The 53,115-nt window shown below is 54.7% G+C and carries 43 protein-coding genes; 19 read left to right on the top strand and 24 right to left on the bottom strand.

Annotated elements, in window-relative coordinates; all coding sequences use genetic code 11:
- Positions 1-587: 587 nt before the first annotated feature.
- From tig to GHN86_RS18205, 6 genes are all read left to right on the top strand, one after another.
- Entirely contained in the window at positions 588-1,898 is a 1,311-nt protein-coding gene (gene tig, locus GHN86_RS18230) for a trigger factor (protein WP_153381018.1), read from the top strand.
- 91 nt (positions 1,899-1,989) lie between these two features.
- Positions 1,990-2,631, top strand: a complete 642-nt coding sequence (gene clpP / locus GHN86_RS18225) for an ATP-dependent Clp endopeptidase proteolytic subunit ClpP (protein WP_122786096.1) — start codon at positions 1,990-1,992, stop codon at positions 2,629-2,631.
- A 106-nt stretch (positions 2,632-2,737) separates the two neighbouring features.
- A complete protein-coding gene (gene clpX, locus GHN86_RS18220) occupies positions 2,738-4,021 on the top strand; it encodes an ATP-dependent Clp protease ATP-binding subunit ClpX (protein WP_153381016.1) in 1,284 nt (427 codons plus the stop codon).
- Positions 4,022-4,184: 163 nt separating this feature from the next.
- Positions 4,185-6,581: an endopeptidase La gene (gene lon / locus GHN86_RS18215; RefSeq protein ID WP_153381012.1), complete on the top strand. Its 2,397-nt coding sequence runs from the start codon at positions 4,185-4,187 to the stop codon at positions 6,579-6,581.
- Between the two features lie 147 nt (positions 6,582-6,728).
- Positions 6,729-7,001 carry an HU family DNA-binding protein gene (locus tag GHN86_RS18210; protein WP_074759350.1) on the top strand — a complete coding sequence of 91 codons (273 nt, stop codon included), beginning with the start codon at positions 6,729-6,731 and terminating at the stop codon, positions 6,999-7,001.
- A gap of 229 nt (positions 7,002-7,230) precedes the next feature.
- Positions 7,231-9,102, top strand: coding sequence for a SurA N-terminal domain-containing protein (locus GHN86_RS18205; protein WP_153381010.1), 1,872 nt, complete (start codon positions 7,231-7,233; stop codon positions 9,100-9,102).
- Between the two features lie 185 nt (positions 9,103-9,287).
- Here the strand turns inward: GHN86_RS18205 and fabI are convergent, their stop codons facing one another.
- The 8 genes from fabI to gloB form a co-directional block, all read right to left on the bottom strand.
- Entirely contained in the window at positions 9,288-10,082 is a 795-nt protein-coding gene (gene fabI / locus GHN86_RS18200; RefSeq protein WP_003441378.1) for an enoyl-ACP reductase FabI, read from the bottom strand.
- Positions 10,083-10,101: 19 nt separating this feature from the next.
- Positions 10,102-11,712, bottom strand: a complete 1,611-nt coding sequence (locus tag GHN86_RS18195) for an ABC transporter ATP-binding protein (protein ID WP_153381008.1) — start codon at positions 11,710-11,712, stop codon at positions 10,102-10,104.
- Between the two features lies 1 nt (position 11,713).
- Positions 11,714-12,733: an ABC transporter permease gene (locus GHN86_RS18190; RefSeq protein ID WP_153381006.1), complete on the bottom strand. Its 1,020-nt coding sequence runs from the start codon at positions 12,731-12,733 to the stop codon at positions 11,714-11,716.
- 1 nt (position 12,734) lies between these two features.
- Positions 12,735-13,808 (bottom strand): microcin C ABC transporter permease YejB, encoded by a 1,074-nt coding sequence (locus GHN86_RS18185; RefSeq protein WP_122786090.1) that lies wholly within the window; start codon positions 13,806-13,808, stop codon positions 12,735-12,737.
- Complete coding sequence (locus GHN86_RS18180) at positions 13,809-15,650, bottom strand: extracellular solute-binding protein (RefSeq protein ID WP_153387079.1); 1,842 nt, start codon at positions 15,648-15,650, stop codon at positions 13,809-13,811. It lies immediately after the preceding gene.
- Positions 15,647-17,476 (bottom strand): extracellular solute-binding protein, encoded by a 1,830-nt coding sequence (locus tag GHN86_RS18175; protein WP_153381002.1) that lies wholly within the window; start codon positions 17,474-17,476, stop codon positions 15,647-15,649. The genes GHN86_RS18180 and GHN86_RS18175 overlap by 4 nt, the downstream gene beginning before the upstream one ends.
- Before the next feature lie 156 nt (positions 17,477-17,632).
- On the bottom strand, positions 17,633-19,033 hold the full coding sequence (locus GHN86_RS18170; RefSeq protein ID WP_153387076.1) for a lytic transglycosylase domain-containing protein: 1,401 nt from the start codon (positions 19,031-19,033) through the stop codon (positions 17,633-17,635).
- Between the two features lie 98 nt (positions 19,034-19,131).
- Positions 19,132-19,911 carry a hydroxyacylglutathione hydrolase gene (gene gloB, locus GHN86_RS18165; RefSeq protein ID WP_153380999.1) on the bottom strand — a complete coding sequence of 260 codons (780 nt, stop codon included), beginning with the start codon at positions 19,909-19,911 and terminating at the stop codon, positions 19,132-19,134.
- A gap of 73 nt (positions 19,912-19,984) precedes the next feature.
- Here gloB and GHN86_RS18160 point away from each other — a divergent pair, with 73 nt between their 5' ends.
- The 4 genes from GHN86_RS18160 (at position 19,985) to GHN86_RS18145 (ending at position 22,645) form a co-directional block, all read left to right on the top strand.
- A complete protein-coding gene (locus GHN86_RS18160) occupies positions 19,985-20,743 on the top strand; it encodes a methyltransferase domain-containing protein (protein WP_153380997.1) in 759 nt (252 codons plus the stop codon).
- An 86-nt stretch (positions 20,744-20,829) separates the two neighbouring features.
- Positions 20,830-21,282, top strand: coding sequence for a ribonuclease HI (rnhA, locus tag GHN86_RS18155; protein ID WP_153380995.1), 453 nt, complete (start codon positions 20,830-20,832; stop codon positions 21,280-21,282).
- Positions 21,275-22,033, top strand: a complete 759-nt coding sequence (dnaQ, locus tag GHN86_RS18150) for a DNA polymerase III subunit epsilon (protein WP_153380993.1) — start codon at positions 21,275-21,277, stop codon at positions 22,031-22,033. The genes rnhA and dnaQ overlap by 8 nt, the downstream gene beginning before the upstream one ends.
- A gap of 48 nt (positions 22,034-22,081) precedes the next feature.
- On the top strand, positions 22,082-22,645 hold the full coding sequence (locus GHN86_RS18145) for a GNAT family N-acetyltransferase (RefSeq protein WP_153380991.1): 564 nt from the start codon (positions 22,082-22,084) through the stop codon (positions 22,643-22,645).
- A gap of 85 nt (positions 22,646-22,730) precedes the next feature.
- On the opposite strand, the gene GHN86_RS18140 is transcribed toward GHN86_RS18145, so the two are convergent.
- Both GHN86_RS18140 and GHN86_RS18135 read right to left on the bottom strand, forming a co-directional pair.
- Positions 22,731-23,642 (bottom strand): LysR substrate-binding domain-containing protein, encoded by a 912-nt coding sequence (locus GHN86_RS18140; protein WP_153380989.1) that lies wholly within the window; start codon positions 23,640-23,642, stop codon positions 22,731-22,733.
- 94 nt (positions 23,643-23,736) lie between these two features.
- A complete protein-coding gene (locus tag GHN86_RS18135) occupies positions 23,737-23,958 on the bottom strand; it encodes a hypothetical protein (protein ID WP_153387074.1) in 222 nt (73 codons plus the stop codon).
- 195 nt (positions 23,959-24,153) lie between these two features.
- Here GHN86_RS18135 and GHN86_RS18130 point away from each other — a divergent pair, with 195 nt between their 5' ends.
- On the top strand, positions 24,154-24,714 hold the full coding sequence (locus GHN86_RS18130; RefSeq protein WP_153380985.1) for an NADPH-dependent FMN reductase: 561 nt from the start codon (positions 24,154-24,156) through the stop codon (positions 24,712-24,714).
- Positions 24,715-24,770: 56 nt separating this feature from the next.
- On the opposite strand, the gene phnX is transcribed toward GHN86_RS18130, so the two are convergent.
- Both phnX and GHN86_RS18120 read right to left on the bottom strand, forming a co-directional pair.
- Positions 24,771-25,598, bottom strand: a complete 828-nt coding sequence (gene phnX, locus GHN86_RS18125; RefSeq protein WP_153380983.1) for a phosphonoacetaldehyde hydrolase — start codon at positions 25,596-25,598, stop codon at positions 24,771-24,773.
- 67 nt (positions 25,599-25,665) lie between these two features.
- Entirely contained in the window at positions 25,666-26,775 is a 1,110-nt protein-coding gene (locus tag GHN86_RS18120) for a 2-aminoethylphosphonate--pyruvate transaminase (RefSeq protein ID WP_153380981.1), read from the bottom strand.
- Positions 26,776-26,888: 113 nt separating this feature from the next.
- Here GHN86_RS18120 and GHN86_RS18115 point away from each other — a divergent pair, with 113 nt between their 5' ends.
- A complete protein-coding gene (locus GHN86_RS18115) occupies positions 26,889-27,746 on the top strand; it encodes a LysR substrate-binding domain-containing protein (protein ID WP_153380979.1) in 858 nt (285 codons plus the stop codon).
- Positions 27,747-27,856: 110 nt separating this feature from the next.
- Positions 27,857-28,561 (top strand): YebC/PmpR family DNA-binding transcriptional regulator, encoded by a 705-nt coding sequence (locus tag GHN86_RS18110; RefSeq protein ID WP_153387072.1) that lies wholly within the window; start codon positions 27,857-27,859, stop codon positions 28,559-28,561.
- Positions 28,562-28,641: 80 nt separating this feature from the next.
- On the opposite strand, the gene GHN86_RS18105 is transcribed toward GHN86_RS18110, so the two are convergent.
- The 3 genes from GHN86_RS18105 to GHN86_RS18095 all read right to left on the bottom strand — a co-directional run bounded on the left by GHN86_RS18105 (position 28,642) and on the right by GHN86_RS18095 (position 32,084).
- Positions 28,642-29,952 carry a leucine-rich repeat-containing protein kinase family protein gene (locus GHN86_RS18105; RefSeq protein WP_153380975.1) on the bottom strand — a complete coding sequence of 437 codons (1,311 nt, stop codon included), beginning with the start codon at positions 29,950-29,952 and terminating at the stop codon, positions 28,642-28,644.
- Between the two features lie 81 nt (positions 29,953-30,033).
- Complete coding sequence (locus tag GHN86_RS18100; protein WP_153381022.1) at positions 30,034-31,188, bottom strand: M14-type cytosolic carboxypeptidase; 1,155 nt, start codon at positions 31,186-31,188, stop codon at positions 30,034-30,036.
- A gap of 563 nt (positions 31,189-31,751) precedes the next feature.
- Positions 31,752-32,084, bottom strand: coding sequence for a DUF6124 family protein (locus tag GHN86_RS18095; protein ID WP_153380973.1), 333 nt, complete (start codon positions 32,082-32,084; stop codon positions 31,752-31,754).
- A 129-nt stretch (positions 32,085-32,213) separates the two neighbouring features.
- On the opposite strand from GHN86_RS18095, the gene GHN86_RS18090 reads away from it, so the two are divergent.
- Positions 32,214-32,870 (top strand): LexA family protein, encoded by a 657-nt coding sequence (locus tag GHN86_RS18090; RefSeq protein WP_153380971.1) that lies wholly within the window; start codon positions 32,214-32,216, stop codon positions 32,868-32,870.
- Positions 32,871-32,932: 62 nt separating this feature from the next.
- On the opposite strand, the gene GHN86_RS18085 is transcribed toward GHN86_RS18090, so the two are convergent.
- Genes GHN86_RS18085 through GHN86_RS18070 form a run of 4 tightly spaced genes read right to left on the bottom strand, consistent with a single transcriptional unit; the run spans position 32,933 to position 38,520 of the window.
- Positions 32,933-34,810, bottom strand: coding sequence for a biotin carboxylase N-terminal domain-containing protein (locus GHN86_RS18085; RefSeq protein ID WP_416333494.1), 1,878 nt, complete (start codon positions 34,808-34,810; stop codon positions 32,933-32,935).
- A gap of 59 nt (positions 34,811-34,869) precedes the next feature.
- The gene (locus GHN86_RS18080; RefSeq protein WP_153380967.1) at positions 34,870-35,688 is read right to left on the bottom strand and encodes a gamma-carboxygeranoyl-CoA hydratase; all 819 of its coding nucleotides are present in this window, start codon (positions 35,686-35,688) and stop codon (positions 34,870-34,872) included.
- Between the two features lie 49 nt (positions 35,689-35,737).
- On the bottom strand, positions 35,738-37,345 hold the full coding sequence (locus tag GHN86_RS18075; protein WP_153380965.1) for a carboxyl transferase domain-containing protein: 1,608 nt from the start codon (positions 37,343-37,345) through the stop codon (positions 35,738-35,740).
- Between the two features lie 11 nt (positions 37,346-37,356).
- Positions 37,357-38,520, bottom strand: a complete 1,164-nt coding sequence (locus GHN86_RS18070) for an isovaleryl-CoA dehydrogenase (RefSeq protein ID WP_153380963.1) — start codon at positions 38,518-38,520, stop codon at positions 37,357-37,359.
- A 349-nt stretch (positions 38,521-38,869) separates the two neighbouring features.
- Between GHN86_RS18070 and GHN86_RS18065 the strand changes: the two genes are divergently transcribed.
- Positions 38,870-40,138, top strand: a complete 1,269-nt coding sequence (locus tag GHN86_RS18065) for a hypothetical protein (protein WP_153380961.1) — start codon at positions 38,870-38,872, stop codon at positions 40,136-40,138.
- A 611-nt stretch (positions 40,139-40,749) separates the two neighbouring features.
- On the opposite strand, the gene GHN86_RS18060 is transcribed toward GHN86_RS18065, so the two are convergent.
- The 3 genes from GHN86_RS18060 to GHN86_RS18050 are packed head-to-tail and all read right to left on the bottom strand — an operon-like array spanning position 40,750 to position 43,088.
- A complete protein-coding gene (locus GHN86_RS18060; RefSeq protein WP_153380959.1) occupies positions 40,750-41,646 on the bottom strand; it encodes a hydroxymethylglutaryl-CoA lyase in 897 nt (298 codons plus the stop codon).
- A 53-nt stretch (positions 41,647-41,699) separates the two neighbouring features.
- A complete protein-coding gene (locus tag GHN86_RS18055; protein ID WP_153380957.1) occupies positions 41,700-42,098 on the bottom strand; it encodes a MerR family transcriptional regulator in 399 nt (132 codons plus the stop codon).
- 54 nt (positions 42,099-42,152) lie between these two features.
- Positions 42,153-43,088: a LysR family transcriptional regulator gene (locus GHN86_RS18050; RefSeq protein ID WP_153380955.1), complete on the bottom strand. Its 936-nt coding sequence runs from the start codon at positions 43,086-43,088 to the stop codon at positions 42,153-42,155.
- Positions 43,089-43,242: 154 nt separating this feature from the next.
- Here GHN86_RS18050 and GHN86_RS18045 point away from each other — a divergent pair, with 154 nt between their 5' ends.
- Positions 43,243-44,445 carry an acyl-CoA dehydrogenase gene (locus tag GHN86_RS18045; protein ID WP_153380953.1) on the top strand — a complete coding sequence of 401 codons (1,203 nt, stop codon included), beginning with the start codon at positions 43,243-43,245 and terminating at the stop codon, positions 44,443-44,445.
- A 21-nt stretch (positions 44,446-44,466) separates the two neighbouring features.
- Here GHN86_RS18045 and GHN86_RS18040 read toward each other — a convergent pair whose 3' ends face one another.
- Both GHN86_RS18040 and xthA read right to left on the bottom strand, forming a co-directional pair.
- Positions 44,467-45,762 carry a substrate-binding domain-containing protein gene (locus GHN86_RS18040; protein WP_228384940.1) on the bottom strand — a complete coding sequence of 432 codons (1,296 nt, stop codon included), beginning with the start codon at positions 45,760-45,762 and terminating at the stop codon, positions 44,467-44,469.
- A 104-nt stretch (positions 45,763-45,866) separates the two neighbouring features.
- A complete protein-coding gene (gene xthA, locus GHN86_RS18035) occupies positions 45,867-46,679 on the bottom strand; it encodes an exodeoxyribonuclease III (RefSeq protein WP_153380949.1) in 813 nt (270 codons plus the stop codon).
- Between the two features lie 165 nt (positions 46,680-46,844).
- Between xthA and GHN86_RS18030 the strand changes: the two genes are divergently transcribed.
- From GHN86_RS18030 to GHN86_RS18020, 3 genes are all read left to right on the top strand, one after another.
- Positions 46,845-47,495 carry a GNAT family N-acetyltransferase gene (locus tag GHN86_RS18030; RefSeq protein WP_153380947.1) on the top strand — a complete coding sequence of 217 codons (651 nt, stop codon included), beginning with the start codon at positions 46,845-46,847 and terminating at the stop codon, positions 47,493-47,495.
- Between the two features lie 63 nt (positions 47,496-47,558).
- The gene (locus GHN86_RS18025) at positions 47,559-49,286 is read left to right on the top strand and encodes an autotransporter assembly complex protein TamA (protein ID WP_153380945.1); all 1,728 of its coding nucleotides are present in this window, start codon (positions 47,559-47,561) and stop codon (positions 49,284-49,286) included.
- The gene (locus tag GHN86_RS18020) at positions 49,283-52,957 is read left to right on the top strand and encodes a translocation/assembly module TamB domain-containing protein (RefSeq protein ID WP_323369442.1); all 3,675 of its coding nucleotides are present in this window, start codon (positions 49,283-49,285) and stop codon (positions 52,955-52,957) included. The genes GHN86_RS18025 and GHN86_RS18020 overlap by 4 nt, the downstream gene beginning before the upstream one ends.
- The last annotated feature ends 158 nt before the right edge of the window (positions 52,958-53,115 follow it).

Below are 53,115 nucleotides of genomic sequence, written 5' to 3'. Positions count from 1 at the left end.
CGTAGCTCAGTTGGTAGAGCACGGGATTGTGACTCCCGTTGTCGAGGGTTCGATCCCCTTCGTCCACCCCATATTTAAAAAACGCCAGATTAATAATCTGGCGTTTTTGTATCAAAATTTTGAAATGCACATGCAGTGGGATGAATTGCCGCACTGGATTTGGGTTTCAGCTTCGTAGAGAGTGAGTCTAAACGCTCCTCTGTACTTGCCTTGTCCTGTAGTCATTCCCCTCTGTTTTATAAAAGCGCAATGCCTGAAAAGGCTGCGTTTTTTGTCGTCCCTGCTTTTTCAAGGCAAGGAACGCGCTGTGTTGCAGGATAATGCGCACTTTTAGTGATTCTGCGATGTCGAAGTGTCGTCATTACCCTGCATCTATATAGAGGCAAAAAGGCTCTGGATCAGGGTTGTGTAAAGAATTGTATGTATTCAAGTGTTTAAGCAAATCATTGCTTGCGCTTAATAATGTGCCAGCTGTTTCTGAGTATGAATGCGGTAGGGTGACTTCTTGAGTTTGACCCACTAGAATGCATGCCCTTGATTATGGGGTCGGAAACGGCCGGCTAATGTCTGTGCAACGAGGAATATCCATGCAAGTTTCTGTTGAAAATACTTCTGCTCTTGAGCGCCGCATGAGCATCACCGTGCCAGCTGAGCGCATCGAGACTCAGGTCAACAAGCGTCTGCAGCAGACTGCCCAAAAGGCCAAGATCGCGGGCTTCCGCCCAGGCAAAGTCCCTATGAGCGTGATCCGTCAGCGTTACGAAGCTGATGCGCGCCAGGAAGCTGTGGGTGATGTTATCCAGGCCTCTTTCTACGAAGCAGTCGTTGAGCAAAAGCTGAACCCGGCTGGCCAGCCTTCGGTAGAGCCGAAAGTGTTGGAGAAGGGCAAGGATCTGGAATACGTTGCCACTTTCGAAGTATTCCCTGAATTCGAAGTAACCGGTCTGGACACCATCGCTGTCGAGCGCCTGAGCGCCGAAGTGGCTGATGCCGACCTGGACAAAATGCTGGACGTGCTGCGTAAGCAGAACACCCGCTTTGAAGTCACTGATCGCGCCGCTCAAAACGAAGATCAACTGAACATCGATTTCGTTGGCAAGGTAGACGGCGAAGTGTTCGCTGGCGGCTCCGCCACCGGTACTCAGTTGGTTCTGGGTTCGGGCCGCATGATTCCTGGCTTCGAAGAAGGTCTGGTCGGTGCTAAAGCGGGCGAAGAGCGCGTTCTGACCCTGACTTTCCCTGAGGACTACCAGAACCTGGATCTGGCTGGCAAAACTGCCGAGTTCACTGTCAAGGTGAACACTGTTTCCGAGCCTAAGCTGCCTGAGCTGAACGAAGAGTTCTTCGCACAGTTCGGTATCAAGGAAACAGGTCTGGAAGGTTTCCGCACCGAAGTTCGCAAGAACATGGAGCGTGAGCTGCGTCAGGCGATCAAATCCAAGGTCAAAAATCAGGTAATGGACGGCCTGCTGGCTGCCAACCCGATTGAAGTGCCAAAAGCACTGCTGTCGAGCGAAGTTGATCGTCTGCGCGTTCAGGCTGTTCAGCAATTCGGTGGCAACATCAAGCCTGATCAACTGCCGGCTGAGCTGTTCGAAGAGCAAGCCAAGCGCCGTGTTGTGCTGGGCCTGATCGTAGCTGAAGTGGTCAAGCAGTTCGACCTCAAGCCTGACGAAGATCGCGTTCGCGAAATGATTCAGGAAATGGCTTCCGCTTACCAGGAGCCAGAGCAGGTTGTAGCTTGGTACTACAAAAATGATCAGCAATTGAACGAGGTTCGTTCGGTTGTGCTGGAAGAGCAAGTTGTGGATACTGTTCTGCAGAAGGCTAAGGTGACCGACAAAGCGGTCTCTTACGAAGAAGCAGTCAAGCCGGTAGAAGCTCCACAAGCCGACTGATTTCTGATTCGTTGGAAAACACAACCATAAGCCAGCCTCGAGCTGGCTTATGCGTATTTCAGACAAGACTATTTGGGAGTGACTGCCGGACATGTCCCGCAATTCTTATATTCAGCAGAACTCTGACATCCACGCCGCTGGCGGCCTGGTCCCGATGGTTGTTGAGCAGTCTGCCCGTGGCGAGCGCTCCTACGACATCTATTCGCGCCTCCTGAAAGAGCGGATCATCTTCCTGGTAGGCCCTGTCGAAGATTACATGGCCAACCTGGTGGCGGCGCAGTTGTTGTTCCTTGAGGCCGAAAACCCGGACAAGGACATCCATCTTTATATCAACTCACCGGGCGGTTCGGTAACTGCGGGCATGTCGATCTACGACACCATGCAGTTCATCAAGCCGGACGTGTCGACCATCTGTATTGGTCAAGCCTGCAGCATGGGTGCTTTCCTGCTGGCCGGCGGCGCGCCGGGCAAGCGTCACTGCCTGCCGAACTCGCGCATGATGATTCACCAGCCATTGGGCGGTTTCCAGGGGCAGGCGTCGGATATCGACATTCATGCCAAGGAAATCCTTAACATCCGTCATCGCTTGAACTCGCTGTTGGCTCACCACACCGGTCAGCCTCTGGAGACCATTGAGCGTGACACCGAGCGTGACAATTTCATGAGCGCTGAGCGTGCAACCGAATACGGTTTGATCGACTCTGTGTTCAGCAAGCGTCAAATGCCCGCTTAAGTAGCTCAAATGTAGGTGGTTGGAATAACCGACCACCTGCGGACTTGAAAAAGCCCGCAGTAGCCTTCATCTTGTGTTGCAAGCCTATCGGATTTGGATCGATCGAATGACTGACACCCGCAACGGCGAGGACAACGGCAAATTGCTCTATTGCTCCTTCTGTGGCAAAAGCCAGCATGAAGTGCGCAAATTGATTGCCGGCCCCTCGGTCTTTATCTGCGACGAATGCGTCGACCTGTGCAATGACATCATCCGCGAGGAGGTGCAGGAAGCCCAGGCCGAGAGCAGTGCACATAAATTACCTTCGCCAAAAGAAATCAGCGGCATCCTTGATCAATACGTCATTGGTCAGGAACGTGCCAAAAAGGTTTTGGCTGTAGCGGTGTACAACCACTACAAGCGCCTCAACCAGCGTGACAAGAAGAACGACGACGTCGAACTTGGCAAAAGTAACATTTTGCTGATCGGCCCTACCGGCTCGGGTAAAACCCTGTTGGCAGAGACCTTGGCGCGTCTTTTGAATGTACCGTTCACCATTGCCGATGCAACCACGCTGACTGAAGCGGGTTACGTGGGTGAGGACGTGGAAAACATCATTCAAAAGCTGCTGCAGAAATGCGACTACGACGTAGAGAAAGCCCAGATGGGTATTGTCTACATCGATGAGATCGACAAGATTTCGCGCAAATCCGACAACCCTTCTATCACCCGTGATGTCTCCGGTGAAGGTGTGCAGCAAGCCTTGCTGAAATTGATTGAAGGTACCGTGGCTTCCGTACCGCCCCAAGGCGGCCGCAAGCACCCGCAGCAGGAATTCTTGCAGGTTGATACCCGCAACATTCTGTTTATCTGCGGTGGTGCATTCTCGGGCCTTGAGAAAGTTGTTCAGGCTCGCTCCACGCGTGGTGGTATTGGTTTCAGCGCCGAAGTGCGCAGCAAGGAAGAAGGCAAGAAGGTTGGCGAGTCCCTGCGTGAAGTCGAACCTGACGATTTGGTCAAGTTTGGTCTGATCCCTGAATTTGTCGGTCGTCTTCCTGTGTTGGCGACGTTGGACGAGTTGGATGAAGAAGCGTTGATGCAGATTCTGACTGAGCCCAAGAACGCGCTCACCAAGCAGTATGGCAAGTTGTTCGAGATGGAAGGTGTTGATCTCGAATTCCGTGCTGACGCGCTGAAAGCCGTGGCCAAGCGTGCGCTTGAGCGCAAGACTGGCGCACGGGGCCTGCGTTCGATTCTTGAAGGCGTGCTGCTCGACACCATGTATGAAATTCCCTCGCAGTCCGAGGTGAGTAAAGTGGTGATCGACGAAAGCGTTATTGAAGGTAAGTCCAAGCCGTTGTTGATTTACGAAAACAACGAAGCGACTGCCAAAGCTGCACCTGACGCGTAAGTGTATTACTGCTTGTTGCACGTAACGTGTTGACGAAGGGGCCTACGGGCCCCTTTGTTTTTCCTGTCGCTAAACGCTTGTTTTTTTTCGGAACTGCCCCCATCTTGGCTTCAAGCTTATATCCATCTGATTACGGCCTTATGGCCGCCGTAGAGGCGAAATCATGAAGACAACCATCGAATTGCCTCTCCTGCCATTGCGTGATGTTGTGGTTTATCCGCACATGGTTATCCCACTGTTCGTGGGACGCGAGAAATCGATCGAGGCCCTTGAGGCTGCGATGACGGGCGACAAGCAAATTTTGCTGTTGGCTCAAAAAAATCCTGCTGACGATGATCCGGGTGAAGACGCACTCTATCGCGTCGGTACTATTGCTACCGTTTTGCAATTGCTCAAGCTTCCTGACGGCACGGTCAAGGTGCTGGTTGAAGGCGAGCAGCGGGGTGCTGTGGAGCAGTTTGGTCAAGCTGACGGCTATCTGAGCGCGCAAGTCTCTTTGATTGATGAAGTGCCGGCCCCTGAGCGTGAATCCGAAGTCTTTGTCCGTAGCCTGATCTCGCAGTTTGAACAGTACGTGCAACTGGGCAAGAAAGTCCCGGCTGAAGTGCTGTCATCGCTCAACAGCATCGATGAGCCGAGCCGTCTGGTCGATACGATGGCTGCCCATATGGCGCTGAAGATCGAGCAGAAGCAGGAAATCCTCGAGATCATCGATCTGCAAGCCCGAGTCGAGCATGTACTGGCGTTGCTGGACGCTGAAATCGACCTGCTGCAAGTTGAAAAACGCATCCGTGGCCGTGTCAAAAAACAAATGGAGCGCAGCCAGCGCGAGTACTACCTGAATGAGCAGATGAAGGCCATTCAGAAAGAGCTGGGCGATGGCGACGAAGGCCATAACGAAATCGAAGAGCTGAAAAAGCGCATTGACGCTGCGGGCCTGCCTAAAGACGCTATGGTCAAGGCGCAGGCTGAGCTGAACAAGCTCAAGCAGATGTCGCCAATGTCCGCTGAAGCCACTGTGGTGCGTTCCTACATCGACTGGCTGGTACAGGTGCCGTGGAAGGCGCAGAGCAAGGTTCGTCTTGATCTCAAGCGTGCCGAAGACATTCTGGATGCCGACCACTATGGTCTGGAAGAAGTCAAAGAGCGGATTCTCGAATATCTCGCGGTGCAAAAGCGCGTGAAAAAAATTCGTGGCCCGGTTCTGTGTCTGGTCGGTCCTCCCGGTGTCGGTAAAACCTCTCTAGCCGAGTCTATTGCTCACGCAACAAACCGAAAATTCGTACGCATGGCCTTGGGTGGTGTGCGTGATGAAGCGGAAATTCGCGGGCATCGCCGTACCTATATTGGTTCGATGCCGGGTAGATTGATTCAAAAAATGACAAAGGTTGGCGTGCGCAACCCGCTGTTCCTGCTCGATGAAATCGACAAGATGGGCAGCGACATGCGCGGCGATCCGGCTTCTGCGTTGCTTGAAGTGCTCGATCCGGAACAGAATCACAACTTCAATGATCATTACCTTGAGGTCGACTACGACCTGTCTGACGTAATGTTCCTGTGTACCTCAAACTCGATGAACATTCCGCCGGCGTTGCTGGACCGGATGGAAGTTATTCGACTGCCGGGTTACACCGAAGATGAAAAAATCAACATCGCTGTCAAATACCTCGCGCCCAAGCAAATTGAAGCCAATGGTCTGAAGAAAGGCGAGCTGGCATTCGATAACGAAGCCATTCGCGACATCATTCGTTACTACACACGTGAAGCGGGTGTACGAGGTCTTGAGCGTCAGATTGCGAAGATTTGTCGTAAGGCTGTCAAAGAGCATGCGATGGAAAAACGCTTCACCGTTACGGTGACGCCTGAGCTGCTTGAGCACTTCCTTGGTGTAAGAAAATTCAGCTACGGCCTGGCCGAGCAGGAAGATCAGATCGGTCAAGTAACCGGCTTGGCCTGGACACAGGTTGGCGGCGAATTGTTGACGATCGAAGCCGCAGTAGTGCCGGGTAAAGGTCAGTTGATCAAGACCGGATCGCTCGGCGATGTCATGCTGGAATCCATTACTGCCGCACTGACTGTCGTTCGCAGCCGCGCGAAAAGCCTTGGTATCCCATTGGATTTCCACGAGAAACGCGATATTCACATCCACATGCCAGAAGGCGCGACACCTAAGGATGGCCCAAGTGCAGGTGTCGGTATGTGTACGGCTTTAGTGTCTGCATTGACGCTGATTCCGGTACGTGCCGATGTTGCGATGACGGGTGAAATTACCCTGCGAGGCCAGGTTCTGGCTATCGGGGGCTTGAAGGAAAAACTGCTTGCTGCTCACCGTGGTGGGATAAAAACAGTCATTATTCCTGAAGAGAACGTTCGTGATCTGAAGGAAATTCCTGACAACATAAAACAGGATCTTCAGATCAAACCGGTTAAATGGATTGACGAGGTCCTGCAAATTGCGCTGCAATACGCGCCGGAGCCCTTGCCGGATGTGGCTCCCGAGATTGTTGCCAAGGAAGACAAGCGAGAGTCTGACTCTAAGGAAAGAATTAGCACGCATTAATATGGCTTTGCCTGAAGGGCTTGTTGACGCTTTTTAGAGCCCTTGTTATAAAGCGGCTCATGCAGTCTCAACAATCGCTTCAGCAGTCGTCTTGCTTTTTACCAAAAACTTTAGACACATACTCAAATAGATATAAGGGGACTTAGAGTGAACAAGTCGGAACTGATTGATGCTATCGCTGCATCTGCTGATATCCCGAAAGCTGCAGCCGGCCGTGCGCTGGACGCAGTAATCGAATCCGTCACTGGCGCTCTTAAGGCTGGCGACTCTGTGGTACTGGTTGGTTTCGGTACTTTTTCTGTGACCGATCGTCCTGCTCGCACAGGTCGTAACCCACAGACTGGCGAAGCGCTGAAAATCGCAGCTGCCAAAAAACCAGGCTTCAAAGCCGGTAAAGCGCTGAAAGAAGCCGTTAACTAAGTTTCTGCAACACTTTTTACCCAACCGGGTCAGGCGCACGCCAGGCTTGGCAGCGGAGCGGTAGTGCAACCGATGGCAACATCGGCTGGTCACACCGGGGGTCGCGGGTTCGAGCCCGGTCCGCTCCGCCAGTTAAGAAAAGGCGCATCCTCGGATGCGCCTTTCTTTTATCCGGACTCTACCCACGCTCCACGGTTGCTCATTGTGCAAGACCGTTTCTGGGGGAAGCATGCTGCAAAATATCAGGGACAATTCACAAGGCTGGATTGCCAAGACCATCATCGGAGTCATCGTCGCGTTAATGGCGTTGACCGGCTTTGATGCCATTTTTCAAGCCACCTCAACCAGCAAGGATGCGGCCAAGGTTAACGGCGAAGAGATCACGCAGGTTGAGCTGAGTCAGGCCGTCGACATGCAACGTCGTCAGTTGATGCAACAGCTCGGCAAGGATTTCGATGCTTCATTGCTTGACGAAAAAATGCTGCGAGAAGCAGCCCTTAAAGGGTTGATCGATCGCAAGCTGCTGTTGCAGGGCGCCAATGACGCGAAGTTCTCCTTCTCTGAGGCGGCGCTGGATCAAGTTATCCTGCAGACGCCTGAGTTTCAGGAAAACGGCCAGTTCAGTCCTGAGCGCTTTGATCAGGTGATTCGTCAGCTGGGTTACGGTCGTCTGCAATTCCGCGAAATGCTGGGTCAGGAAATGTTGATTGGTCAACTCCGTGCCGGTCTGGCGGGCAGTGGTTTTGTGACCGATGAGCAAGTGAACGCTTTTGCCCGTCTCGATAAGCAAACCCGTGATTTCGCTTCGCTGAACATCAAGGCCGACCCGGCTGCGGTGAAACTGAGCGATGATGAAATCAAGGCTTACTATGACGAGCACGCCAAAGAGTTCATGACACCCGATCAGGTCGTGATCGACTACATCGAATTGAAGAAGTCTTCTTTCTTTGATCAGGTAACGGTCAAGGACGATGAGCTGCAAGCGCTCTATCAGAAGGAAATTGCTAACCTGGCAGAGCAACGCCGCGCTGCGCACATCCTCATTGAAGTCAATGACAAGGTGAGCGACGAACAAGCCAAAGCCAAGATTGCTGAGATTCAGCAGCGTCTGGCCAAAGGTGAAAGCTTCGAGGCTCTGGCCAAAGAGTTCTCGCAAGACCCGGGTTCGGCTGCCAATGGCGGTGATTTGGGCTTCGCTGGAACCGGTGTTTACGATCCTGTATTTGAAGCAGCTGTTTATTCGCTGAAACAGGATCAGGTGTCGGAGCCGGTTCGCACCAGCTTTGGTTATCACCTGATCAAGTTGCTGGGCGTTGAAGCGCCTGAAGTGCCAAGCTTCGCCAGCCTGAAAGACAAGTTGACGCGTGACTTGAAAACCCAGCAAGTTGAGCGCCTCTTTGTGGATGCGACCAAGCAGTTGGAAGACTCTGCGTTTGAAGCGTCTGATCTGGTTCAGCCAGCACAGGAACTGAAGTTGACCGTACACACCTCTGAGCCGTTTGGTCGTCAGGGCGGCAAAGGTATTGCAGCCAACCGTGACGTCATCCAGGCTGCTTTCAGCACTGAGGTGATGGATGAGGGCGCCAACAGCACCGCGATCGAACTCGATCCTGAGACTGTCGTAGTGTTGCGTGTCAAAGAGCATCGCAAGCCTGAGCAGTTGCCTCTTGAAGCCGTGTCCGAAAGCATTCGTGCGCAACTGGTCAAGGAGCACGCCAGCGCGGCTGCGAAAACGCGTGCTGATGAAATTATCAAAGCGCTGCGCGATGGTAAGCAGCCTTTGAATCAGCCTGTTGACGGTCAGTCGTGGAAGGTTCAGGAAGCTGTTGCGCGGGCGCAGGAGGGTATTGACCCGGCTGTACTGCAAGCCGTTTTCCGTATGCCCAAGCCTGTCGCTGCTGACAAGCCTACGTTTGCCAGCGTGACGTTGGCCGATGGCACCGTTGTTGTGCTGCGCCTCAATGGCGTCAACGATGCTGCGAAGCCGACTGAAGAAGAGAAAGCTGACTACCGTCGTTATCTCTCCTCGCGTGCAGGTCAGCAAGACTTTGCCGCGTACCGCAAGCAGTTGGAAAACGAGGCGAAGGTCGAGCGCTTCTAAGCGTCAGGTCTTCAGCTTCACTAAAAATGGCCGCTCTATGAGCGGCCATTTTTTTTGCACGCTTCTGCCTGTGACCCGAATACTAGTAGCAGTACAAGGCGTGACGTGCCACTGCATTGGTAAACGCAAAACGCCCGGTGCAGAGACTGCACCGGGCGTTTTGAGTAACGGGCGTAACGAAGTGTTTACTCTTCGAGGCTGCCCATTGCGGTGGTGTTGAAACCGCCGTCTACGTACATGATTTCGCCGCTGATGCCCGATGCCAGATCGGAGCACAGGAAGGCGCCGGCATTGCCGACTTCGTCGATGGTGACGTTACGACGCAGTGGAGTCTGCGCTTCGTTGGCCGCCAGCATTTTACGGAAGTTTTTGATGCCCGAAGCTGCCAGGGTGCGGATCGGGCCAGCCGATACGCAGTTAACGCGCGTGCCTTCCGGGCCCAGGCTGCCTGCCAGGTAACGTACACCAGCTTCCAGGCTGGCTTTGGCCATGCCCATCACGTTGTAGTTAGGCATGGTGCGCTCGGCGCCCAGGTACGACAGGGTCAGCAGGCTGCCATTGCGGCCTTTCATCATTGGACGACCGGCTTTGGCCAGGGCCACGAAGCTGTAGGCGCTGATGTCGTGAGCAATGCGGAAGCCTTCACGGGTGGTGGCATCTGTGAAGTCGCCGTCCAGCTGGTCACCCGGGGCGAAACCTACGGAGTGAACGATGCAGTCCAGGCCGTCCCATTTTTTGCTCAGGTCTTCAAAGACCTTGGCGATTTCTTCATCGCTTGCAACGTCGCAAGGGAAGCACAGTTCAGGGTTTGAACCCCAGCCTGCGGCGAACTCTTCAACGCGGCCTTTAAGCTTTTCGTTCTGATAAGTGAAAGCAAGTTCAGCGCCTTCACGGTGCATGGCGGCAGCAATACCAGAAGCGATGGACAATTTGCTAGCGACACCGACGATCAGGACGCGCTTACCGGCGAGAAAACCCATGTGTTGTTCCTCTATCAGATTAATCGACAGTCACTGGTGCCAAATAGGCGGCTTCCAGCAGCTGTTGTGTATATGGATGTTGCGGTGAGGCAAAGATACTTTGCGCATCACCCTGTTCGACCACTTGGCCATGCTTGACCACCATCAACTGGTGGCTCAGCGCTTTGACGACAGCCAGGTCATGGCTGATAAACAAATACGTCAGGTTGTACTTGACTTGCAGTGAGCGTAAAAGCTCAACAACCTGGCGTTGTACGGTCCGATCCAACGCTGAGGTTGGTTCGTCCAGCAAAATCAACGCCGGTTTTAAAACCAGTGCGCGGGCAATGGCGATTCGTTGCCTCTGCCCACCTGAAAACTCGTGAGGGTAGCGGTGCCGGGTTTCCGGATCCAGACCTACTTCTCGCAAGGCTTCAATAATTGCGATTTCCTGCTCCTCGGCAGTGCCCATGCGATGAATGCGCAAGCCTTCACCGACAATCTCGCTGACGCTCATGCGTGGGCTGAGACTGCCAAAAGGGTCCTGGAACACCACCTGCATTTCCCGTCGTAAAGGTCGGACTTCTTGCGCAGACATGCAGTCTAGCCGTTTGTCTTCAAAACGGATCAAGCCCTTGCTGGCAATTAAACGCAAAATCGCCAGACCGAGTGTCGATTTGCCTGATCCACTTTCTCCTACGATGCCCAGGGTCTGACCCTGACGCAGGCTGAAGTTTATGCCGTCGACCGCCTTCACGTAATCAACGGTTTTACGCATCAGCCCTTTTTTTATCGGGAACCAGACTTTCAGGTCCTCGACCTCCAGCAATGTCGGCCCCGCCACGGTATGGGCCGGGTCTCCGCTGGGCTCCGCATTCAGCAGTTCCTGGGTATACGGATGCTGCGGTGAGCGGAACAGCTGTTCACACGATGCTTGTTCGACGATTAAACCTTGCTGCATGACACATACTCGATGCGCAATTCGTCGAACCAGGTTCAAATCGTGGGTAATCAGTAACAAGGACATGCCCAAACGGGCTTGTAAATCCTTTAAAAGATCGAGGATTTTCAACTGCACCGTAACGTCCAGTGCAGTGGTCGGCTCGTCGGCGATTAATAGTTCCGGCTCGTTGGCCAGGGCCATCGCAATCATTACGCGTTGTCTCTGCCCGCCTGACAGCTCGTGTGGCAACGCTTTAAGGCGTTTGTGAGGCTCAGGTATGCCTACCAGCTCAAGCAACTCCAGCGTGCGTGCTGTGGCTTGCTTGCCGGTCAATCCTTTGTGAATGCCCAGGACTTCGTTGATTTGTTTCTCAATGGAGTGCAACGGATTGAGAGAGGTCATGGGCTCTTGAAAAATCATGGCGATGCGATTGCCGCGAACATGCCGGAGCTTTTTTTCATCGAGGCTCAACAGATCTTGGCCGCCATACAGGATGCTGCCCGTTGGGTGACGTGCCAGCGGGTAGGGCAACAGGCGCAAAATCGAATGCGCAGTCACCGATTTACCTGAGCCGCTTTCGCCGACCAGCGCCAGAGTTTCACCGCGTTTGATGTCAAAGCTGATGCCTTTCACCACGCGATGCGGGTGTTCGCCGCTGACAAACTCAACGGAAAGATCACGCACTTCAATCAGATTTTCCTGCGTCATCTTATTTCCTCGGGTCGAACGCATCGCGAGCCGACTCGCCGATAAACACCAACAGGCTGAGCATAATAGCCAGCACGGCAAAGGCGCTGATGCCCAACCACGGCGCTTGCAGGTTGGATTTGCCCTGGGCCACCAGTTCGCCCAATGAGGGTGCTCCCGGTGGCAGACCGAAGCCCAAAAAGTCCAGTGCTGTCAAAGTGCCAATGGCGCCGGTCAAAATAAAGGGCATGAAGGTCATGGTCGACACCATCGCGTTGGGCAGAATATGGCGGTACATGATGGCCATGTCTTTCATGCCCAGCGCCCGGGCAGCGCGCACGTATTCCAGATTACGGCCCCGCAGGAACTCGGCGCGTACCACATCGACCAGGCTCATCCATGAGAACAGCAACATGATTCCTAATAGCCACCAGAAGTTGGGTTGCACGAAGCTGGCGAGGATGATCAGCAGATACAGCACCGGAAGTCCTGACCATATTTCCAGAAAGCGTTGACCGGCCAAGTCGACCCAGCCTCCGTAGAACCCCTGAAGCGCTCCGGCAATCACGCCAATAATTGAACTGAGCACGGTTAACGTCAGCGCGAACAGAATGGATATTCGGAAGCCGTAAATAACCCGTGCGAGGACATCCCGTCCCTGATCGTCAGTGCCCAGCCAGTTTTCGGCGGAAGGCGGGGCAGGGGCTGGGACTTTCAGGTCGTAGTTAATGCTCTGATAGCTGTACGGGATGGGCGGCCACAGAACCCAAGCGTCTTTTTTGGCAAGCAATTCACGGATGTACGGGCTTTTGTAATTGGCTTCGAGTGGGAACTCGCCACCAAAGTCGGTCTCCGGGTAACGTTTCAGGGCCGGGAAATACCAATCACCTTCGTAATGGATAACCAGTGGTTTGTCATTGGCGATCAGTTCTGCACCGAGGCTTAGCCCGAACAGCACGAGAAAGATCCATAACGACCACCAGCCGCGTCTGTTGGCTTTAAAACGTTCGAAACGTCGTCGATTGAGCGGGGACAATTTCATCTCAATGCTTCCTGCTTTCGAAGTCGATACGCGGGTCTACCAGGGTGTAAGAAAGGTCGCCGATCAATTTCACGATCAGGCCCACCAGCGTAAAAATAAACAAGGTGCCAAACACCACCGGGTAATCGCGATTGATTGCAGCCTCAAAGCTCATAAGGCCTAAACCGTCCAGGGAGAAAATCACCTCGACCAACAAAGAGCCGGTGAAGAAAATTCCGATGAAGGCTGAAGGGAAGCCTGCAATCACCAGCAGCATGGCGTTGCGAAATACATGCCCATACAACACACGGTGATTGGTCAGCCCTTTGGCCTTGGCGGTGACCACGTACTGTTTGTTGATCTCATCCAGAAAGCTGTTTTTGGTCAGCAGGGTCATGGTGGCGAAGTTGCCGATCACCAGTGCAGTGACCGGCAATACCAAGTGCCAGAAATAGTCGAGAATCTTTCCGGTAAGGCTCAATTCGTCAAAGTTGTTGGAAGTCAGGCCGCGCAGTGGAAACCAGTCGAGGTAACTGCCGCCGGCAAACACCACAATCAGCAGGATGGCGAACAGGAATGCCGGAATGGCATAGCCGACTATGATCGCCGAGCTGGTCCAGACGTCGAAGCGGCTGCCGTGTCGTGTGGCTTTGGCAATGCCCAGCGGAATCGACACCAGGTACATGATCAGCGTGCTCCACAAGCCCAGCGAGATAGAGACAGGCATCTTTTCCTTGATCAGGTCGATCACTTTCGCATCCCGGAAAAAGCTTTCGCCGAAGTCCAGCTGTGCGTAATTCTTGATCATGATCCACAAGCGTTCCGGTGCCGATTTGTCGAAGCCGTACATTTTTTCGATTTCTTTGATCAGCTCTGGATCCAGCCCTTGTGCGCCCCGGTAATTGGCGCCCGCCACCGAGACTTCCGAGCCGCCTCCAGCGATACGGCTGGTGGCGCCATCAAAGCCTTCGAGTTTGGCGATCATCTGCTCCACCGGGCCGCCAGGCGCGGCCTGAATGATGATGAAGTTAATCAGCAGTATTCCGAACAAGGTCGGAATGATCAGCAGCAGTCGCCTGATGATATAAGCCAGCATTTAAGGCTCCTGGCTCGCGCTTTCAGGTTGAGGGGGTTTTGCAGGTTGTGCGTCAGGTTTTGCCCACCAGGTCTCGGTGCCGATGTCGTACTTGGGTGTGATGTCGGGATGACCGATATGGCTTGAATAGGCGACACGCCAGGTTTTGATGTGCCAGTTGGGAATCACGTAGAAGCCCCATTGCAGTACGCGGTCCAGTGCGCGGGCATGGTTGATCAGGCTTTGTCGGGATTCGGCATTGATCAGGCCTTCGGTCAATTGATCGATGGCCGGGTCTTTGAGGCCGATGAAGTTTCGACTGCCGGGCTTGTCGACACTCTGCGATTCCCAGTATTCACGTTGTTCGCTGCCGGGTGAGCTGGACTGCGGGAAGCTCCCGACAATCATGTCGTAATCGCGTGAGCGCAGACGGTTGAGGTACTGAGACGTATCAACCCGGCGAATTTGCAGGTCGATCCCCAAATCGCTGAGGTTGCGTTTGAAGGGCAGCAGGATTCGCTCGAATTCGGTTTGCGCCAGGAGGAACTCGATTTTCACCGGTTTGCCCTGTGCATCGACCATTTTGTCATCGACGATGCGCCAGCCGGCCTCTTGCAAGAGTTGATAAGCCCGACGTTGCTGGTCGCGGATCATGCCGCTGGCGTCGGTAACAGTGGGTTTGAAAACCTCAGTGAACACTTGATCAGGGATCTGCCCGCGCAAAGGTTCCAGAATCGCCAGTTCTGCTTCGCTCGGCGGAGCCTTGACAGCCATTTCCGAATTCTCGAAATAACTGCCGGTGCGTGCGTAAGCGCCGCTGAACAGTTGCTTGTTAGCCCACTCAAAGTCGAACAACAGGCTAAGCGCTTCACGCACCCGCACATCCTGAAACATTGACTTGCGCAGGTTGAACACAAAACCCTGCATGCCGGTCGGGTTGTGATTGCGAATTTCTTCTTTTTTCAAACGACCTTGGGTAAATGCCGGTGCGTTGTAGGCGCTGGCCCAATTTTTGGCGCTGATTTCTTGCCAATAATCAAACTGCCCGGCCTTAAGTGCCTCAAAAGCCACGCTGTTGTCGCGAAAGTAATCGACGGTGATCGTGTCAAAGTTGTACAGGCCCTTGTTGATGGGCAAGTCTTTACCCCAGTAATCCTTGTTGCGCTCATAACGAATAAAGCGTCCGGGCTTGATCTCGGTGATGGTGTAGGGGCCGCTGCCCACCGGGATTTCAAGGTTGCCCTTGGCAAAGTCGCGTGTTTCCCACCAGTGCTTGGGCAGCACGGGAAGCTGGCCAAGAATTAAGGGTAATTCGCGATTTTTGGTGTGCTTGAAGGTGAATTTTACCTGTAGCGGGTTTTCTGCGATGGCTTGATCGACGTCGCTGTAATAGCCCTTGAACAGGGGCGAACCGTTTTTCATGAGGGTGTCAAAGCTGAAGACGACATCTTCGGCGCGGATCGGATGGCCATCGTTGAACTTGGCTTCTGGGCGCAGGTAAAAACGCACCCAGCTGTTGTCAGGAGCTTTTTCGATTTTTTCGGCGATTAGGCCATAGGCGGTAAAAGGCTCATCAAGGGTTTGTCGTGCCAGGGTGTCGAACGTTAATGAAATATCGTCTGCTGGAACGCCTTTATTGATAAACGGATTGAGGCTGTCAAAGCTGCCCAGCGATGATTTTCGAAAGGTTCCGCCCTTGGGCGCATCCGGGTTGACGTAGTCAACATGCTTGAAGTCGGCCGGGTATTTGGGCGGCTCATCGTAGAGGGTCAATGCATGCTGTGGGGCCGCCAGTGCTGCACAGGCAAGGCTGGCCAATAGCAAGCCACTCAACGGCTTGAGTAACGTACGCAAAGGCATCATTGGGTTTTCTCCGTAGTCTTTAGCCACCACGCACTGAGGCCCAATGTATAGGGCGGCGTAGTCACGAAGGCGAGCCGGTTGCGGTACGCCAGGCGGTGATAATTCAGATACCAGTTAGGAATGCTGTAGTGCTGCCAGAGCAGGACGCGATCCAGCGCCCGGCCCGCAGCCAATTGTTCTTCGCGGGTTTGTGCGGCCAGCAGGCGTTCAAGCAGTTGATCGACGACCGAATTCGCAACCCCTGCATAATTTTTGCTGCCCTTTACGTTGGCCTGGCTTGAGTGGAAGTACTGCCACTGTTCAAGGCCGGGGCTTAAGGTTTGGTCGAGGGTCATCAGGATCATGTCGAAGTCGAACTGATCCAGCCGCTGTTTGTACTGGGCGCGGTCTACAGTACGCAGTCGTGCATCGATGCCGATACTGGCCAGGTTTTCAACGTAGGGCTGCAATATGCGCTCTAGGTTGGGGTTTACCAGCAGTATTTCGAAACGCAACGGGGTGCCGTCGCTATTGAGCAAGCGTTGCCCGGACAGCTTCCAGCCGTTTTCATTCAGCAGTTTCAAGGCTTGGCGCAAGGTTTCACGGGGGATGCCCTGACCTTCGGTACGTGGCAAGGCAAATGCCTGAGTGAACAGTTCGGGTGGCAGTTGGCTACGCCACGGGGAAAGCATCAACCACTCGTGACCTTGGGCAAGGCCGCTGGCCGAAAATTCGCTGTTGGGGTAATAGCTGATGGCACGCTTATAGGCATTGTTGAAGAGCGCGCGGTTAGTCCATTCAAAGTCGAACATCAAGCCCAGTGCTTCGCGTACTTGCGTATTTGCAAAGGTGCTGCGCCGGCTATTCATAAACAGCCCTTGGGTTTGAGTCGGAATCTGGTGAGTGATTTCGGCTTTTATGACATCCCCTCGGCGTACGGCCGGGAAGTTATAGCCATTGGCCCAGTTTTTGGCCTGATGCTCGATATAGATGTCGAATTCACCCGCCTTGAACGCTTCGAATGCCACATCGCTGTCGCGGTAGAACTCAACCTCGACACGGTTGAAATTATATTTGCCACGATTGACCGGTAGGTTGGCGCCCCACCAGTTTTTGACATGTTCAAACACCAGCTGGCGTCCCGGCGTGACCTTGGTTATACGGTAAGGCCCGCTGCCTAGCGGTGGCTCAAACGTAGTGGCTTTGAAGTCACGCGTTGCCCAGTAGTGCTGAGGCAGAACCGGTAGTTCGCCCAAGCGTAAAATCAACAACGGGTTGCCGGAGCGCTTGAAGACAAAGCGAATGCGCTTGGGCCCCAGTATGTCCACGCGCTGAACTTCTTGAAGGTTAGTCCGGTATTGCGGATGGCCTTCTTTGAGAAGGAGATTGTATGAAAAGGCAACGTCGTAGGCGGTAATCGGAGCGCCGTCGTGAAACTTCGCTTCAGGTCGTAAGTTAAATACGACCCAGCTGCGGTCTTCGTTATATTCCACCGATTGTGCGATCAGGCCATAGCTGGAGGTCGGCTCGTCACCCGAGGGGGCGTATTGTCCGGTGCCGGCCATCAGGGTTTCGTTAAGTTCGTTGACCCCGTATTGCAGAAAATTGGCCGTCGAAACCGGGCTTGTGCCTTTAAAGGTATAGGGGTTGAGTGTGTCAAAAGTGCCAAACGCCATGACTTTCAGCGTCCCCCCTTTTGGGGCGTCGGGATTCACCCAGTCGAAATGGGTGAAGGTGGCCGGATACTTGAGGGTGCCGAACTGCGCATAGCCATGGCTTTCGCTGAGGGCGGCGCTTGCGGGAAAGCTCAAGGCCAGGCTGATGAATAGCGGGAGGAGGGGACGCATCAAGGCAGAGATCCGATCCAGGCATTGGGCTTAGGGTTTCCGTACAGTAACAGCTTGTATCTGTAGGAAAAAGGCCACTTCGGAAAGCACTACGGGTAAGTAGAGTCCTGCTTGTTAGTAGGATTCTACTTACCCGTAGTTCGACCAGCTCTCGGCTTAGCGCGGTTTGGATACCGTCAGCATTTGTCCGGGTTTCAGTGCTTTGGCACTGTTCGGGTTCCAGCGTTTGAGATGTTGCATCTCAACGTTAAAACGCTTGGCAACGATGTATAGCGAGTCGCCTTTTTTAACTTTGTACTGCACAGGTTTTTTGGCAGTTGGCTTGCGCGTGTCTTGCATGACCAGAATCTGGCCGGCCTTGAGATTGTTACCGCTGAGTTTGTTCCAGTGTTGCAAGTCTTTGACATTGACCTTATTGGCTTTGGCAATCAGGGTCAGGTTGTCGCCGCTTTTAACCCGGTACTTACGGTTCAGGCGCGCAGTCGATGTGCTTACAACCTTGTCGAATACGGGTTTGTTGGGACGCAGACTCACCAACTGGTCGGAACTTAAGTTGGACAGGCTGGCCGTCAGCAGTTGGGCCTTGGCCGTAGGCACCAGCAGAAGTTGTGGCCCTTCTGTGGTTGCCCGTTGTTTGTAGGCCGGGTTGAGTTGAAACATCTCGTCTTCGTCGATCTCGGCCAGCGCAGCGACGCGCGACAAGTCCATCGACTGTTTGATTTCTACCATTTCAAAGTAGGGTTCGTTGGCAATCGGGTTCAAGTTGATGCCATAGGCCTCAGGGGCCAGAACCACTTGGGAGAGTGCCAGTAACTTGGGGACGTAATCCTTGGTTTCCTGCGGCAGCGGCAGGTTCCAGTAATCAGTCGGCAAGCCCAGTTTTTCGTTGCGCTCAATGGCTCGGCTGACCGTGCCTTCGCCTGCATTGTAGGCGGCCAGTGCCAGCAACCAATCACCGTTGAACATGTCGTGCAGGCGGTTCAGGTAGTCAAGAGCGGCAAGTGTCGAAGCAGTAATGTCACGACGACCATCGTAGGCGCGGGTCTGGCGCAAATTGAAGTAGCGACCCGTTGATGGAATGAACTGCCATAACCCGACGGCATTGGCGTGGGAGTAAGCCATCGGGTTGTAGGCGCTTTCGATGGCTGGCAACAAGGCCAGCTCCAACGGCATGTTGCGCTCTTCGAGGCGCTCGACGATGTAATGGATATAAAGGCTGCCGCGTTCGCCGGCATTTTCGAGAAAAGAGGGGTTGCTGGCAAACCAAAGGCGCTGCTGCTCGATGCGTGGGTTAACGTTCTGTCCATCTTGCAATTTGAAACCCTGGCGCATCCGCTCCCACACATCTTGTGGCGCTACGGGGCTGGGTTTGGAGCTGAGCCAGAGGGGCTCTTGAGGGATGCGTTTGGTTATTTTGAGACTGGCCCGTTCGGCCGGTTGGGCCGAGTGATCCATGGATTGGCAGCCCGCGAGAGTGGCGGATACAGCCACCGCGATGGCTTTAAACCAACGCGTCAATGCATCTGAATTAATGGAGTTACCTATGAATGATGACATTGGCTAAAGAAAAGTTCGGGCAAAAATGTCGGGCGATTCTAGAAAGCAGGTGGGGCGCGGTCAACTGTTCAGAATTTAAGGGTTAACCGCGAGCATGATTAGAACTTGTCTTTCCAGCTTCGCAAGCTGGCAAATACCGCACTGGGCGAGTTGTTGTTGCGCTTATTCCACTCGTCAGCTTTTTCTTTAACAGATGTTTCGTTGACCCGTAGAAAAGGATTTGTGCGTAATTCGAGTGCAATAGATGATGGCAGACTGATGCGGCCCTGATCTCGCCATTGCTGGACTTCAAGGGCGCGCGCTGCAATGTCCTTGTTGTTGGGTTCTACCGCTTGGGCAAAGCGTAGATTGCTTAGTGTGTATTCGTGCGCGCAGAACACCGCGGTCTGCTGTGGTAATGCAGCCATGCGGCTGAGGGAATAATGCATTTGCTCTGGAGTGCCCTCGAACAGTCGGCCACAGCCTGCTGCGAACAATGTGTCGCCGCAGAACAATAAGGGCTTCGTCTCATCGTGGTGGTAATAGGCGATATGACCCAGTGTGTGGCCCGGAACGAGCAGTACGTCGAACTTAAGGCCCAGCACTTCAATAGCGTCATTGTCATTAAGCGCCACTTGTAGGCCAGCAATGTTCTCAAGTGCCGGCCCCCAGACTTTCGCATGAGTGTGTTGAAGCAGGGGCAAAACCCCACCCACATGGTCGGCATGGTGGTGGGTGATCAGGATGTCACTGAGCACCCAACCCGGATGTTGGGCAAGCCAGTCCAGGACAGGTGCGGCGTCACCCGGATCGACCACGGCGCAACGTTGATTCGATGCATCTTGTAACAACCAGATGTAGTTGTCGCTGAAAGCGGGCAGGGCGTCGATCTGTAACATGGCGCAATTCCAATGTTCGAAACAAAGGCGCATCTTAGGTCCTGTGATACCCACATGGCGAATTGGAGGAGCAATGACCGATAAAGTATTGGCACAGGCCGATCCTGAATGGCTGGCGCTGATCAGTGCGGCGCGAGACTGGTTGTCCGGTCCCCACGGGCAGTTGCTGCTTGAAGATGAGCAGCGGGTGTTGGAGGACGAGCTGGGACGTTTTTTCGGCGGTTATCTGGTGCATTACGGCCCCGGTGCCGACACCCCGCCCAAGGCTGCGCAAGTGCAGCGCAATGTGCGTTTGGGAGCGCCGTTGCCCGGCGTCGAAATCTTCTGTGAAGAGCAGGCCTGGCCCTTATGTGAGCATGCTGCCGATGTCGTGGTGTTGCAGCATGGCCTGGATTTCTGCCTGTCGCCCCATGGCCTGTTGCGCGAAGCGGCCAGCAGTGTGAGACCTGGCGGACACTTGTTGATTGTGGGAATAAACCCTTGGAGCAGTTGGGGCCTGCGGCATGTTTTTGCCAAGGATGCACTGTCCAAGGCACGTTGTATTTCGCCTTCCCGGGTCGCCGACTGGCTGAATTTGCTGGGCTTTGCGCTGGAGAAACGTCGCTTCGGGTGCTATCGTCCGCCGTTGGCGTCTGCCGCCTGGCAAAGCCGTTTGGCGGGCTGGGAGCGCAAGGCGGGAAGCTGGCAATTGGCCGGTGGCGGCTTCTATGTGTTGGTTGCGCGCAAAATAGTGGTGGGCCTGCGACCGGTCAACCCGCTACGTCGTGAGCCGATGGGCAAGCTGATTCCGCTGCCGATGGCCAAGGTCACTCGGCGTCACACTGAACCCTAATTTCATGTCGGGTCGAATTTACTCGGCCCCAGGTGCTGCTGATCCCTGATTGGCAGGCCGTAGCAGCCTTTTCTGGAACGTGTGTAATGAGCAATAGTGTAGAAATGTTCACCGATGGAGCCTGCAAGGGCAATCCCGGCCCCGGCGGGTGGGGGGCGTTGTTGGTGTGTCAGGGTGTCGAGAAAGAGTTGTGGGGCGGAGAACCTAACACCACCAATAACCGTATGGAACTGATGGCAGCCATTCGTGGCCTGGAGGAACTCAAGCGTCCGTGCGAAGTATTGCTGGTGACCGACTCGCAGTACGTGATGAAAGGCATCACCGAGTGGATGGTCAACTGGAAAAAACGTGGCTGGAAAACCGCCGCCAAAGAGCCGGTTAAAAATGCCGATTTGTGGAAATTGCTCGATGAGCAAGTCAATCGTCATACCGTGAAGTGGGAGTGGGTACGCGGTCATATTGGCCATTACGGCAATGAGCGCGCAGACCAGTTGGCCAATCGCGGTGTGGATGAAATGAGGGGCATCAAGCATGCGTAGCGTTGTACTCGATACCGAAACCACCGGTATGCCGGTGACCGATGGCCACCGGGTCATCGAGATCGGTTGCGTCGAGTTAATGGGCCGTCGCCTGACCGGCAGGCACTTCCACGTGTACTTGCAGCCGGACCGCGAAAGCGACGAGGGGGCGATTGGTGTTCACGGTATTACCAATGAATTTTTGGTGGGTAAACCGCGATTCGCAGAAGTGGCCGACGAGTTTTTTGAGTTCATCAAGGGCGCGCAACTGATCATTCATAACGCTGCGTTTGACGTGGGCTTTCTGAATAACGAGTTTGCCCTGATCGGTCAGACCGACCGGGCTGACCTCACTCAACACTGCACCATCCTCGATACGTTGATGATGGCGCGAGCGCGACACCCGGGGCAGCGCAACAGCCTGGATGCGTTGTGCAAACGCTATGGTGTCGACAACTCGGGTCGTGAATTACACGGCGCTTTGCTCGACTCCGAGATTTTGGCTGACGTTTACCTGACCATGACGGGTGGCCAAACCAGCCTGTCGCTGGCGGGTAACGCTTCGGACGGCAATGGTTCTGGCGAGGGTTCGGGCAATCTGGCCACTGAAATTCGTCGCTTGGCGGCCGATCGTCAGCCGGGTCGGATCATTCGTGCAAGTGAAGCGGAGTTGGCAGAACACGCGGCTCGCCTCGACGTGATTGCAAAAGCAGCGGGTTCGCCGTCGTTATGGGCTCAGCTTCTCGACGCCAAGGGCCAAACGTTGCAATAGCCTTGAGTTGAATCCAGGGCAGTGTCTCGCGACAGAAAAGGATTGTTCATGTACCTGGTTATGCACCCCAAGGACCCTGAGGTTTCGGTACGGCTGGCTGATGAAGGATTTGCCCCCTATGTGTGGGGCAATGATTTCAGTTTTGATGTGAAAGCGTACGCACACGTCGATCAAAATAAAAAGGTCGAGCACTGGCCTTTGGAAACGATCACGCCGTACCGCAAGTGTTACGGCATCGACCCTGATGAGTTCGCGAGCTATCTCGGAGGGGCCGACAGTGCCATTTTCATGGCTTATCTTGACGGTGAAGCAGTTGGGCATGTTGTTGTAAGCACTAACTGGAACGGCTTTGCCCATGTCGATGAGTTGGCTGTCGCGGCCCGTGCTCGCCGTTATGGCGTGGCCAAGTCCTTGCTGGATGTGGTCAAATTCTGGAGTCTTAAGAAAAACCTGCCGGGTATCATGCTCGAGACCCAAAACAACAATATTGGCGCTTGTCGCTTGTATGAACGCTGCGGGTATCAGGTGGGCGGTATTGATCGTTTACGCTATCGAGGCATTGATCCACAGACTCGCGAAGTGGCGATTTTTTGGTATTTGCTGTTCGAGTGAGCGTGGACGTGACCGCTTTGCGGTTGATCGCAGCCTCGCGCTGCGCGACAGCGACTACGAGTTAATGTTCGCCATCATTCGCAGGTTAAAGCGTCACCAGCCCCTGATCGGCCAGCAAGCTTTCAGCCTTTTGCCGCGTGATGTCCAGCAATGCCGACAGGGCGGGGCTGATAACAGTGCCTTTGGGTGTCAGCGCATACAGCGACACCGCGATGGCCGGTGACAGTGGGCAGACATCCAGGCCGCTTTTTTTAGCGCCTACGGCAGTAAACGGGTCAACCAGTGCCAGCCCTTCGCCCGCTTCCACCATACTGCGCACCATTTGATAGCTCTGAACCTGAATGTTGATCACCGGCACAGGGTGCACAGCTTGCAACTTGCTGTCGAGCAATCGGCTCAGGGGATCGGGCTCAAGCAAGCCGATCATTGATTGCCCGGCCAGATCGTGCAGGGCAATGTATTTTTGCTTGGGGGATAACCAGCCATGGGGAGCCAGCAGCTGCACTTTGCCTTGAGCCAATGTGTGGTTGTCGACGCCTGAATGCTCGCAAGGACTCAGACTAAAACCGACATCGGCTTCATCCATCAGCAGGCGGCGTACGATCTCAGTCAATGGCTGACTGCTTAACGTCGTTGGGGTATCAGGAAAACGGCGTCTTAGCGCAGCGATGTTTTGAGGCAGTAAGGGTTGCGCCAACGTTTCGCTGCAGGCCACGCGCAATGGCGCGGCCATAGGTTGACGCAATGCATCGCCAAGGCGGCGCAAAGGTTCGAAATCCAGATAGAGCTGGTTGGCAAGGGGTTGTAACTGAAGCGTTTCACGGGTGGCTTGAAGACGGCCGCGGACATTGGCGAACAGCATGAGGCCGAGCTGTTGCTCGGCCTCATGAAGCGTGGCGCTGACGGTGGCTATCGGCAATTGCAGCAATTCGCCGGCATGGGCGAGGCTGCCCGTTTGCAAAATAGCCTGAATCACTTCGATATGGCGTAAACGCATGGGTGAAGTCCATGTTCAGCAGATGAGGTTTCAGCGTTGCGAAGCCTGACCCAAGTCTCATCCTGTGACTTCAGCGCTATGCCGGACAAACAGGTTAAGCCGTGACCACTGGAGCCGGGTCGCGAATCAGGTTAACACCTGATTGAACGAGTTCGTAATGATCCTCATCGATCTTTTTGACACGATCGCCAATCGCCAATTTGTAGGTTATTGCGGGTTGTTCACCTGTCGCTTCGGAATTTTCAAACTCATGCACCGAGTAGACACGACCTTCCGCGTCTCTTGCATGAAATTGCCCAACTAGAACTGCCGCCATTTGTAGAGAACCTCTGGAGATAAACACCCAATTTGCGGCTCTGTAGACCGTTGATCAGCAGGGGAAGTTTAGCCATGTGAAAAAAATAGTCTGGCTACTTTACAGGCTTGGGGGCTGATCGGGTGAATTGGGGTGCAAGAAATGCGTCCGATCATCTATAACTAAGGTCCTACAATCACAGACTAGGTGTTTTCCATGAGCAAGGTCTACAGCGTGGCCGTGTTGGTCGGCAGTTTGAGAAAGGATTCCATCAATCGCAAAATCGCCCTTGCGCTGGCTGAACTGGCGCCGCCCTCTCTAAAGCTGCACATCGTCGAAATTGGCGAGCTGGCGTTGTATAACGAAGACATTGATGTCACGCCACCACCGGCGACTTACACCGCCTTTCGTGATCAGTTGCGAAGCGCCGATGCCGTGCTTTTTGTGACGCCCGAGTACAACCGTTCCGTGCCGGGCGCGTTAAAAAATGCCATTGATGTGGGATCACGCCCTTATGGGCAAAGTGCATTCAGTGGCAAGCCGGGTGCTGTGATCAGTGTTTCGCCGGGTGCAATTGGCGGCTTTGGGGCTAACCATCATTTACGCCAGTCGTTGGTGTTTCTGGATGTTCCGTGCATGCAACAGCCAGAAGCTTATCTGGGCGGTGCAGGTGCAGCCTTTGACGAATCAGGCAAATTGTCGGAGAAAACCCGACCGTTTCTGCAAAATTTTATCGATGCATACGCCAAATGGGTTGAACGTCAGCAGAAAGGCTGAGGGGCAGGCTACAAGCTGCGAGCTTTAAACTTGCAGCTTGGAGCGGTCTTTTTCAGTCAACTGCTCTGTGGCATCTCACCCTTGCTAAGGCGTAGGTTGATGTCAGCTATCACCTGCGGCAGATCGGCGATGGTGTCGATCAAATAGTGCGGCTGCGAGTTTCGGAACAGCTCATGAATGCGCGTGCGCTCCGCGATCAGCGTCTTGGCATCCAGCGCCTGATATTGCGCATAGGTCAGGCCCAGTGCGTTGCCGGAAAACAGCAGCGCCACAGTCCACATGCCAGCTCGGCGTCCTTCGAGGATACCCGGCGTCGTGTCATCGACCTTGACGCAGGCAGCCACGTCATCAATACCCAGTGCGATGACATTAGCTAATGCTTGAGCGGGCCAAGGGCGACCATTTGGAACGTCGTCGGTGGCTACGACGTGATCGGCAATGTAGCCGTTAGTAGCCGCCAGTTCGACAACTTTGGCCATTACTTGGGCCGGATAACCCGAGCAGGACCCTATTTTGATGCCTTGTTCACGCAGTGCAGCGATGGCTTGCAGTGCACCGGGAATCAGTGCTGAATGCTCAGCGATTTTTTCGATTTGTAGCGGCATAAAGCGCTCGTAGATGGCGGTGACATCTTCGTCAGTCGGTGCGCGGCCGAATACTTTTTTATAGCGTTCGGTAATCTGCGGCTGGTCACACAGGGTGCGAATGTGGTCCCACTTCCCCATGCCCATCGGTCCACGTGCTTCTTCAATGGAAACCTGCACGTCGAACTCGGCAAACGCTTCGACAAAAATCTGTGTCGGTGCAAACGAGCCAAAGTCGACCACCGTACCCGCCCAGTCGAGGATGGCGGCTTGAATCTTGCTGGGGTTGGTGTAGTTCATGTTGGTAAATCCTGTGTGATCGGGCTGTGCTGTATGGAAAATAATGCCCTGCCAAAAGGCAATGCGATTAGAAATGCTGCACTTCCATTTCTTTTAAAACCTCGCCGATGGCGTTCACGGCGGCCTGCATGTCGTGCGGGCTGACGTGGCCGATGCAGCCCACGCGGAAAGTCTCGACCTCGGTTAATTTGCCTGGATAGAGGATGAAACCTTTGGCTTTGACTCGCTCGTAAAAGGCTTTGAATTGATAGCGCGAATCCTTTGGAGCGTGAAAGGTGACGATAATAGGCGCCTGAATCGCGTCGGGCAGAAAGCTGCGGATGCCGAGTCGGGCCATGCCGTCGAGCAGCGTCTGGCAGTTAGCGGCATAGCGTTTGTATCGTCCGGGCAACCCCCCTTCTTCGTGGTATTGCACCAGCGCTTCGTGCAAGGCGGCCACCACGTGAGTGGGTGGGGTAAAACGCCATTGTCCGGTTTTCGCCATGTAGGCGTGTTGGTCGTGCAAGTCCATCGCCAATGAGTGCGAACGACCGGCAGCGTTGGCGAGTGATGTTTTATGGGCAAAGACAAACCCCATCCCCGGGGCACCTTCCATGCATTTACCGGAGGCAGCAATCAGTGCGTCGAAGGGGATTTTTTGTGCGTCGATGGGCAAGGCGCCAAAGGAGCTCATGGCGTCGATGATCAGGCCTTTACCGTGATGAGCGACGACCATGGAAATGTCTGCAAGCGGATTAAGAATTCCCGTGCTGGTTTCACAGTGGATGAGTGCCACATGAGTGATGCTTGGGTTCGCCCTTAATAACCGTTCAACGTCGCTGGCGGTGGTGGGTTGATCTTCGGCTGTTTCATAGGTGCTGAAGCGACGGCCCAGTACCTCACAGATTTTGGCCAAGCGTTTACCGTAAGCACCGTTAATCAGTACCAATACATGGCCATCGCGCGGCACCAATGTGCCGATGGCCGCTTCAACCGCGAAGGTTCCGCTGCCTTGCAAGGGCACACAGTGATGACTGTCTGCGCCGTTAATGATGGTCACTAATTGTTGGCACACGCGGGCAGTCAATTGGTTGAAAGAGTCATCCCATGATCCCCAGTCGACCATCATGGCGCGGCGAGTCCGTGCCGAAGTTGTCAGAGGGCCAGGGGTCAGCAGGATCGGCGCTACAGTGCTCATTCGTGATTCCTCAACGCGGTGAAGGCTACTGAATACACGGCATAAATTGCAGTTTGAGTTGTCATCAATCAAATTGTTTGTTGTTATGCCAGCTATCAGTGAGGCTTATACGAATGAATTTGTTTCAATTGCGGGCCTTCGATGCCGTTGCTCGAGAGGGCAGTTTTACCCGTGCAGCTGCTCGATTGTTTATCAGTCAGCCTGCAGTCACCGGGCATGTCAAAGCGCTTGAAGAGCATTATCAGATCACCTTACTCAGGCGAACGGCTCGGCGGGTGGAGTTGACCGAGGAGGGCACAAAACTGGCTGCGATTACCCGCGCCATGTTCGGTCTGGTGGATGAAGCGCAGGTGATGCTCGAGGCCAATCGCCAGTTGCTCACAGGGCGGCTGGAAGTCGCTGCCGATGGACCGCACCTTGTGATGCCTCTGTTGGCCAGACTGCGGGAGCAATACCCTGGGGTCACCGTCAATTTACGTTTGGGCAATGCACAGGAGACTCTGACTGCCCTGCTTGGCGAGCACGTCGACGTGGCGGTTCTAACAGAGGTTGAGCCGCGCAAAGGCCTAACCCTGCGCCAAATAGCGGAGTCGCGAATCTGTGCACTGGTGCCCGCCAATCATCCTTGGTCGGCGTTGAAGCAAGATCTTGATATTGCGCAGTTGGTTAACGTGATCATGGTGCTACGTGAACCCACGTCCATCACTCGACGAACCTTTGACTTGGCCTGCAAAACTGCGGGTGTGACGCCCAGGGTATTACTGGAACTGGACAGCCGTGAAGCCGTGAGCGAAGCCGTGGCTGCCCAATTGGGGATTGGCATCGTGTCATCTGTCGAAGTGAGCCATGACCCCCGTGTCAAAGCTTTGCCGATCAAGGGTGAAGGGCTGATTAACACGCATATGCTGGGCTGCCTGGAGCGTCGGGCGGATTTACGTCTGATCGATGCATTTATGACGATGGCGCAATGATAAATACACGCGCCTCTTTATTTTTTGGTCGATTGGCGAGTCTCTGGCGTATAAACTTGCGGCCATTTGGCGGTGAACACGCCACGACACAGTAGATTGAGAGAGTAAGCATGGGCGCACAGTGGAAGGTTAAACACAAAGCAGACGCCGCCAATAGCCGCGGCAAGATCTTTGGCAAGCTGGCCAAGGAACTGACAGTTGCTGCGCGTAATGGCGCCGATCCGGACATGAATTCGCACTTGCGTCTGGTGTACGAGCAAGCCAAAAAGGCTTCGATGCCGGCTGACACCATCAAGCGTGCGATCAATAAAGGCGCGGGTATTGGTACTGAGGCTGTGCAATACCATCGTGTGACGTATGAAGGTTTTGCCCCGCATCAGGTGCCGCTGATCATTGAGTGCCTGACTGATAACATCAACCGAACCGTCGCCGAGATTCGCGTTGCCTTCCGTAAAGGCCAGTTGGGTGCTTCGGGCTCGGTTGCCTGGGATTTCAATCATGTGGGCATGATTGAAGCCAAGCCGGACACCCCGGACGCCGATCCCGAGATGGCAGCGATTGAAGCTGGCGCTCAGGATTTTGAAGAGGGTGAGGAAGAAGGCACAACCTTGTTCATCACTGACCCAAGCGACCTCGATGCGGTGCAGAAGGCTTTGCCAGAACAGGATTTCACGGTGTTGTCGGCCAAACTGGGTTATTTGCCAAAAAATCCGGTGATTGGTTTGAGTGACGAGCAAATGGCCGAAGTTCAAGAGTTTCTGGCCAAACTTGAAGAGCAGGACGACGTGCAGGAAATGTTTGTGGCGCTGGCCTAAACATCAAGACGTCATGAGCTGCAATCGACTTTGTAGCTCTTGTCGCAGTCTGCGACAAGGTCTACAAAGTTAGCCCGCTTTTAATGCAATAACTTTAAAACCTCCGCAAATCCTGGGCGTTCCAGCACCTGAGGCTGCGTGCAGCGTTTGTGCAGATTTTCCAGCATGTCTTGCCTTTGATCGCTCAAACCTGAGTCGATTCGTTGCAGCAGTTCACTCAGCAAAATCCCGAATGCACGGACTTCAATGCGTTGCAGGGCGCGGCTCTGCTGGCTGTCGTCGGTGGCATGGAAGCACGCTGCTCCAAAGTCCCCCAATACGCAGTCTCCCGCAGCGTTGAACAAAATATTGTGTGCATACAGGTCGCCATGACAAATGCCTCGGGCATGCAAATGACTGGCTGCTGAGGCAATGCCACGGGCTATGCGCAATGCACTGTCGTAAGTAAAGCGGGTGCTCTGGGCGTACTCGTCACGACTGCAACTGTCGAAGCTGGGCAGGGCTGCCAGGTTGCTGAAAGACGGGTCGATAAGTTCCATCACCAGACCGGCCTGATTGTCTGGATGGCCCGCGACGCGGCCCAGCACTTTGATCAGATTCGGATGCTCGCCTGCGGCAATGCAGGCATTCATTTCATTTAGCGGAGATCCGTCGCTGGTAATGCTGCTTTTGTACAACTTGACCGCAACAGACTGGGCCGGTTGGCCGGGGCGGGTCCAGCGAGCTTGATGGATGATCCCGGAGGCGCCTTCGCCCAGTTTTTGTTCCAGCTCAAGTTGCGCCCAGTGGATGTCAGGAGTGTTGTCGGCTGGGCACTGGGTGCTGGCATCGTCGTTCAACGGATTGCCTGCGTAAGCCAGCCAGCTCAAGGCGGGCAGTGTCAGGATGGTTTCAGGCAACTCGGTGAACTGGTTAGCGGCCAGTCGAATTAACTCCAGATGCTGGCAATCTGTCAGATTCTTCGGCAGATCGTGCAAGCGATTACCGGCCAGCATCAATTTTTGCAGCAGTGGGAGCTGACCCAGCGCTTCGGGTAATTGGCTGATGCAATTGTCTGTCAGGATCAACCAGCGCAATAGCGGTGGCAGCGCTTCGCCGGGCACGCTGGCAATCTGGTTGGCTTTGAAGCCAATCATGCTCAGTTGTGAGCATTGCCCCAGGCATGCGGGCAGTTCGGTGAACTGATTGTCCGAGCAAAACAGGATGCGTAAGCGGGTCAGACGATGGAGGTCATCGGGTAAGCGGGTGAGTGCGTTGCCACTCAAGTTGAGAATTTCCAGCGAGTCAGCCAACTGGAAAATTTCCCGAGGAAACTCAGTCAGCCCGCACGATAGGTCCAGACGTGTGAGGCCTGCCAATTGGCCGGCCCGCAGTTTTGCGAGGGTATCCATAAACAGGCTTTAAATACTCTTGAAGATCGGTAGACGCGGGGCCTTCCAGCGGCTGTAAGGTCAGGCCCCGTTCATTCTGGTTTAGCGCAGTTCGCGGACCATGCTCGACAGTGTGCTCAGTACGTCTTTACCCAGTTGGCTCGAGCGTTTACCTGACCAGCCTGCGTGTGGGTCGGGCGCGTCGTTGTTGTCTTTGAAGGGCATTTCAAGGGTCAACGACAGGCAATCAAAGCGCTGGCCGACACTATTGCAGGCCAAAGTCATATTGGCCTGGCCGGGTTCGTCGCGGGTATAACCGTGAAGGGTTTGGAAGTCACGGGTCAGTTGGCTCAGGTGCGTACGAAAGCGTTCTTCAAGGTTCGCCAGGCGCTCGGTGTAGCCGGGATTACCTTCGCAACCCGCCGTGAATACATAGGGGATTTCTTCGTCGCCGTGGATATCCAAAAACAAGTCGACGCCGTATTTGTTCATTTGCTCAAGGGCGAAGAAAACTTCAGGGCTGACATCCGGGTCCGTGTTTTGCCACGCGCGGTTCAGGTCCTGGCCGTTGGCATTGGTACGCAAATGCCCGTGGAATGCGCCGTCCGGGTTCATGTTAGGAATCAGGTAGAGGTCGGCGAAATCCAGCAGCTTGCGCAGTTGCGGATCACTGCCTTGCTCCAGACGGTCGATAATCCCCTCCATAAACCATTCGGCCATATGCTCGCCTGGATGCTGCTGGGCAATGATCCAGATTTTGCGTTTGTGACTGGCGCCCGTACCCTTACGCAGCAACTGGATAGCACGGCCTTCAACACTTTTACCGGTGCTTAGCACGTTACAGCCAGCTAGAGGCTGGATGGCGCGCACGATCAATTGTTCATGGCGCTCACGGCTGTAAGGTTCGAAGTAAGCAAACCACACCTGAGGGCGCTCGGTTTCAATATGAAAGTTGAGCGATGTTCCGTCGAACGCGGTGGGGACGCGGAACCAGTGCTCATGGTCGTAAGACGCTACGGCTTGATAGCCATCCCATGCTTTGTTGTAGGAGGATTGGCTGGCATTGCTTAACTGGAAATGATGAGTCTGACCGGGGGCCAGGCCGTCCACTTTAAAGTGGAACCATTGGAAATGCGGGCTTCGGGTATCCGGCCTGATAGCCAGTTTAATATGCAGCGGATCGCTGGCATCCAGTACCTGAATATTGCCGCTGTCAAAGTCACTGCTGATTTGAACGGGAGAGGGCGCCACGGTCATCATCTAAATTCCGGAATCTGATCATTATTGGCGCTACTTTACATCGCAAAGACGACTAGCCAATACGGAATTTTGGAGTCCGGAAGGTGGGGATTTTAGAAGCAGAGGGGGGCGTCATCCCTGACGCGGCGCAAGAATAGTTAACTTGCGATTGATTCTCAAGTGCTAAATCGCCATTACCACCATAGTCGCGGTCTTCAGGCTTCCGTTAGTCGATGTTCTTTTGCTATCATCGCCCGCATCGTAGCGGTCACCCAGAAAGATCGCACACTAGACTTCATTAGCCTGAAGCACGCTGAGCCAGATAACTGGCCGCAAAAAAAAAGACCCGGCCATGAGCCGGGTCAAATAACCGTGATTAGCCTGATGAGGAGGTAATTCAAAAAACCGACCTAAGGTCTTTTGAATTATCGACTGATCTCGCGACCAGCTGAATGCAATAATAATCATTCCTATTTGAAGGTCAACTGTTTTTCTCGACCAGCCTCTATTTTTCCCTCCCGTCTCGAATCTTTCTTCACGCCCGTTACCATTTGGCTGTGTGCATAACTCCCAGTAAAGCGTTACCGCGCGTCCAGCGCCTTATCCAACAACATCTTGGCATTTTCGACAAAGTGAGCCACCCCAATAAAAAGGTCGCGCTGAGCACCTTGTTGATTCTCGGCACCGCCTAGCGCCACAGCTATTGCACAACGCAGGTAATCGCACGCATTGACCAACGCTTCTTCATGGCTCAGATCACTGCGGACCACGAATATTTTTTTCTCCAGACAGTGCTGGGAAACAGCTGGTTTCAAATAATAGTCGAGTGCACGCTGGCTGGCGGCGCTGTCTTTCAGGGCTTCCATCTCAATATCGATGTCGTCATCCGGTGCAGTTTTTGTTATCGGAGTCATGTTTTACCTGCGTTATGAGATTAATCGAACCAAACCACACCAGATTAATACGATAAGTATTTTCATGCAGAGCATAAATAATACGTTATGTGTATTGTTGCCTGAATTTGAACCCGTATTGTTCGGCAGATGGATAAATGGATCGCTTTAGTCAGACTCAAATTGCGCGAACTCAGGCTCACGCAAGAAAAACTCGCAGAACGCGTCGGGGCTTCCCAGGGCGGTGTCGGGCATTGGCTCAATAAACGCCGTGAACCTGACCTGGAGACGATGAACAAAGTGCTTAAAGCCTTGGGGCTGGAGCATCTTGAAGTCGCTTTAGTGGTTCGGGAACGCAACGAGAACGTTGATGACGCAGCCAATGAGCACATCTTTGACTTAACCTCGGCATTTCGTTACCCGGTTAGAGACTGGGCATTGGCAGAGCAGGTCAGCGAGCCATCTGCACATTCGATTTACCAAGCGGGAATGATATTTGAAGTCACGGATCATTACGCCAAGGGGGCGGCCTTCTGGCTGCAAGTGACGGGCGATGCCATGACGGCCCCGGTGGGCATCAGCGTTGCACAAGGCATGATGATATTGGTTGATCCGGACATTGAGGCCGAGCCCGGAAAAATGGTGATTGCGCGTATTCCAGGAGTAAAAGAAGCGACCTTTCGGCAATTGATTGAAGAAAGTGGTCAGCTTTATCTAAAGCCACTGAATCCAACCTATCCCAAAACGATTTTTGATCAGGATTGCCGGATTATCGGTGTCGTCGTGCAAGCCACTTACAAGTTTTAACTCAGGCTTTAGCCAAGACTGAAAAAGCGGAGCCGCAAAACCAGCCCCGCCTTTTTCAGCCGTCACTCCAGCGCGACCAGCACACTGCCTTCTTTGACCATGTCACCATCCTGACAAAACAATGATTTCACCACCCCGTCGCGGGGCGCTCTTAGGCTGTGCTCCATTTTCATGGCTTCGAGTACCACCAGCGCGGCGCCCGCCGCCACGGTCTGCCCGGGCGTTACTAAAATACGAACAACGCTGCCGTTCATGGGGGCGCTAAGCCCTCCCTGTGAATCGTGCCCGCTGCCAGCGGCAATAACCGGATCGAAGCGTGTCACCCTGTGCAGCTCACCTTCCCAGTAAAGGTACAAAGTATCCTCGCGACGTATCGCCAGATGCCGGCGTTGCACGCCGTCTTTTTCAAGGATCAATTGCTCAGGGCGCGTGTCAGTCGAGGGTGTCGTCAATGTCACGATCTGTCGTTCGCCATTGGCTTCAAGAGCCAGCAGCGTCTGTGCAGGCAAACCGCAGCGAAGGCCGGAAGATAGAGCCCAAGGAGAGTTGGGATCGTCGTCGCGCACGTCTGGTGTGAGGCTTTGCCTGTATGCTTCGGCCGCAGCGGTCCAAAAAGCAGCCGGTAACTCGTGCGGCGGTGGCAACAAGTCTTCCTGATAACGCGGGATAAAATCGGTGTCCAGTTCGGCGGCTGCGAAAGCAGGGTGCGCAATGATGCGGCGTAAAAAACTGAGATTGGTTTTCAGGCCGCCAATGGCAAATTCATCGAGCATCGCCAGTAGCCGTAAGCGGGCTTGTTCGCGGTCGTCGCCCCAAGCGATCAGTTTGCCCAGCATGGGGTCATAAAACGGCGAAACCTCGTCCCCCTCGCTAACCCCGCTGTCGACACGTCGTCCTGTGCCCGCGGCTGATTCGCGGTACACCCGCAAACGTCCGGTTTGCGGCAGAAAATCATTGCTCGGATCTTCGGCATACAGCCTTACTTCTATCGCATGGCCGCGCAAGGGCACTTGCGCCTGAGTGATGGGAAGCGGCTCTCCACACGCAACTCGAATTTGCCAAGCGACCAGATCCAGTCCGGTGATGGCTTCGGTCACCGGGTGCTCGACCTGCAGGCGGGTGTTCATTTCCATAAAAAAGAAATCCCCGCGTGCGTCGAGCAAAAACTCTACGGTGCCTGCGCCGACATAGCCGATGGCTTGGGCCGCGCGCACGGCGGACTCACCCATGGCTCGACGCTGCGCTGTACTCAAGCCGGGAGCCGGGGCTTCCTCGACCACTTTTTGATGGCGGCGCTGGATCGAGCAATCGCGCTCGTTGAGATAGAGGCAGTGACCGTGCTGGTCGGCAAACACCTGAATTTCGACATGGCGTGGTTTGAGCACGTACTTTTCCACCAGCATGCGCGCATCGCCAAATGAGGACAGTGCCTCACGCTGAGCAGACGCCAGCGCCTCGGCCAGTTGGGTAACATCCTCGACCACTTTCATGCCTTTGCCGCCGCCGCCGGCTGTGGCCTTGAGCAATACCGGATAACCAATGCGCTCAGAGGCAAGACGGAAGGTTTCCAGATCCTGCGCTTCTGCGTGATAACCCGGTACCAAAGGAACGCCTGCACGTTCCATCAAGGCTTTGGCGGCGGATTTACTGCCCATGGCTTCAATGGCCGAGGCGGGCGGGCCGAGAAAGATCAATCCGGCCGCCTCGACGGCGCGTGCAAATCCGGCATTTTCGGATAAAAAACCGTATCCGGGATGAATGGCCTGCGCCCCACTGGCATGGGCCGCAGCGATGATCTTGTCTATTTTCAGGTAGCTGTCAGCGGCTTTGCTGCCGCCCAGATCAACGCACAGGTCGGCTTCACGGCAGTGCCGTGCATCGCGATCCGTGGCGCTGTGAACAGCCACTGTGGTGAGGCCCAGGTCCTTTGCAGTACGCATCACACGACAAGCGATTTCACCGCGATTGGCAACCAATACTGAGTTCAGTTGACGAGCGCTCAAGGCCGCACCTCCTGTTGTGAGGCTGCATGTTGCCAACTGGGCGTGCGCTTTTGCAGAAAGGCACGTAAACCTTCCTGACCCTCCGGGCTGACCCTGATTCTGGCAATGGCATTCTCGCAGTAGCGACGTATGGCCGTGGTCGGCGCGCCATGACTGACTTCGCGTAACAAATCCTTGCAGGAGCGCATGGCCTGCGGGCTATTGAGGAGCAGGTTGTCGATCCATTGAGCGATGTGCTGTTCGAGTTCGCTCTCGGGGTAGCACTCAGACAGCAAACCCAACTCACGAGCACGCACACCGCTGAAACGTTCAGCTGTGAGGGCATAACGTCGTGCAGCGCGCTCGCCAATGGCTTGCACCACAAATGGGCTGATGACGGCCGGTGCCAAGCCAATGCGCACTTCCGACAAGCAGAACTGCGCATCCTCGGCACCAATCGCCATGTCGCAGGCGCTGATCAGGCCCAATGCTCCGCCGTAGGCCGCGCCTTGAACCACTGCCAGTGTCGGGATTTTCAGTTTGGCCAGGTTGTACATCAGTTCTGCCAAGTGCCGGGCATCGTCGAGATTGGTGTGATAGTCCAGCTCGGCAGATTGCTGCATCCAGGCCAGGTCGGCACCGGCGCTAAAATGTTTGCCGCGTCCGCGCAACACCAGAAAACGCAGGCGCGGATCGCTTTGTACGGCGTCCAGCGCGAGGATCAGTTCGCGGATCATTTCGGCATTGAAGGCATTGTTTTTAGGTGCGCGACTCAACCACAAGGTGGCAAAGCCCCGAGGGTCGGTATGCACTTCGAGGGTGGTGAATTCGATCATGTCCGTCAGTCCTTAATGGCTGGGGTGTGAAGCAAAGGCGCGGTGCCGCTCACATGCGAAACACACCAAAGCGGGTAGGTTCTATCGGGGCGTTCAATGCGGCCGACAAACCCAGTGCCAGAACGTCACGGGTTTGCGCGGGATCGATGACACCGTCGTCCCACAAGCGGGCGCTGGAGTAGTAGGGGTGACCCTGACGTTCATATTGATCAAGGATGGGCTGTTTGATTTGCGCCTCTTCTTCGTCGGTAAACAACAGACCATTGCGTTCGGCCTGTTCACGTTTTACCTGTACGAGCACTCCGGCGGCTTGCTCAGCGCCCATCACGCCGATCCGTGCGTTGGGCCACATCCATAAAAAACGCGGGTCATAGGCACGGCCGCACATGCCGTAGTTACCGGCGCCAAAACTGCCGCCAATAATCACCGTGAATTTCGGCACCTTGGCGCACGCTACGGCGGCCACCAGTTTGGCCCCGTGTTTGGCGATCCCGCCGGCCTCGTATTTTTGCCCGACCATGAACCCGGTGATGTTTTGCAGGAATATCAGGGGAATACCGCGCTGACATGCCAGCTCAATAAAATGCGCGCCTTTTTGTGCCGCCTCGGCAAACAGAATGCCGTTGTTGGCCAATATTGCTACTGGATAGCCGTGCAAGTGCGCAAAACCACAGACGAGTGTAGTGCCGAACAGGGTTTTGAATTCATCGAATACCGAGCCATCAACCAATCGTGCAATGACTTCACGGACATCGAAGGGCTGTTTGGCCTGCGCCGGAATGATGCCGTAGAGTTCATCCGGGTCGTACAAAGGCGCCAAGGCTTTGCGTTGCTGCAAGTGGCCCAGTTTGCGCCAGTTCAGATTGGCAATGCAGCGCCGGGCCAGCGCCAGTGCGTGTTCATCACTGTCGGCATAATGGTCGGCCACCCCTGACACCTTGCAGTGCACATCGGCGCCCCCCAGTTCTTCAGCGCTGACCACTTCGCCAGTGGCGGCTTTGACCAGCGGTGGCCCGGCGAGGAAGATGGTGGCTTGCTGGCGCACCATGATGGCTTCGTCCGCCATAGCGGGTACATAGGCCCCGCCCGCCGTACAGGAACCCATGACCACGGCAATTTGCGGGATACCCGCGGCACTCATGTTGGCCTGATTGAAAAAGATCCGTCCGAAATGTTCCCGGTCCGGGAATACTTCATCCTGACGCGGCAAGTTGGCGCCGCCCGAATCCACCAGATAAATGCAGGGCAGGCGGTTTTGTTCAGCGATAGTCTGCGCCCGCAGGTGCTTTTTGACAGTTAACGGATAGTAAGACCCACCTTTGACCGTGGCGTCATTGGCGACAATCATGCATTCAACGCCTTCGACTCGGCCAATGCCCGCGATTATTCCGGCGGCTGGTACGTCCTCGTCGTACACCTGATAAGCGGCCAACTGACTGAGTTCCAGAAAAGGCGAGCCGCTATCGAGCACACGATTGATGCGTTCACGGGCAAGCAATTTGCCCCGTGAGGTATGACGTTCTTGGGCTTTACTTCCTCCACCTTGCTGCACATGGTCGAGCAGCATGCGCAACTGCTCGACCTGTTCAAGCATGGCGCTGCGGTTACTGAGAAACTCGGCTGATCGCGAGTTGATCAGCGTCTGCAAAATGGACATGCGCGCGCTCCTCAGCGAGTTTCGTTAAACAGTTCGCGACCAATTAGCATGCGTCGAATTTCGCTGGTGCCCGCGCCGATCTCATACAGCTTGGCGTCACGCAGCAGGCGTCCGGCAGGGAATTCATTGATGTAGCCGTTGCCGCCCAGAATCTGGATAGCGTCAAGGGCCATTTGGGTAGCGCGTTCAGCGCTGTACAGAATCACCCCGGCTGCGTCCTTGCGGGTGGTTTCGCCACGCTCGCACGCGGCAGCGACGGCATACAAGTAGGCACGGCTGGCATTGAGTTGGGTGTACATGTCGGCGACTTTGCCCTGAATCAGCTGAAACTCCCCGATACTTTGGCCGAACTGTTTGCGGTCATGAATATAGGGTACAACCAGATCCATGCACGCCTGCATAATCCCGGTGGGACCGCCCGAAAGTACGACGCGCTCGTAATCCAGGCCGCTCATCAACACCTTTACGCCAGCATTCAACGTGCCCAGCAGGTTTTCCTGGGGCACTTCAACGTCGTCAAAAAACAGTTCGCTGGTGTTGGAACCGCGCATGCCGAGCTTGTCGAAATGCTTGCTGCGGGTGAAACCTTTCCAGTCGCGCTCAACAATGAATGCACTGATGCCGTGAGCATTTTTTTCAAGATCAGTCTTGGCGTAAATCACATAGGTTGTGGCATCGGGACCATTGGTAATCCAGGTTTTGCTGCCGTTCAGCACAAAATGGTCGCCGCGTTTGTCTGCACGCAGCTTCATGGAGACCACGTCAGAGCCCGCGTTGGGCTCGCTCATGGCCAATGCACCAACATGTTCGCCGCTGATGAGCTTAGGCAGGTACTTGAGCTTTTGCGCGTGTGTGCCGTTTCGGTTGATTTGGTTAACGCAGAGGTTGGAATGGGCTCCGTAGGACAGGGCGACGGATGCTGAGCCGCGGCTGATTTCCTCCATCGCGACCACATGGGCCAAGTAGCTGAGGCCGGTGCCGCCGTATTCTTCCGGGACGGTGATACCCAGCAGGCCCATGTCCCCGAATTTGCGCCACATGTCGGCCGGAAAAAGATTGTCCTTGTCGATTTGCGCCGCCCGTGGCGCCAGTTCTGCGGCGACGAAGGCCTGCACCTGATCGCGCAGCATGTCGATGGTTTCGCCCAGGGCGAAGTTCAAAGTCGGGTAGCTCATAGGGCACCTTGATCATTATTCTTGTGGGAAGAAGCTGTTTGCGATGCGGTTCATAACCTTTACGTTAACGTAAGCCTGGCCCCGGCCTCTGTCAACGACCTTGACGTAAACGTAAACGTTATTTAACGAAAGCCGCTGTGCCGAAATGACGTATCGCCAGTCCACGCTCTCTGGCAGGGAAACTTTGGGAAATCCGCAGTGTGGGAGAGATGTGAATAGTGAGTGTTGTAGTAAATGTCTGTTTTTACTGTCTTCCTTGAGAGTACTGGCACTTAAGTTTTGAGGATATTTTTTGCCCTGACGCAAATTTCGTAAAGCCAAAGCGGCTCTATCAGTCAGGAGTTATAAGATGTTAAATAGTCAGATGGCGAAAATCTCAGTCACGCATCTATCAGATGACCCTGTGGCGGATTATGCAATCAGGTTGCCCAATAAGTTTTTTAATCGGTGCATTGAAGACATTTTTCCTCAAATTGAATCCGAACTCGGTGGCACTCTCATTGATGAAGAGCTGGGAATTACAGTGACTTGGCAATTGTCTGAGCCACCTGTATTGGTCAGTCCTTACTATCTTCCTGAGATGGAATGTAACTTGAGCATCACGGTGGAAGCTGTGAATAAAACAGCAACCTCGATCTCTGTTTATCTGAATGGTATTTTATATTTTATTGAAACCATAGATAGGTACGTGCTGAAGATTGAAGATGCGCCCTACATGAATCTTACCCCTGAGGATCCATTTGCGCAGGCTGTACTCAAAAACAAAATGAGTGAAGTTGCAAGTGTGCTAAACAAAGTTCTTGCAGTAGTCCTGATTCCTAAGCATGTGCCCGACTTTTTTCCTGAAATGCCACCGTTGGGGATATGGTCATTTCCATTTGACACGCCCGAAGCCACCGGAAGTGTACTTCGAACCGCTTATTGCCCAGACAGATTTAGCGCACAAAAACTGACCGATATTGTGCCGCGAGTCAAAAGGCAGCTGGAGCCTGAAGAGACAGTACGAACTGCTTATGATGATGTTTTTCGTGTTCAGATAAGCCATCGTGTTTTGGAGAAAGTGATCAGGGAAAAGTTTTGGGATCCGATGCCCAAAGAGTTTACTGAAGAGGGCGGGCTTATTCGGCTGCTGAATTATAATCTGGAAATGAAGGATGATTATTTAGCGTTGGTGGTTGAATTGGGCGGCCGTGTAAGAGTGGATATATCGGGTCTGCCTGACCCTGAATGGTCAGTGGATTTTTTAGCTCCTCTTGATGTGCATCTTAAAGTGTACGTTGCGGCAGATAAAACAATCAGGATCTCGTACGACGAAACTTATTTCCCCTCGTTTAATCTTGTGGGAAACAATTCATGGGCGGATATGTACGAGAGCATGATACCGGGCTTGAAAAACATGATCGCGTCTGAAATTGGGACTGCCTTGGTGAGTAATGTCATCGCTTTGGTGGGTGATATTGATGAGTTGCTCTTTGAGTTGTCTGACGAAACGTTTGATATAGGAGATAAGTCAGTGTTGGTCGCTCCACAGATTACGGATATTCGTTCCTATGGCACTCAAGGCGCTTATTATTTGAATTTTGCCGGGGTAATGAATACCTCGGTCAACGCACGCTAAGTGCCTATTTAAGCGAGTGGGGGCGGTTTCATGCTCATGAGCTCTCTTCCTCGTGATCATGAATCTGACTCAACACAAAGGGGAGCCGAAGCTCCCCTTTAATGTGTCATTGCATGCTCTCTTTTTATTATTGAAGGGCGGCGTATTGTTGTTTTTGGAACTCACCCTTTGCTGCGTTTTGTGCGATCCCCATTCGGGATCAAGAGCAAACGTATTTTTTTGAGCGCTGATCCACTTTCATCACGGGCTATCAAACCTGTGATCCAACCTGAACGGGTGCTACCTGAGGGTAGTTTTATTGTTCTCTGCCCGGTTGCGAGGTGGCTCTGTAGCTCCCCGGAAAAGTAAACCTTCTCCAAAAAAATCTGTTAGCTGCGTCTCTGCCGTGTTGTTTTTGTTATGTCAGAGTCGTTTCGTATTGTTTTTATTAGGTTGCTGCATTTTTTTGTTCTTGTTATGCCATAGAGATAGCAGGAGCCGTGCCAACTTTTAAAATTTCTTATAAATCAATAAGTTGATGAAATATCGAAAAAAAACCGAGCCTTGTGGGGGCCGGTTTGTTTCCGTGTTACTCATTTCAAGGCGCGTGCGGTAACACTGGGCCACAGGTTTCAGCCCAGTAGCGCTTTGGCCACCCGCGAGCCCGTAACCCTGCCCAGAACCTTGCAAATGTGTTCCCCAGCCAGCAGCAGCTTGTTCATGTCCACGCCGGTGTCGATACCCATGCCGTTGAGCATGTAGAGCACATCTTCGGTCGCGACATTACCGCTGGCGCCTTTCGCGTAAGGGCAGCCGCCCAGCCCCGCAATCGAACTATCGAAGACGCTGATGCCTTCCTGCAGGCTGGCGTAGATATTGACCAGCGCCTGACCGTAGGTGTCATGGAAGTGACCCGCGAGTTTTTCTCGTGGGACGTAGGCTGTGACCGCCTCGAACATCGTTCTTGTAGCCAAGGGAGTCCCGGTGCCGAGAGTGTCCCCCAGTGAAACTTCGTAACAGCCCATGGCGTAGAGTTCCTTGGCAACAGTCGCGACCTGTTGCGCGCTGACCTGACCTTCATAAGGGCAACCCAGCACGCAGGACACGTAGCCGCGCACGCTAATTCCGTACTGGCGGCCAGCCTCGATAATGGGCTCAAAGCGCGCCAGACTTTCACTGATGGAACAATTGATATTGCGCTGTGAAAAAGCCTCGGAGGCGGCGGCAAACACGGCGACTTCTTTGACCCCCGCGCTCACAGCGTCCTCGAACCCGCGCAGATTAGGTGCTAAAGCACCGTAGACCACGCCCGGTTTGCGCTGAATGCGCGCGAACACGTCTGCCGAGCCCGCCATTTGCGGTACCCATTTGGGTGAGACAAAGCTGCCGACTTCGATATAACTCAAGCCCGCCTCCGTCAGCGCGTCTACCAGTTGCACCTTGTCCGCCACGCTAATGGGTTGGGCTTCATTTTGCAGACCGTCGCGAGGGCCAACTTCGACCAGACGCACATACGTGGGGAGGTTCATGGGTCACCGTGTTTACAAAGAAAGGTGTAGGTCAGCGATAACCGCGTGTGCAGTCAGTTTGCATTCTGGGTTTTAAGGGTCTGTTCCAAAGCCTGGAGGCAGCGCTCTTCGGCAGTGTCCAGTTCAAGCTGCATCTGCTGTATGTCCAGCAACTGCTGCTGGAGTTGTTCACGGCGTTCGGCAATTTTTGCCAACATGCTGTTCAGTTGTTTTTGATTGCCTTGGGCTGGGTCGTAAAGCTCGATCAGTTCGCGGCATTCGGCCAGTGAAAAACCGATGCGTTTACCGCGCAATATCAACTTCAGGCTGACTTTATCGCGGGCTGAATACACCCGTTCCTGGCCGCGCCGCTCGGGGGCGAGCAAGCCTTGTTCTTCATAAAAGCGGATGGCACGGGTGGTGATGTCCAGCTCGCGGGCCAGGTCGGAAATACTGTACGTCTGGCTGCTCATGGGCGCGCTCTTGATTCATCGTGAGCTTAAGCTACTGGCTGCTTGACGTTTACGTCAAGCGCGGGCACTGGCGAATTTATTTTCCAGCGCAATTTGCTTCTGACAGACCTCAACCAGCTGTTCGCGCATCCAGCGATTGGCCGGGTCTTGTTCGGTGCTTTCATGCCAGTACAAATGTGTTTCAACATTGGGCAATTCAGTGAGCGGCAACGCCACAAAATGCAAGGCGTGGCGCCGTGCAAAGCGCTCGGGAACGGTCATCACCATATCGGTTTGCTGCAGTACATTGGTCGCCATCAGGTAGTGCTGCGAGCGCAGCGTGATTTTGCGTTGTCGACCGATTTTACCGAGCGCCAGATCGACTTGGCCGAGTCCGTTACGTCGCGTCGAAATGTGAATATGGGTCAGGGCCAGATACTCATCGAGGCTGATGCCAGGTTTATTGGCCAAGGGATGTCCCTGACGCATGGCGCACACAAAGCGATCTTCCATCAACTTGACGTGACGCACCTGCGGGTCGGTATTGAGCGGTGCATCCACGGCGAAATCCAGTCGTCCCGCTGCCAGATCGCTGGTGGTTTCGCGCCGGTGGGCGAGAAAACTCTCAACCACGACGGCGGGTGCCTGGCGGCGCAATCGTTGAAACAAGGGCGGCAAGATCACCGCTTCGGACAGGTCAGTCATGCTGATCCGAAACGTTTTGCTGGCTTGCAACGGATTAAAAATCCGACTTTCCTGCACCGACACGCGCAGCAAGGCCAAGGCGCTGCGCACCGGGCTGATGATGTTTTGAGCCATCGGCGTGGGCACCATGCCTTGCGCGGTACGCACAAACAACGGGTCGTTGAAGCTTTCGCGCAAGCGAGCCAGTGCGTTGGAGACCGCAGGCTGGGTAATTCCCAGAATTTGGCCTGCGCGTGTCAGGTTGGCTTCGGTGTAAATCGCGTCAAAGACGACAAACAGATTGAGATCGACCTTGTTCAGGTTCATGGCGCTTCGCTCTTGTTATCGGGTAAAACGAGGTCGAAAACTATATTGCTTATGAATGGTAATACACGCTGTAAATAGACAACGCAAATGAAGCATGGCTGTTCTAGCATCGGGGATTACTTATTCCAGACTTCCCGGTAGCAGGTAACCCTCAATGGATTTCGCTTATTCCCCGAAAGTTCAAGCGCTGCGCGAGCGTGTGACGGCGTTTATGGACACCCATGTGTACCCGGCGGAAGTTATTTTCGAGCAACAGGTGGCTGAGGGAGATCGCTGGCAACCGACTGCGATCATGGAGGACCTCAAACGCAAGGCTAAAGCTGAAGGGTTATGGAATTTGTTTCTGCCCGAATCCCAAGCGGGGGCGGGACTGAGCAATCTGGAATACGCACCACTGGCCGAAATCATGGGCCGCTCGATGCTCGGCTCGGAGCCATTTAATTGCTCGGCCCCTGATACCGGCAATATGGAAGTGCTGGTGCGTTACGCCAGTGAGTCGCAAAAACAGCAGTGGCTTGAGCCTTTGCTGCGCGGGGAAATCCGCTCGGCGTTTGCAATGACTGAGCCCGACGTGGCTTCATCTGATGCAACCAATATGGCCGCTCGGGCGGTGCGTGATGGCGATCAGTGGGTGATCGACGGTCGCAAATGGTGGACCTCGGGCGCCTGTGACCCGCGCTGTAAAATTTTGATTTTTATGGGCTTGAGCAATCCTGAAAACCCGCGTCACCAACAGCATTCAATGATTCTGGTGCCCATTGACACACCGGGGGTAAAAGTCGTGCGCCCGTTGCCAGTGTTTGGGTATGACGATGCGCCCCATGGGCATGCCGAAGTCCTGTTCGATAATGTCCGGGTGCCCTACGAAAACGTATTGCTGGGTGAGGGACGAGGTTTTGAGATTGCTCAAGGTCGCCTTGGCCCAGGGCGCATCCATCACTGCATGCGTTCGATTGGCATGGCTGAGCGTGCGTTGCAATTAATGTGTGAACGCTCGATGGCGCGTAAAGCGTTCGGCAAACCACTGGCACGATTGGGGGGCAATATCGACCAGATTGCCGACTCGCGAATGGACATCGACATGGCGCGGCTGTTGACGCTCAAGGCGGCATACATGATGGACACGGTGGGCAATAAAGTCGCCCGGAGTGAAATCGCGCAAATCAAAGTGGTCGCGCCGAATGTGGCGTTGAAGGTGATTGATAGAGCCATTCAGATGCATGGCGGGGCGGGAGTTTCGGGGGATTTTCCGCTGGCGTATATGTATGCCATGCAACGCACGTTACGACTGGCCGATGGCCCGGACGAAGTTCACAGAGCCGCAGTAGGCAAGCTGGAGCTGGATAAGTACGCCTAGTCGCTTAGTCGCCAAGTGGGCTTAATACACCCACACCTCAACGCGACGGTTTTTGAGGCGACCTTCATCCTCGGCGTTGTTCGCCACCGGCATCTGCGCGCCGTAGCCACGAATTTCACGTAATACGACGCCGCTTTTGACCAGCTCACGACGCACAGCCATCGCCCGCAGTTTCGATAATAATTGCGCGCGCTCGGTGTCGTTTTTGGCATCGCCAAAACCCACCAGGGTGATGTGTTGACTGAGCTTGTCATGGGTTCTCAAATACTCGATCACACGCACCAAATCCTGACGCGCCTTGTTGTCGAGTGTCGCGCTGCCTTCTTCAAATCGAAAATTGACAGACAGGCGCTGAGCTTCTTTGGTCAGTGTCTGATAGTCCTCGGGCATGTGTTCACCGGCCACGACACGATTGGCTTGTACGCTCTGCGCAATAAAACCATTCTGCGCGACAATCGCTTGCCCTTGAGGGCTTTGGGTGAAGTTGACCAGTGAGTGGGCCAGTGAATTCCGGGTGTTCGGGGGCAGATAGAAAAACAGGCGCCGGGATAGCGGATAGTCTTCGCTGGCAATGAGGCTGTCGAGCGGTAACATCGGCTGCGAAGGCCCATCGGCAATCGCCACGGCTTTTGCCGCACGGATGTAGGGCAGGCCAATAAAACCAATGGCTTGCGGGTCATGGCTGACCGCATCGGATAACTGCTCACTGGACTCGAAGCGCTGTGCCGTGGAGCTTAACGCCATGTTTTCGCGGTTGAGCACTACCTCTTTAAACGTGTCCCATGTACCGGACCGATCATCGCGGGCATAGAGATGAATCGTCCCGCCGACGCCGCCCAGTGCTTCCCAAGTGCTGACCCGACCGCTGAAGATGTCGGCCAGTTGGGCGGTGGTGAGTTGAGTCAGCGGGTTGTCGGGATGAACAATGATTGCCAGGCCGTCGATGGCGATGACGTGTTCGGCTTCCGGGCTTTTCAGGTCACCCAGTGCTTCAAGCTCGACCAGTTCAGCGTCTTTGATGGGGCGTGAGGAGGCAACCATATCCGCCTGCCCTGCATTGAGTGCCGCGAAACCGGTGCCTGATCCGTGGGCTGAAACATCGACGCGAACCTGCTGGCCCAAGGCATTGGTGCCGACAATGCTGTACTCGTTAGGGGGCGTGGCAGGCACGCGGTGAATGTTGCGCAGGCCCTGTTCGGCCAGCATGGCGCTCACCAGTGCCGGGCCGAGATTGGCGCCAATGGTGTTTGAGCCTTGAATGCGCAAGTCGCTCGCAAAGGCCATGCCGGTCATAGAACACGCCACCATCCACACCATTAACCGCAGCATCAGCGGGCACCTTCCTGGAGCCAGAAATGAGCCAGCAATTTAAGGTAGGCGTGTTACCGGCGCATGACGATGGCGATAAATGACCTCGCCACTCAGCTCAATTCGAGCCAGACAGGTGCGTGGTCAGAGGGTTTTTCCATGGCGCGCAGGTCGTAGTCGACACCGGCGTCCTTGATCCGAGGCACCAGCCCATTGGAGGTCAGAATCACGTCGATGCGCAGGCCACGTTTAGGCTCGTCTTCAAAGCCCCGGCTGCGATAGTCGAACCAGCTGAAGCGGTCTGTGACGTCCGGGTGCAGGTAACGAAAACTGTCCACCAGGCCCCAGCCCTTGAGGCGTTCCATCCACTCGCGTTCCTCCGGCAAAAAGCTGCATTTGCCGGTTTTCAGCCAACGCTTGGCGTTGTCCGGGCCGATACCGATATCGCAGTCTTGCGGGGAGATGTTGATGTCACCCATGACCACCAACGGTTGTTCATTGCTGAACTGACTTTCGAGCAGCTGTTGCAGGTCACTGTAAAAGCGCTGTTTGGCCGGAAATTTGGTGGGGTGGTCGCGGCTTTCGCCCTGTGGGAAGTAACCATTCATGATGGTCACCGGCTGGCCATTTTCGTCGGCGAACGTGCCCCAGATAAAACGGCGTTGTGCGTCTTCTTCGTCGGTGGCAAAGCCCTTGTGCAGCTCAAGGGGTTCTTTTCGCGACAGCAGGGCGACGCCGTAATGGCCTTTCTGACCATGGAAATGCACGTGATAACCCAAGGCCTGAATGTCGGCGAGGGGGAATTGATCGTCGTGGACTTTGGTTTCCTGCAGGCCGATGACGTCGGGCTGATGTTTTTCGATCAGCGCTGCCAGCTGATGTGGCCGAGCGCGCAGGCCGTTAATGTTGAATGAAACGATTTTCATGGGCGGGCAGTCCTGAATAAAACTGCGATGTTAGCGGTCAGCGTGCAGTGGGGCAAATGCACTGCTAACGTTGCAAACTCGCAGCCCCGATTGAACTGTTATGCGCCTCGGGGGCTCGTACTCATTAAGAAGTGTCGCTATCCAAGCGTCACCGAGGGGACCGTCATGACACAAGCGTCGAACGCCACATGCCAGATTCAACTGCTGGACAGCGGCTATTCAAAGGAAGCGCGGGCGCTGCTGTATCAGGCGTATCGCCAGGAGCCGACGTTTCAATATTTGTTTGAAGCGAGTCGCCCCGGGTATGAACGGCGGATGCGAGCTACCGTTCGGGCGCTGGTCAAACAGCATTTTTTTCAGGATTTACCGGCCTTGGGAATTTTGGTCGATGACCGCCTGGTGGGCATTGCCCTGATCGCGCCCCCCCTGCGGCGTCTGGGTATTACTGAAAGCTGGGCATGGCAACTGCGCATGTTCTTAACGGCCGGTCTGCGCGGCACACGCCGTTATCTGGACTATCATAACGCCGTGCTGGCCTGCATTCCCGGGGATGCCGTGCATATGTTGCCGCTGCACGGTATACACCCGCAGTTCCAAGGGATGCACTATGGCGAGCAGTTACTGGAAGCCGTTCATAACTGGTGCGCAGCGGACGAGCATTCCGAAGGTGTAGTGCTCGACACCGGTAATGAACAGGCCCTGGAATTTTATAAGCGTCAGGGTTATGTCCAGATTGGAGAGGTGGCCATAGGCCCGGTGGTGGAGCGTGTCTTATTTCATGCCAACCCTCAGGTGTTACACACTGCAACAGCATAAGCCCGCGTTTGTGCTCCGTGGCGCGCTCTAAGTCCAGCCTTGTCCGTGATAGCATCCGCGCCTATGAAGTTTCCAGGAAGATTCACCAGTGCGTTTGTCCTGTTGATCAGCAGTTGCGCGGCATTTGCCCAAAGCGAACTGGTGGTCAAGGTCAAACCGGCAAACAACGCCCTCAAGGCCAATGTGGAAGGCTATATAGGCAGCCTCGGCGATCGCGACGAGGAGGCCTTGTTGCGCTTCAAACGTGGCGCTATAGAGCAGGCCCTTAAAGCCTCCCAGGCCTTGGGTTATTATCAGCCCACCATCGATGCCGAGGTTAAAGCCGGCGATCCGCCGCGTCTGGAGTTGAACATTGATCCCGGCGAGCCGGTGCATCTGCGCAACGTCACGGTGCGAGTCGAGGGCCCGGCTTCATCACTCAAGGCATTCCAGATCCCGCTCAGTGACGACCTGAAACCGGGCGCTGTGCTCAATCAGGGCAACTACGAAGACGCCAAGCGCTTGATCCTTAACCGTGCGCTGCGTTACGGTTTTTTCGACGGTAAATTCCTCAAGCACGAAATACTGGTCGACCCCAAAGGTGGGTTTGCCGACATCAATCTTGTGTATGAAAGCGGCCCTCGTTACACACTTGGGAAGGTCACATTTGCGGGCAATGCGCCTTTTGATCAGACCTTGCTTGATCGGTTGGTGCCGTTCAAACCCGACACACCCTACGACTCCCAACTGATTGCCGAGCTCAATCAAAACCTGCAAGGCAGTGGCTATTTTGAAACGGTGCAAGTGGATGCCGCACCGAGTACGGCTGTCGGTACTGTGATTCCGGTTGACGTCGATCTGTATACCCGCAAACCACGCACCATGACGTTGGGTCTGGGTTATTCGACCGATATGGGGCCGCGTGGCAAAGCCAGCTGGACGCGACATTGGGACAACCCCCGTGGCGACAGTTACGGTTTTGAGTCAGAAATTTCTCAGCCCAAGCAGAACGTCGGGGCCTGGTATGACATTCCGCTTGATCCGCCCCTGACCGATAAATTGCGCTTTGCGGCAGGCTATCAATACGAAGAAATCGCCAATACCGACACGTTGAGCAAGTTGCTCACCCTTGGCCCTGAATGGCACAGCAAGATGGACAATGGCTGGACGCGGGTGGTTTTTCTGCGCTGGCAACATGAGCAGTACCGCTTGGGGGATGATTCTGGGTTGAGCACCTTGCTGATGCCGGGGGTGAGTTTCTCGGTGGTGCGCAGTGATAACCGTATTGACCCGAGCCACGGCTACAGCGTGACCTCCAGTATCGAAGTGGCCAAGGAAGGGCTGATGTCGGACACCAACCTGTTACACGGTGACGTGCAATTCAAGGCGTTGACCACCTTGTGGGAAAAACACCGTTTTCTGGGGCGCGTTCAATTCGGCGGCAGCGCTACCAATGGCTATAAACAAGTACCGCCTTCCTTGCGGTTTTTTGCGGGCGGCGATCAAAGCGTGCGCGGCTATGCCTATCAAAGCCTGTCACCCAAGAACTCCGAGGGTGATCGCATCGGCGGGCGTTATATGCTGACGGGCAGCCTTGAGTATCAATACCAGTTCGCTGAGAAATGGCGCTGGGCCACGTTCGTGGATCAGGGCAACGCATTCAACAATCTGGAACTGCCCAGCTTGAAGACTGGGGTCGGCGTGGGTATTCGTTATATTTCACCGATAGGCCCGATACGACTCGACCTGGCTCATGCGCTGGACGATGACGGTGGTATCCAACTGCACTTCTCGATGGGGCCTGAACTGTGATTCGTGGTTTGAAAATAGCCGGCTTAGTCGTTTTGGTGCTGGTATTGCTGGTGGTTGTCACCCTCGGCGTTATTTTGGGGACGCAAACGGGCAGTCGTTGGGTGTTGGCTCAAGTGCCGGGTTTGCAGGTGGACAACTTCAACGGTCGTTTGGGTGCACAGTGGAGCGCCGATCACCTGTTGTGGGAGCAAGGCACCAGCCGTGTAGAAGTGACCCGGCCGATCTTTGCCTGGTCGCCCGGCTGCCTGACCCGTATGACCTTATGCATAGACCAGCTACAGGCGGATCAAGTCAGCCTGCAATTCCCGCCCAGCGAAGACAGCAGCAGCGGTCCCATCAGCTTGCCGGAGCTGAAATTACCCCTGGCCATTGAAGTCGGTGTGATTAAAGTCGGTAACGTGTTGTTCAACGGTATCGAGCAGCTTAAAGGTTTGCAGATAGCGGCGCAGTGGACGGCCAAAGGCTTGCAGATCGATTCCGCAACGATCGAGCGTGAAGACCTCAGCGTGAACCTTTCCGGGTTGTTGCAACCCAATGGGGACTGGCCACTGGCGTTAAAGGGGACGATCAATCTGCCATCCCCGGACAAACAGCCTTGGGCACTGGCGTTGAACGTCGAGGGTCATTTACGCACAACCTTGAATCTCGCGGCTGACAGCAGCGGTTACCTCAACGCTCACCTGACGGGTAATGTTCAACCGCTGGCAGAAAACCTGCCCGCGCAAGTGAGCATTACCTCTGAGGCCTTCAAGGCCAGCCCGGATCTGCCTGATACTTTGCAACTCAATCAATTGCTGCTTACGGCCAAAGGTGATCTCAAGGCCGGCTATGCCCTGAAGGGCACGGCCAGCTTACCGGCTGAAAATAACCCGGTGAGTGTATTGCTTGAAGGTCGAGTGGACAGCAAAGGCGCCCAGGTTTCAGCGCTGGACCTGACCTCCAGTGCGCAGCAGCATTTGAAGCTATCGGGGAAGGTGGATTGGCAAAAAGGACTGAGCGCCGATGCCACTGTCCACTGGCTCGAGTTCCCTTGGCATAACCTGTACCCCGTGATCGCCAAACCGGACGTTGACCTGCGTACGTTCATCGGTGACGTGTCTTATACCGATGGCAAGTACCTGGGCAACTTCAAGGCGGATCTGGATGGCCCGGCCGGTGCTTTCAGTGTCGCCAGCCCATTCAGCGGTGACCTGGGCCAAATCTTCCTGCCGCAGCTAAAACTGGTGGCCGGGCAGGGCAAAGCTGAGGGGCACGTTAACGTAAAGTTCGCCGATGGCGTAGCGTGGGATGCGGCGCTGGATTTGAGTGCGTTGAACCCGGCGTACTGGGTGGCTGAATTGCCGGGGACGTTGGCAGGCCCGTTGCGCAGCACAGGCTCATTTAAAAATGAGCGGCTGGAACTGGACGCTGATCTTGATCTCAAAGGCCGTTTGCGTGGGTTGCCGGCCATGTTGCAAGCCAAGGCGCAGGGTGCCGGTGAAGCATGGACGGTCAGCGCACTGGACATTCGTCTGGGTGATAACCGCATCTATGGTACGGCCAGTTTGCAGCAGCAACTCAAAGCGCAGCTGGAATTGAACCTGCCGCGTTTGGGTCAGTTGTGGCCAGAACTGCGCGGTCAGCTCAAGGGCCGGGTCGACATGGCCGGCACGCTCAAGGCCCCCGAGGGCAAAGTGGCCTTGCAGGGTCAGCAGTTGGCGTTTGCCGAAAATCGCCTGCAAAGCCTGACGCTGGACGCCACGCTGGATCGCAACCAACGTGGTCGGCTTGACCTCAAGGGCAGCGGTATTCAGGCGGGCGACACGCAACTGGGAGTGTTGACGGTAGGCGGCAGCGGTGACATCAAACGCCAGCAACTGCAATTGGCGTTACAAGGGCCGATGCTTCAACTTGGGCTGGCGCTTGATGGCGGGCTGGATAAAGACAATTGGCGGGGTCGACTGACCCGGGGCGATGTGAAGGCGGGCGGACAAGCTTGGGTGTTGCAAAACCCGGCGCGTCTGGAGCGACTGGCCGATGGCAAAATCAATTTGGGCGCGCAGTGCTGGACCTCTGGCCCGGCCAGTTTGTGCAGCGAAGATCAACGGTTGATGCCCGATCCCAAGCTGCGCTTTCACCTCAAGCAGTTCCCTCTCGACAGCTTGGCGCAATGGTTCCCCAAAGACTTTCAATGGCAAGGGCAACTTAACGCCGACCTACTGCTGGACGTACCCGCCAGCGGCCCAAAAGGTCAGGTCGTGGTCGACGCCAGCGGTGGCACCTTGCGCATTAAAGATAAAGGCCAGTGGCTGGATTTCCCGTACCAGACCTTAAAACTCACTAGCAATTTGACCCCGAGCCGTGTCGACACTCAGTTCAACTTCAATGGTGGCAAACTGGGTCAACTGATGCTCAATGCACGGCTTAATCCGTTGCCCAAAAGCAAGCCGATCACAGGTGACTTCCGACTGAGCGGTCTGGATATTTCAGTGATTCGTCCCTTTGTGCCGATGGTTGAGACACTCACCGGCCAACTGAACGGCACCGGGACCATTTCCGGTGCATTGCTCGCCCCGCACATCAACGGCAATGTCGCGTTGAGCGGTGGCGAGATTTCCGGGCCGCAGCTACCGACCAACTTTGAAAACCTGCAATTGAGCGCCGTGATCAATGGCGAAACGGCACTGCTCAATGGCGGCTGGACCAGCGGCAAACTAGGGCAGGGCAGCATCAGCGGCGACGTTGCGTGGGGCAAGGCGATGTCGGTTAACGTATTGGTCAAGGGCAATAACCTGCCTGTGACGGTTGAGCCTTACGCCAAACTGGACGTAGCCCCTGACCTTAGAATCTCGCTGAAACCGGATAACACGCTGTTGGTCGCGGGTAAGGTAAACATCCCGAAAGGTGAAATCACTGTACGAGAATTACCGCCCTCGACGGTTAAGGTGTCAGACGACACTGTGATCATTGGCCAGCAGGCGACCCAGAGCGAGCCGCCCATGGTGATCGACATGGACATAGACGTGGTGGTGGGGCAGGAGCTGTTGACCTTCAGCGGCTTTGGCCTGAACGCGGACATCGCCGGGCAGGTACACATTGGCAACAACATGGACACGCGGGGAGAGCTACGGCTTAACAATGGTCGCTACCGGGCTTATGGCCAGCGTTTGACCATTCGCCGTGCGCGGCTGTTGTTTACCGGGCCTATAGACCAGCCCTACCTGGACATTGAAGCGGTTCGCCAAACCGATGACGTAATTGCCGGAATCCGGCTGACCGGCAGCCCGGAGCAACCGACGACGCAAATCTTCTCGGAACCGGCCATGAGCCAGGAACAGGCCTTGTCCTATCTGATTCTGGGTCGACCGCTGACCGGCAGTGGCGAAGACGACAACTTGCTGGCACAAGCTGCGTTGGGATTAGGCTTGATGGGCAGTTCGGGTGTGACCACCAGCCTGGCTAACCATCTGGGGCTCAAGGATTTTGAACTGGACACCGAAGGCAGCGGAGACAGCACCTCGGTAGTGGCCAGTGGCAAAATCAACGATCGCTTGAGTGTGCGTTATGGCGTGGGCGTGTTTGAACCGGCCAGCACTATTGCCTTGCGCTATAAATTGAGCAAGCGGGTGTATGTGGAAGTGGCGAGCGGGATAGCCAGTTCGCTGGATATTTTTTACAAGCGGGATTTTTAACTGCAGTTGCAGTAGATCTTGATCTGGCTTTTGATCTTGATCTTGATCTACCGCCCCATCGGGAGGCCGAGTGGAGGTTCTGCGGAGTGGGTCGACCGGCATGGATGCCGGGAGAGCCGTGTTGGGCCATGGATGGCCCGTCACGGCGTGCCCACGGA

It is taken from the genome of Pseudomonas helleri (assembly GCF_009600315.1).
Lineage (GTDB): Bacteria > Pseudomonadota > Gammaproteobacteria > Pseudomonadales > Pseudomonadaceae > Aquipseudomonas > Aquipseudomonas helleri_A.
Note: the sequence above shows the minus strand (reverse complement) of the source record. Positions and strands in the feature narration are given on the sequence as shown.

Coding starts and splice junctions, on each gene's coding strand:
- tig (WP_153381018.1), top strand. CDS start 588: ATGCAAGTTTCTGTTGAAAATACTTCTGCTCTTGAGCGCCGCATGAGC.
- clpP (WP_122786096.1), top strand. CDS start 1,990: ATGTCCCGCAATTCTTATATTCAGCAGAACTCTGACATCCACGCCGCT.
- clpX (WP_153381016.1), top strand. CDS start 2,738: ATGACTGACACCCGCAACGGCGAGGACAACGGCAAATTGCTCTATTGC.
- lon (WP_153381012.1), top strand. CDS start 4,185: ATGAAGACAACCATCGAATTGCCTCTCCTGCCATTGCGTGATGTTGTG.
- GHN86_RS18205 (WP_153381010.1), top strand. CDS start 7,231: ATGCTGCAAAATATCAGGGACAATTCACAAGGCTGGATTGCCAAGACC.
- fabI (WP_003441378.1), bottom strand. CDS start 10,082: ATGGGTTTTCTCGCCGGTAAGCGCGTCCTGATCGTCGGTGTCGCTAGC.
- GHN86_RS18195 (WP_153381008.1), bottom strand. CDS start 11,712: ATGACGCAGGAAAATCTGATTGAAGTGCGTGATCTTTCCGTTGAGTTT.
- GHN86_RS18190 (WP_153381006.1), bottom strand. CDS start 12,733: ATGAAATTGTCCCCGCTCAATCGACGACGTTTCGAACGTTTTAAAGCC.
- GHN86_RS18185 (WP_122786090.1), bottom strand. CDS start 13,808: ATGCTGGCTTATATCATCAGGCGACTGCTGCTGATCATTCCGACCTTG.
- GHN86_RS18180 (WP_153387079.1), bottom strand. CDS start 15,650: ATGATGCCTTTGCGTACGTTACTCAAGCCGTTGAGTGGCTTGCTATTG.
- GHN86_RS18175 (WP_153381002.1), bottom strand. CDS start 17,476: ATGCGTCCCCTCCTCCCGCTATTCATCAGCCTGGCCTTGAGCTTTCCC.
- GHN86_RS18170 (WP_153387076.1), bottom strand. CDS start 19,033: ATGTCATCATTCATAGGTAACTCCATTAATTCAGATGCATTGACGCGT.
- gloB (WP_153380999.1), bottom strand. CDS start 19,911: ATGTTACAGATCGACGCCCTGCCCGCTTTCAGCGACAACTACATCTGG.
- GHN86_RS18160 (WP_153380997.1), top strand. CDS start 19,985: ATGACCGATAAAGTATTGGCACAGGCCGATCCTGAATGGCTGGCGCTG.
- rnhA (WP_153380995.1), top strand. CDS start 20,830: ATGAGCAATAGTGTAGAAATGTTCACCGATGGAGCCTGCAAGGGCAAT.
- dnaQ (WP_153380993.1), top strand. CDS start 21,275: ATGCGTAGCGTTGTACTCGATACCGAAACCACCGGTATGCCGGTGACC.
- GHN86_RS18145 (WP_153380991.1), top strand. CDS start 22,082: ATGTACCTGGTTATGCACCCCAAGGACCCTGAGGTTTCGGTACGGCTG.
- GHN86_RS18140 (WP_153380989.1), bottom strand. CDS start 23,642: ATGCGTTTACGCCATATCGAAGTGATTCAGGCTATTTTGCAAACGGGC.
- GHN86_RS18135 (WP_153387074.1), bottom strand. CDS start 23,958: ATGGCGGCAGTTCTAGTTGGGCAATTTCATGCAAGAGACGCGGAAGGT.
- GHN86_RS18130 (WP_153380985.1), top strand. CDS start 24,154: ATGAGCAAGGTCTACAGCGTGGCCGTGTTGGTCGGCAGTTTGAGAAAG.
- phnX (WP_153380983.1), bottom strand. CDS start 25,598: ATGAACTACACCAACCCCAGCAAGATTCAAGCCGCCATCCTCGACTGG.
- GHN86_RS18120 (WP_153380981.1), bottom strand. CDS start 26,775: ATGAGCACTGTAGCGCCGATCCTGCTGACCCCTGGCCCTCTGACAACT.
- GHN86_RS18115 (WP_153380979.1), top strand. CDS start 26,889: ATGAATTTGTTTCAATTGCGGGCCTTCGATGCCGTTGCTCGAGAGGGC.
- GHN86_RS18110 (WP_153387072.1), top strand. CDS start 27,857: ATGGGCGCACAGTGGAAGGTTAAACACAAAGCAGACGCCGCCAATAGC.
- GHN86_RS18105 (WP_153380975.1), bottom strand. CDS start 29,952: ATGGATACCCTCGCAAAACTGCGGGCCGGCCAATTGGCAGGCCTCACA.
- GHN86_RS18100 (WP_153381022.1), bottom strand. CDS start 31,188: ATGACCGTGGCGCCCTCTCCCGTTCAAATCAGCAGTGACTTTGACAGC.
- GHN86_RS18095 (WP_153380973.1), bottom strand. CDS start 32,084: ATGACTCCGATAACAAAAACTGCACCGGATGACGACATCGATATTGAG.
- GHN86_RS18090 (WP_153380971.1), top strand. CDS start 32,214: ATGGATAAATGGATCGCTTTAGTCAGACTCAAATTGCGCGAACTCAGG.
- GHN86_RS18085 (WP_416333494.1), bottom strand. CDS start 34,810: ATGCGTACTGCAAAGGACCTGGGCCTCACCACAGTGGCTGTTCACAGC.
- GHN86_RS18080 (WP_153380967.1), bottom strand. CDS start 35,688: ATGATCGAATTCACCACCCTCGAAGTGCATACCGACCCTCGGGGCTTT.
- GHN86_RS18075 (WP_153380965.1), bottom strand. CDS start 37,345: ATGTCCATTTTGCAGACGCTGATCAACTCGCGATCAGCCGAGTTTCTC.
- GHN86_RS18070 (WP_153380963.1), bottom strand. CDS start 38,520: ATGAGCTACCCGACTTTGAACTTCGCCCTGGGCGAAACCATCGACATG.
- GHN86_RS18065 (WP_153380961.1), top strand. CDS start 38,870: ATGTTAAATAGTCAGATGGCGAAAATCTCAGTCACGCATCTATCAGAT.
- GHN86_RS18060 (WP_153380959.1), bottom strand. CDS start 41,646: ATGAACCTCCCCACGTATGTGCGTCTGGTCGAAGTTGGCCCTCGCGAC.
- GHN86_RS18055 (WP_153380957.1), bottom strand. CDS start 42,098: ATGAGCAGCCAGACGTACAGTATTTCCGACCTGGCCCGCGAGCTGGAC.
- GHN86_RS18050 (WP_153380955.1), bottom strand. CDS start 43,088: ATGAACCTGAACAAGGTCGATCTCAATCTGTTTGTCGTCTTTGACGCG.
- GHN86_RS18045 (WP_153380953.1), top strand. CDS start 43,243: ATGGATTTCGCTTATTCCCCGAAAGTTCAAGCGCTGCGCGAGCGTGTG.
- GHN86_RS18040 (WP_228384940.1), bottom strand. CDS start 45,762: ATGGTGTGGATGGTGGCGTGTTCTATGACCGGCATGGCCTTTGCGAGC.
- xthA (WP_153380949.1), bottom strand. CDS start 46,679: ATGAAAATCGTTTCATTCAACATTAACGGCCTGCGCGCTCGGCCACAT.
- GHN86_RS18030 (WP_153380947.1), top strand. CDS start 46,845: ATGACACAAGCGTCGAACGCCACATGCCAGATTCAACTGCTGGACAGC.
- GHN86_RS18025 (WP_153380945.1), top strand. CDS start 47,559: ATGAAGTTTCCAGGAAGATTCACCAGTGCGTTTGTCCTGTTGATCAGC.